Annotated in this window: 52 protein-coding genes (2 of these 52 only partly in view); 32 read left to right on the forward strand and 20 right to left on the reverse strand. The window is 71.7% G+C overall.

Annotated features, from left to right (window positions below):
* Both ACYVNR_RS18540 and ACYVNR_RS18545 read left to right on the forward strand, forming a co-directional pair.
* A protein-coding gene (locus ACYVNR_RS18540; RefSeq protein WP_461050041.1) for an FAD-dependent oxidoreductase crosses the window boundary here: on the forward strand, positions 1-988 show its 3' portion. Its footprint begins 731 nt before the window's first position; 988 of the gene's 1,719 nt are visible here — the last part of the coding sequence; its start codon lies off the left edge, out of view; it ends in the stop codon at positions 986-988.
* A 15-nt stretch (positions 989-1,003) separates the two neighbouring features.
* Positions 1,004-2,404 (forward strand): sensor histidine kinase, encoded by a 1,401-nt coding sequence (locus tag ACYVNR_RS18545; protein WP_461050042.1) that lies wholly within the window; start codon positions 1,004-1,006, stop codon positions 2,402-2,404.
* Positions 2,405-2,469: 65 nt separating this feature from the next.
* Here the strand turns inward: ACYVNR_RS18545 and ACYVNR_RS18550 are convergent, their stop codons facing one another.
* The 3 genes from ACYVNR_RS18550 to ACYVNR_RS18560 are packed head-to-tail and all read right to left on the reverse strand — an operon-like array spanning position 2,470 to position 5,712.
* Complete coding sequence (locus ACYVNR_RS18550; RefSeq protein ID WP_461050043.1) at positions 2,470-3,162, reverse strand: MBL fold metallo-hydrolase; 693 nt, start codon at positions 3,160-3,162, stop codon at positions 2,470-2,472.
* Between the two features lies 1 nt (position 3,163).
* The gene (locus ACYVNR_RS18555) at positions 3,164-3,865 is read right to left on the reverse strand and encodes a maleylpyruvate isomerase family mycothiol-dependent enzyme (protein WP_458799793.1); all 702 of its coding nucleotides are present in this window, start codon (positions 3,863-3,865) and stop codon (positions 3,164-3,166) included.
* Complete coding sequence (locus ACYVNR_RS18560) at positions 3,862-5,712, reverse strand: glycoside hydrolase family 15 protein (RefSeq protein ID WP_461050045.1); 1,851 nt, start codon at positions 5,710-5,712, stop codon at positions 3,862-3,864. Before ACYVNR_RS18560 ends, ACYVNR_RS18555 begins: the two co-directional genes overlap by 4 nt.
* A gap of 119 nt (positions 5,713-5,831) precedes the next feature.
* Between ACYVNR_RS18560 and uvrA the strand changes: the two genes are divergently transcribed.
* From uvrA to ACYVNR_RS18615, 11 genes are all read left to right on the forward strand, one after another.
* Positions 5,832-8,954 (forward strand): excinuclease ABC subunit UvrA, encoded by a 3,123-nt coding sequence (uvrA, locus tag ACYVNR_RS18565; protein ID WP_045192348.1) that lies wholly within the window; start codon positions 5,832-5,834, stop codon positions 8,952-8,954.
* Complete coding sequence (locus ACYVNR_RS18570; protein WP_052677430.1) at positions 8,951-9,529, forward strand: Rieske (2Fe-2S) protein; 579 nt, start codon at positions 8,951-8,953, stop codon at positions 9,527-9,529. Before uvrA ends, ACYVNR_RS18570 begins: the two co-directional genes overlap by 4 nt.
* 121 nt (positions 9,530-9,650) lie before the next feature.
* Positions 9,651-11,780, forward strand: a complete 2,130-nt coding sequence (gene uvrC / locus ACYVNR_RS18575) for an excinuclease ABC subunit UvrC (protein ID WP_461050048.1) — start codon at positions 9,651-9,653, stop codon at positions 11,778-11,780.
* A complete protein-coding gene (rapZ, locus tag ACYVNR_RS18580; RefSeq protein WP_045192351.1) occupies positions 11,777-12,694 on the forward strand; it encodes an RNase adapter RapZ in 918 nt (305 codons plus the stop codon). The genes uvrC and rapZ overlap by 4 nt, the downstream gene beginning before the upstream one ends.
* Positions 12,695-12,707: 13 nt before the next feature.
* Entirely contained in the window at positions 12,708-13,676 is a 969-nt protein-coding gene (locus ACYVNR_RS18585; RefSeq protein WP_045192353.1) for a gluconeogenesis factor YvcK family protein, read from the forward strand.
* Between the two features lie 111 nt (positions 13,677-13,787).
* Positions 13,788-14,768 carry a DNA-binding protein WhiA gene (whiA, locus tag ACYVNR_RS18590; RefSeq protein WP_045192354.1) on the forward strand — a complete coding sequence of 327 codons (981 nt, stop codon included), beginning with the start codon at positions 13,788-13,790 and terminating at the stop codon, positions 14,766-14,768.
* 199 nt (positions 14,769-14,967) lie between these two features.
* The gene (gene gap, locus ACYVNR_RS18595) at positions 14,968-15,972 is read left to right on the forward strand and encodes a type I glyceraldehyde-3-phosphate dehydrogenase (RefSeq protein WP_461050050.1); all 1,005 of its coding nucleotides are present in this window, start codon (positions 14,968-14,970) and stop codon (positions 15,970-15,972) included.
* Between the two features lie 97 nt (positions 15,973-16,069).
* Positions 16,070-17,278: a phosphoglycerate kinase gene (locus ACYVNR_RS18600; RefSeq protein ID WP_461050052.1), complete on the forward strand. Its 1,209-nt coding sequence runs from the start codon at positions 16,070-16,072 to the stop codon at positions 17,276-17,278.
* A complete protein-coding gene (gene tpiA / locus ACYVNR_RS18605) occupies positions 17,278-18,096 on the forward strand; it encodes a triose-phosphate isomerase (RefSeq protein WP_461050054.1) in 819 nt (272 codons plus the stop codon). Before ACYVNR_RS18600 ends, tpiA begins: the two co-directional genes overlap by 1 nt.
* Positions 18,097-18,253: 157 nt before the next feature.
* Positions 18,254-18,499, forward strand: coding sequence for a preprotein translocase subunit SecG (secG, locus tag ACYVNR_RS18610; RefSeq protein ID WP_045192358.1), 246 nt, complete (start codon positions 18,254-18,256; stop codon positions 18,497-18,499).
* A 13-nt stretch (positions 18,500-18,512) separates the two neighbouring features.
* Complete coding sequence (locus ACYVNR_RS18615) at positions 18,513-18,863, forward strand: RNA polymerase-binding protein RbpA (RefSeq protein WP_082081065.1); 351 nt, start codon at positions 18,513-18,515, stop codon at positions 18,861-18,863.
* A gap of 95 nt (positions 18,864-18,958) precedes the next feature.
* On the opposite strand, the gene pgl is transcribed toward ACYVNR_RS18615, so the two are convergent.
* Genes pgl through tkt form a run of 6 tightly spaced genes read right to left on the reverse strand, consistent with a single transcriptional unit; the run spans position 18,959 to position 27,749 of the window.
* Positions 18,959-19,693, reverse strand: a complete 735-nt coding sequence (gene pgl / locus ACYVNR_RS18620) for a 6-phosphogluconolactonase (protein WP_045192361.1) — start codon at positions 19,691-19,693, stop codon at positions 18,959-18,961.
* The gene (gene opcA / locus ACYVNR_RS18625; protein ID WP_461050057.1) at positions 19,690-21,105 is read right to left on the reverse strand and encodes a glucose-6-phosphate dehydrogenase assembly protein OpcA; all 1,416 of its coding nucleotides are present in this window, start codon (positions 21,103-21,105) and stop codon (positions 19,690-19,692) included. Before opcA ends, pgl begins: the two co-directional genes overlap by 4 nt.
* Positions 21,102-22,643 (reverse strand): glucose-6-phosphate dehydrogenase, encoded by a 1,542-nt coding sequence (gene zwf / locus ACYVNR_RS18630; protein WP_461050059.1) that lies wholly within the window; start codon positions 22,641-22,643, stop codon positions 21,102-21,104. The genes opcA and zwf overlap by 4 nt, the downstream gene beginning before the upstream one ends.
* Positions 22,640-24,283 (reverse strand): glucose-6-phosphate isomerase, encoded by a 1,644-nt coding sequence (locus ACYVNR_RS18635; RefSeq protein ID WP_461050061.1) that lies wholly within the window; start codon positions 24,281-24,283, stop codon positions 22,640-22,642. The genes zwf and ACYVNR_RS18635 overlap by 4 nt, the downstream gene beginning before the upstream one ends.
* Complete coding sequence (tal, locus tag ACYVNR_RS18640) at positions 24,280-25,392, reverse strand: transaldolase (RefSeq protein WP_045192365.1); 1,113 nt, start codon at positions 25,390-25,392, stop codon at positions 24,280-24,282. Before tal ends, ACYVNR_RS18635 begins: the two co-directional genes overlap by 4 nt.
* 2 nt (positions 25,393-25,394) lie before the next feature.
* Positions 25,395-27,749, reverse strand: a complete 2,355-nt coding sequence (tkt, locus tag ACYVNR_RS18645; protein ID WP_461050063.1) for a transketolase — start codon at positions 27,747-27,749, stop codon at positions 25,395-25,397.
* A gap of 202 nt (positions 27,750-27,951) precedes the next feature.
* Between tkt and ACYVNR_RS18650 the strand changes: the two genes are divergently transcribed.
* Positions 27,952-28,926, forward strand: coding sequence for a heme o synthase (locus ACYVNR_RS18650; RefSeq protein ID WP_458799802.1), 975 nt, complete (start codon positions 27,952-27,954; stop codon positions 28,924-28,926).
* A 68-nt stretch (positions 28,927-28,994) separates the two neighbouring features.
* Here ACYVNR_RS18650 and ACYVNR_RS18655 read toward each other — a convergent pair whose 3' ends face one another.
* From ACYVNR_RS18655 to ACYVNR_RS18675, 5 genes are all read right to left on the reverse strand, one after another.
* Positions 28,995-30,011, reverse strand: a complete 1,017-nt coding sequence (locus tag ACYVNR_RS18655; RefSeq protein ID WP_461050066.1) for an NUDIX hydrolase — start codon at positions 30,009-30,011, stop codon at positions 28,995-28,997.
* Between the two features lie 52 nt (positions 30,012-30,063).
* On the reverse strand, positions 30,064-31,029 hold the full coding sequence (locus tag ACYVNR_RS18660; RefSeq protein ID WP_458799803.1) for a COX15/CtaA family protein: 966 nt from the start codon (positions 31,027-31,029) through the stop codon (positions 30,064-30,066).
* A 73-nt stretch (positions 31,030-31,102) separates the two neighbouring features.
* On the reverse strand, positions 31,103-31,585 hold the full coding sequence (locus ACYVNR_RS18665; protein ID WP_045192466.1) for a DUF2231 domain-containing protein: 483 nt from the start codon (positions 31,583-31,585) through the stop codon (positions 31,103-31,105).
* Positions 31,586-31,651: 66 nt separating this feature from the next.
* Positions 31,652-32,422 (reverse strand): ABC transporter permease, encoded by a 771-nt coding sequence (locus ACYVNR_RS18670; protein ID WP_461050069.1) that lies wholly within the window; start codon positions 32,420-32,422, stop codon positions 31,652-31,654.
* Positions 32,419-33,129 carry an ABC transporter ATP-binding protein gene (locus tag ACYVNR_RS18675; RefSeq protein WP_045192370.1) on the reverse strand — a complete coding sequence of 237 codons (711 nt, stop codon included), beginning with the start codon at positions 33,127-33,129 and terminating at the stop codon, positions 32,419-32,421. Before ACYVNR_RS18675 ends, ACYVNR_RS18670 begins: the two co-directional genes overlap by 4 nt.
* Before the next feature lie 68 nt (positions 33,130-33,197).
* Here ACYVNR_RS18675 and ACYVNR_RS18680 point away from each other — a divergent pair, with 68 nt between their 5' ends.
* The 10 genes from ACYVNR_RS18680 to ACYVNR_RS18725 are packed head-to-tail and all read left to right on the forward strand — an operon-like array spanning position 33,198 to position 42,072.
* Entirely contained in the window at positions 33,198-33,863 is a 666-nt protein-coding gene (locus ACYVNR_RS18680; RefSeq protein WP_045192371.1) for a phosphatidylserine decarboxylase, read from the forward strand.
* The gene (locus ACYVNR_RS18685) at positions 33,860-34,888 is read left to right on the forward strand and encodes a CDP-alcohol phosphatidyltransferase family protein (RefSeq protein ID WP_461050072.1); all 1,029 of its coding nucleotides are present in this window, start codon (positions 33,860-33,862) and stop codon (positions 34,886-34,888) included. The genes ACYVNR_RS18680 and ACYVNR_RS18685 overlap by 4 nt, the downstream gene beginning before the upstream one ends.
* 46 nt (positions 34,889-34,934) lie before the next feature.
* The gene (locus ACYVNR_RS18690; protein WP_458799808.1) at positions 34,935-35,735 is read left to right on the forward strand and encodes a helix-turn-helix transcriptional regulator; all 801 of its coding nucleotides are present in this window, start codon (positions 34,935-34,937) and stop codon (positions 35,733-35,735) included.
* A complete protein-coding gene (sufB, locus tag ACYVNR_RS18695; RefSeq protein WP_045192373.1) occupies positions 35,732-37,153 on the forward strand; it encodes a Fe-S cluster assembly protein SufB in 1,422 nt (473 codons plus the stop codon). The genes ACYVNR_RS18690 and sufB overlap by 4 nt, the downstream gene beginning before the upstream one ends.
* The gene (gene sufD / locus ACYVNR_RS18700; RefSeq protein ID WP_461050075.1) at positions 37,153-38,457 is read left to right on the forward strand and encodes a Fe-S cluster assembly protein SufD; all 1,305 of its coding nucleotides are present in this window, start codon (positions 37,153-37,155) and stop codon (positions 38,455-38,457) included. Before sufB ends, sufD begins: the two co-directional genes overlap by 1 nt.
* 5 nt (positions 38,458-38,462) lie before the next feature.
* Positions 38,463-39,239 (forward strand): Fe-S cluster assembly ATPase SufC, encoded by a 777-nt coding sequence (sufC, locus tag ACYVNR_RS18705; protein WP_461050077.1) that lies wholly within the window; start codon positions 38,463-38,465, stop codon positions 39,237-39,239.
* 5 nt (positions 39,240-39,244) lie between these two features.
* The gene (locus ACYVNR_RS18710; protein ID WP_461050079.1) at positions 39,245-40,621 is read left to right on the forward strand and encodes a SufS family cysteine desulfurase; all 1,377 of its coding nucleotides are present in this window, start codon (positions 39,245-39,247) and stop codon (positions 40,619-40,621) included.
* Positions 40,621-41,112 (forward strand): Fe-S cluster assembly sulfur transfer protein SufU, encoded by a 492-nt coding sequence (gene sufU / locus ACYVNR_RS18715; protein WP_461050081.1) that lies wholly within the window; start codon positions 40,621-40,623, stop codon positions 41,110-41,112. Before ACYVNR_RS18710 ends, sufU begins: the two co-directional genes overlap by 1 nt.
* Positions 41,109-41,444: a metal-sulfur cluster assembly factor gene (locus ACYVNR_RS18720; RefSeq protein ID WP_045192377.1), complete on the forward strand. Its 336-nt coding sequence runs from the start codon at positions 41,109-41,111 to the stop codon at positions 41,442-41,444. Before sufU ends, ACYVNR_RS18720 begins: the two co-directional genes overlap by 4 nt.
* 19 nt (positions 41,445-41,463) lie before the next feature.
* Positions 41,464-42,072: an acVLRF1 family peptidyl-tRNA hydrolase gene (locus tag ACYVNR_RS18725; RefSeq protein ID WP_461050084.1), complete on the forward strand. Its 609-nt coding sequence runs from the start codon at positions 41,464-41,466 to the stop codon at positions 42,070-42,072.
* Positions 42,073-42,077: 5 nt separating this feature from the next.
* Here the strand turns inward: ACYVNR_RS18725 and ypfJ are convergent, their stop codons facing one another.
* Entirely contained in the window at positions 42,078-43,043 is a 966-nt protein-coding gene (ypfJ, locus tag ACYVNR_RS18730) for a KPN_02809 family neutral zinc metallopeptidase (protein ID WP_458799818.1), read from the reverse strand.
* Positions 43,040-44,131: a helix-turn-helix transcriptional regulator gene (locus ACYVNR_RS18735; RefSeq protein WP_461050086.1), complete on the reverse strand. Its 1,092-nt coding sequence runs from the start codon at positions 44,129-44,131 to the stop codon at positions 43,040-43,042. The genes ypfJ and ACYVNR_RS18735 overlap by 4 nt, the downstream gene beginning before the upstream one ends.
* A 190-nt stretch (positions 44,132-44,321) precedes the next feature.
* Here ACYVNR_RS18735 and ACYVNR_RS18740 point away from each other — a divergent pair, with 190 nt between their 5' ends.
* Together ACYVNR_RS18740 and ACYVNR_RS18745 are read left to right on the forward strand one after the other, a co-directional pair.
* A complete protein-coding gene (locus ACYVNR_RS18740) occupies positions 44,322-45,278 on the forward strand; it encodes a hypothetical protein (RefSeq protein ID WP_045192379.1) in 957 nt (318 codons plus the stop codon).
* 139 nt (positions 45,279-45,417) lie between these two features.
* Entirely contained in the window at positions 45,418-46,062 is a 645-nt protein-coding gene (locus tag ACYVNR_RS18745; protein ID WP_461050088.1) for a GNAT family N-acetyltransferase, read from the forward strand.
* Between the two features lie 81 nt (positions 46,063-46,143).
* On the opposite strand, the gene ACYVNR_RS18750 is transcribed toward ACYVNR_RS18745, so the two are convergent.
* The 4 genes from ACYVNR_RS18750 to ACYVNR_RS18765 all read right to left on the reverse strand — a co-directional run bounded on the left by ACYVNR_RS18750 (position 46,144) and on the right by ACYVNR_RS18765 (position 52,018).
* On the reverse strand, positions 46,144-47,067 hold the full coding sequence (locus ACYVNR_RS18750; RefSeq protein WP_461050090.1) for a patatin-like phospholipase family protein: 924 nt from the start codon (positions 47,065-47,067) through the stop codon (positions 46,144-46,146).
* 13 nt (positions 47,068-47,080) lie between these two features.
* A complete protein-coding gene (locus tag ACYVNR_RS18755; RefSeq protein ID WP_461050092.1) occupies positions 47,081-48,097 on the reverse strand; it encodes an alanine racemase in 1,017 nt (338 codons plus the stop codon).
* Between the two features lie 6 nt (positions 48,098-48,103).
* Complete coding sequence (locus tag ACYVNR_RS18760) at positions 48,104-49,222, reverse strand: lipid II:glycine glycyltransferase FemX (RefSeq protein ID WP_461050094.1); 1,119 nt, start codon at positions 49,220-49,222, stop codon at positions 48,104-48,106.
* A gap of 102 nt (positions 49,223-49,324) precedes the next feature.
* Positions 49,325-52,018, reverse strand: a complete 2,694-nt coding sequence (locus ACYVNR_RS18765) for an MGH1-like glycoside hydrolase domain-containing protein (protein WP_461050096.1) — start codon at positions 52,016-52,018, stop codon at positions 49,325-49,327.
* A gap of 110 nt (positions 52,019-52,128) precedes the next feature.
* Between ACYVNR_RS18765 and ACYVNR_RS18770 the strand changes: the two genes are divergently transcribed.
* The 6 genes from ACYVNR_RS18770 to ACYVNR_RS18795 all read left to right on the forward strand — a co-directional run.
* On the forward strand, positions 52,129-53,289 hold the full coding sequence (locus tag ACYVNR_RS18770; RefSeq protein WP_461050098.1) for a DNA polymerase III subunit beta family protein: 1,161 nt from the start codon (positions 52,129-52,131) through the stop codon (positions 53,287-53,289).
* Positions 53,286-53,624, forward strand: a complete 339-nt coding sequence (locus tag ACYVNR_RS18775; protein ID WP_461050100.1) for a hypothetical protein — start codon at positions 53,286-53,288, stop codon at positions 53,622-53,624. The genes ACYVNR_RS18770 and ACYVNR_RS18775 overlap by 4 nt, the downstream gene beginning before the upstream one ends.
* An 85-nt stretch (positions 53,625-53,709) precedes the next feature.
* On the forward strand, positions 53,710-55,308 hold the full coding sequence (locus ACYVNR_RS18780; protein WP_461050102.1) for an ABC-F family ATP-binding cassette domain-containing protein: 1,599 nt from the start codon (positions 53,710-53,712) through the stop codon (positions 55,306-55,308).
* A gap of 99 nt (positions 55,309-55,407) precedes the next feature.
* Positions 55,408-55,662, forward strand: coding sequence for a hypothetical protein (locus tag ACYVNR_RS18785; RefSeq protein ID WP_045192390.1), 255 nt, complete (start codon positions 55,408-55,410; stop codon positions 55,660-55,662).
* A 25-nt stretch (positions 55,663-55,687) separates the two neighbouring features.
* Positions 55,688-56,461 (forward strand): enoyl-CoA hydratase/isomerase family protein, encoded by a 774-nt coding sequence (locus ACYVNR_RS18790; RefSeq protein WP_461050104.1) that lies wholly within the window; start codon positions 55,688-55,690, stop codon positions 56,459-56,461.
* A 144-nt stretch (positions 56,462-56,605) separates the two neighbouring features.
* Positions 56,606-57,472, forward strand: partial view of an ABC transporter ATP-binding protein gene (locus ACYVNR_RS18795; RefSeq protein ID WP_461050174.1) — the 5' end (the start) only. It continues 1,059 nt past the right edge of the window; only the first 867 of its 1,926 coding nucleotides appear in the window; its start codon is at positions 56,606-56,608; the stop codon falls past the right edge of the window.

Consider the following 57,472-nt stretch of genomic DNA (forward strand, 5'->3'; position numbering starts at 1 on the left):
CTACGCCGCCTCCGAGGGCCTCAGCACCGTCGTCGTCGAGCACGAGGCGCCCGGCGGCCAGGCGGGTCAGAGCGCCGCGATCGAGAACTACCTCGGCTTCCCCCGCGGGCTCTCCGGTGCGGACCTGGCCCAGCGCGCCATCGCCCAGGCCCGCCGGTTCGGCGCCGAGATGGTGCTCGCCCGCGACGTCGTCGCCCTCGAGCCCCGAGGCCCGGTGCGGGCGGTGCGGCTGCAGGGCATCGAGGCCCACATCGGGGGTGGCGCTCCGGAGCCTCGGGTCGGCGGCAGCGAGAACGGCTTCACCGACATCGAGGCGCGCAGCGTCGTCCTGGCGACCGGCGTCTCCTACCGTCGTCTCGCCGCGGACGGCCTCGACGCCCTCGTGGGACGCGGCGTCCACTACGGGGCGAGCGCCGGGCAGGCCGCGGCCTGCAGCGGCGAGGAGGTCTACGTCGTCGGCGCCGCCAACTCGGCCGGCCAGGCCGTGCTCAACCTCGCGCGGTTCGCGAAGCGGGTGACGCTCGTCGTCCGGGGCTCCTCGCTCGAGGCGAGCATGTCGCAGTACCTCGTCGAGCGGATCCGCGCCGACGACCGGATCCGCGTGCTGTGCGGCACCGAGGTCGTCGCAGCGTCCGGCGACGGCCACCTGGAACGGCTGACGCTCGCCGACCGGGCCGCGGGCACGACGACCGACGTCGAGGCCTCGTGGCTCTTCGTCTTCATCGGCGCGGCCCCCCGCACGGACTGGTTGGGTGCGGAGGTCGCGCGGGACGGGCACGGCTTCGTCGTGACCGGCCACGACCTCGTGTCGGGACCGTACGCCGGGGGCTGGACCCTGAGCCGGCCGCCGTTCGCCCTCGAGACGAGCCTTCCCGGCGTCTTCGCTGCGGGCGACGTGCGCGCCGACTCGATGAAGCGGGTGGCATCGGCGGTGGGCGAGGGTTCGATGTCCGTCTACTTCGTGCACCGCTATCTCGCCACGATCTGACGGGACCTGCCAACGATGCTCGCGCTCGCCGACCTCCGGACCATCCCCCTCTTCGACGGGCTGCGCGACGACCAGCTCACGCAGCTGCTCGAGGTCGGGACCGAGCTCCGGGTCCGCCCCGGCGAGGTCGTGTTCCTCGAGGGTGACCGTGCCGACCACTGGTGGGTGCTCGTCGACGGCGCGCTGGACCTGTCGCGCCACATCGGCCGCGAGGACGTCACCGTGGGGCGCATGGACGTGCCGGGCCGGTGGGCCGGTGGCTTCCGTGCCTGGGACGACAACGGGGTCTACCTCGCCACCGCGCGAGGCGTCACCGCGGGTCGGATGTTGCGGGTTCCGGCCGAGGACCTCCGCGACCTCGCCGACACGTGGTTCCCGTTCGCGGCGCACCTGGTGGCAGGGCTCTACGGCACGGCCCGGTCGATCGAGGCGACGGCCCGGCAGCGCAGCGGTCTCGTCACGCTCGGCACGCTCGCGGCAGGGCTCGCCCACGAGATCAACAACCCGGCGGCCGCGTCCGCCCGGTCCGCGGCGGAGCTCGAACGTGCCTGCGACGGTCTGCTGGAGGCCCTGCGGCACATGGCGGTCCGCGGTCTGACCGCTGAAGGGTTCGAGTCCCTGGACTCGCTCCGGCGGGGACTGGGACCACCGGCCGCGCTCGCCGACCCGCTCGAGACCGCTGACCGGGAGGAGGAGCTGGGGCAGTGGCTCGAGCGTGCAGGGGTGGAGCAGCCGTGGGACCTCGCCGCGCCCTTGGTCTCCGCCGGCGCCGACGTCGCGTGGCTCCGACGAGCGGCCGAGACGGTGCCCGGCGATGCGCTGGGCCCGTCGCTCGAGTGGGTGGCGCGCACCATCGACGTCACGTCGCTCCTGGCCGAGGTGAGGGAGTCGACGCGTCGTGTCTCCGAGCTCGTAGCCGGCATCAAGACCTACTCGCAGATGGACCGGGCGTCCCACCAGCGCGTCGACGTGCGCGAGGGCATCGAGAGCACCCTGCTCGTCATGGGTCCCCGGCTGCGTCCCAACGTCACCGTGGTGCGCGACTGGGGGAGTGACGTGCCGCTCGTCGACGGCATGCCCGGCGAGCTCAACCAGGTGTGGACCAACCTCGTGGACAACGCCGTCGACGCCATGGACGGCAACGGCACCCTCACGGTGCGCACGCGGCGTGACGGCGACGGAGTGCTCGTCGAGGTCCGTGACACCGGCTCGGGCATGAGCGCCGAGGCCCGGCAGCGTGCCTTCGAGCCCTTCTTCACGACCAAGGAGGTCGGCCGCGGCACCGGGCTCGGCCTCGACGTGGCCCACCGGATCGTCGTCGACCGCCACCGCGGGAGCATCGAGGTCGAGTCGCGTCCGGGCGACACCCGGTTCCGCGTGCGCCTACCCGTCAGCGCGGTGCCCGGCGCTCCCTGAGCGGTGCCGCGGCACCGGCACGCGGCACACGCCGTGGGACGGCCGCGCACTCACCAGCCGCGCACTCACCAGCCGCGGGCGCGCCACTCGTCGAGGTGCGGCCGCTCGGCGCCGAGCGTGGAGTCGTCGCCGTGGCCGGGGTAGATCCACGTGTCGTCGTCGTAGACGTCGAAGACGCGCGTCGTGACGTCCTCGATGAGCGACTCGAAGCTCTGGCCCGGGTTCTTCGTGTTGCCGATGCCGCCCGGGAAGAGGCTGTCGCCGGTGAAGAGGTGCGTGTGGCCGTCGGGGTCGACGTAGGCGAGCGCGATCGAGCCCGGGGTGTGCCCGCGCAGGTGCACGACGTCGAGCGTCACGTCACCGACGGTCACCGTGTCACCCTGCCCGACGCGTACGTCGACGGGGACGGGCAGCCCCTCGGCGTCGTCGGCGCCGGCGACGGTGCGCGCGCCGGTGGCCTCGACGACCTCGGCGAGCGCGCCGACGTGGTCGTGGTGCTGGTGGGTGGTGACGACCGTCTCGAGCCCGTCACCGCCGGCGCCCACCAGCTCGAGGAGTCGCGGGGCCTCGGCCGCGGCGTCGATGAGTAGCTGGGCTCCGGTCGAGCGGCAGGTCAGCAGGTACGCGTTGTTGTCCATCGTGCCGACGGACTGCTTGCGGATGGTCAGGTGGGGCAGCTCGCGCACGGCGGCCGGGCCGCCCTGCTCGACGTGGCCGGAGTACGTGTCGGGTGCGTGGTCGGGTGCGTGGTCGGGCATGTCAGCCTCCGAAGGGAAGGGTCGGGACGGGGCCGTCGAACCGGACCCCGTCGGTGTGGCCGCGGGCGAGCCAGGTGAGCACCGCGGCGCGTGCCCCGGTGACCGTCGTCGCGCCGTCACCGACGGTGTACGCGTCGCCCTCGGCCGTCGCGATGCGCAGCGACGGGGGCGCGTCCTCCTTGGCCAGCCGGTTCGCCGCGTCGCGCAGGAAGAGGGCGACGACCTCGTCGGGTGCCGCGGCGAACGTGAAGCCGGCGTCGAGGTCGACGTGGTGGAAGACGAGCTCACGCAACCGCATGAAGGGGACCATCCCGACGGGGATCGGGAAGCCGCCCGGGGTGCGCTCGACACGGACCTCGGCGTGCTCGGGACGCAGCGCGGCGAGGCGTTCGGCGAGCCGCGCGGCCGAGTCGCGGATGTCGGTGGCGTGCTCGTGCGCCGAGCGACGAGCGCCGGCGGCGATGTCGGCGTCGCGCGACTCGACCGTGTCGTACATGGTGCCGGGGGCTCCGGTCAGCGCGACGTCGCAGACGCGGGCCAGCGCGTCGGCGTTGCGGGCGATGTGGGCGAGCACGTGGCCGCGGGACCACCCCTCGCACAGCGACGGGGCGAGCACCGCGTCGTTGCGGAACGAGGCGGCCGTCGCCACGACCCGTTCGGTCTCGGCCGCCACGAGGTCTGCGGTCACGTCGGCGTGCTTCATGCCGTTGCCCTCCCGGGTTGCTTCTCGGTCGCGCTGTCGGACGCCTCGCCGGTGGCCTTCGCGAGCGCCAGGGCCGCCCCGACGAGGGCGAGGTGCGAGAACGCCTGGGGGAAGTTGCCCACCATGCGCTCGTTCACCGGGTCGTACTCCTCGGACAGCAGGCCGACGTCGTTGGTCAGGCCGACGAGCCGCTCCATCAGCTCGTTCGCCTTCGCGGTCATACCCGCCTTCGCGTATGCCGTCACGAGCCAGAACGAGCACGCGAGGAAGGGGTGCTCGCCACCCGGGAGCCCGTCGATGTCGGTCTCGGTGCGGTAGCGCATGACGAGGCCGTCTCGCATCAGGTCCTGCTCGACCGCCGCGATGGTCCCGAGCATGCGCGGGTCGTCGCCGTCGACGAAACCGATCGCCGACAGGGTGAGCAGCGAAGCGTCGACCTCGGTGGTGTCGTAGTGCTGCACGAAGGTGCCACGCTCGGTGTCGAAGCCCTTCGTCATGACCTCGTCGCGCACCTGGTCGCGCAGCGTCCTCCACTCGTCGACCGGGCCCTCGGCGCCGTACTGCTCGACGGCTCGCACGGCCCGGTCGAAGGCCGCCCACACCATGGCCCGGGAGTGGGTGAAGTGGCGCAGCGGCCCGCGGATCTCCCAGAGCCCGTTGTCGGCCTCCTGCCAGTGCCGGGCGAGGTGGTTGACGAGGGCACGCTGCAGGTGCCAGGAGTCGTCGTTGTCCTCGAGACCACGCATCCGTGCGTGGTCGAGGGAGATCATCACCTCGCCGAGCACGTCGGTCTGGCGCTGGTCCACGGCGGCGTTGCCCACGCGTACGGGAGTCGACCCGGCATACCCGGGGAGGTGGTGCAGCACCCGCTCGGGCAGGTCGCGGCCCCCGTCGACGCGGTACATGATCTGCATGTCCTCCGGGTCGCCCGCGACGGCCCGCAGCAGCCAGGCCCGCCACAGCTCGGTCTCCTCGACGTAGCCGCAGCCGAGCAGCGCCTCGAGCGTCAAGGCGGCGTCGCGCAGCCAGCAGAACCGGTAGTCCCAGTTGCGCTCGCCGCCGAGCTCCTCCGGCAGCGAGGTCGTCGCGGCGGCCACGATGCCCCCCGTCGTCTGGTGCGTCAGGCCGCGCAGCACCAGCAGCGAACGGGTCACGGCAGCGGCATACGGCCCGGAGTAGTGGCTCTGGGCGGCGTAGCGCTCGCTCAGCGAGATCGTCTCGGCGATGCGGGCGCGCACGCTGAGCGGCGGCGGGATCTGCTCGTGGCTGCGGAACCACGTCGTCGAGAAGGTCATCGACTCGCCCGCCGAGACGTCGAACTCGTCGACGTGGTGGCCGTCCTGCGCGTGGGGGAGGCGGGCCCCGCGCAGCACGAGCATGTCCGGCCCTGCGATGGCGGTGATGATCTCGTCGGTGCGGCCCTCGCGGTCGTCGGTGTGCCGCGCGACCCAGGGGCGGGTGCGCCCGTAGTTGAAGCGCACGGTCCACTCGTGGACCATCCGCACCGTGCCCTCGAGGCCCTCGATGCGGCGCAGCACGTCGGAGCGCCCGTCGCCGAGCGGCATGACGTCGGTCACCTTGACCCGTCCGGTGGAGGTCTCGTGGAACGTCTCGAGCACGAAGGAGTTGCCGGCGTAGCGGCGGGTCGTCACGGCGTCCTCGTCGACCGGCGCGATGAGCCACCTGCCGTGCTCCGGCGTGCCGAGCAGCGCCGAGAAGCAGGCCCGGGAGTCGAAGCGCGGCAGGCACAGCCAGTCGATGGAGCCGCGCCGGCTCACGAGCGCCGCGGTGCCGAGGTCGCCGAGCACCGCGTAGTCCTCGATGGGCGTCGGCGCGTGCTCACTCATGGGTGCGAGTATGCCGCCCGGCCGGGTCGCGCGTGCGGGGCACCCGCCGCGTTGGTGCGGGTCGCGGGCGAGCCGCCGCGACGCCGCCGATACGAGGACTGTCGGTGGCCCGACTTAGCATGTTGCGCGTGACTGCTACGCCCACCGGCAACGCCCATTCCCTCGTCGTCCGCGGCGCGCGAGAGCACAACCTCCGCGACGTGTCCGTCGACCTCCCCCGCGACAGCCTCATCGTCTTCACCGGGCTCTCCGGGTCGGGCAAGTCGAGCCTCGCGTTCGACACGATCTTCGCGGAGGGCCAGCGGCGCTACGTCGAGTCGCTGTCGGCGTACGCCCGGCAGTTCCTCGGGCAGATGGACAAGCCCGACGTCGACTTCATCGAGGGGCTGTCACCGGCCGTGTCGATCGACCAGAAGTCGACCAACCGCAACCCCCGGTCGACCGTCGGCACCATCACCGAGGTCTACGACTACCTGCGCCTGCTCTTCGCGCGCGCCGGGCGACCGCACTGCCCCGTCTGCGGCGAGCCGGTCACCCGCCAGTCGCCGCAGCAGATCGTCGACCAGCTGCTCACGCTCGACGACCGCACCCGCTTCCAGGTGCTCGCCCCGGTGGTCCAGGGCCGCAAGGGCGAGTTCGTCGACCTCTTCGCCGAGCTGCAGACCAAGGGCTTCTCGCGTGCCCGGGTCGACGGCGAGGTCGTCTCGCTCACCGAGGCGCCCAAGCTCGAGAAGCAGAAGAAGCACACGATCGAGGTCGTCGTCGACCGACTCGTCGCCAAGGGTGACGACGCCGGCTCCAAGCGTCGCCTCACCGACTCGGTCGAGACCGCTCTCGGGCTCGCCGGGGGCATCGTCATCATCGACTTCGTCGACCGCGACGCCAAGGACAAGCAGCGCGAGCGGCGCTACTCCGAGAAGATGGCCTGCCCCAACAACCACCCGCTGGGCATGGACGAGGTGCAGCCCCGGTCGTTCTCGTTCAACTCGCCCTTCGGCGCCTGCCCCGAGTGCACCGGCATCGGCACCGAGCTCGAGGTCGACCCCGAGCTCGTCGTCCCCGACGACGACCTGACCCTCGCCGACGGGGCCATCGCCCCGTGGGCCCAGGGGTCCGGCTCCGCCGAGTACTTCCAGCGCGTCATGGGCGCGCTGGCCGAGGACATGAAGTTCTCGATGGACGTCCCGTGGCGGGCGCTGCCGGCCCGGGCGAAGGAGGCCCTGCTCCACGGGCAGAACTACAAGGTCCACGTCCGCTACAAGAACCGCTACGGCCGCGACCGCTCCTACACCACCGGCTTCGAGGGCGTCGTCCCGTTCATCAAGCGCCGCCACGCCGAGACCGACTCCGACTGGAGCCGCGACCGCTACGAGGGCTTCATGCGCGAGGTCCCGTGCCCGGTCTGCAAGGGCGCCCGCCTCAAGCCCGAGTCCCTCGCCGTCCTCGTCGGCGGCAAGAACATCTCCGAGGTCTGTGGCCTCGCGATCAACGAGGCCGCCGGGTTCCTCGACACCGTCGACTTCACGCCCCGCGAGAAGCAGATCGCCGAGCGCGTCATCAAGGAGATCGACGCCCGGCTCGGCTTCCTCCTCGACGTCGGCCTCGACTACCTCTCGCTCGACCGCCCCGCCGGCACCCTCTCCGGCGGCGAGGCACAGCGCATCCGCCTGGCGACCCAGATCGGCTCCGGCCTCGTGGGCGTGCTCTACGTGCTCGACGAGCCGTCGATCGGCCTGCACCAGCGCGACAACCACCGGCTCATCGAGACCCTGACCCGCCTGCGCGACCTCGGCAACACGCTCATCGTGGTCGAGCACGACGAGGACACCATCGCCACCGCCGACTGGGTCGTCGACATCGGCCCCGGCGCCGGCGAGCACGGTGGCCACGTCGTGCACTCCGGGCCGGTCAAGGGGCTGCTCGAGCACCCCGACTCGCTCACCGGCATGTACCTCTCCGGGCGCCGCGAGATCCCGACCCCCGACGTGCGCCGCGGCCACGACGGTCGCCAGCTCACGGTCACCGGCGCTCGCGAGAACAACCTGCAGAACGTCTCGGTGAACTTCCCGCTCGGCAACCTCGTCGCCGTCACCGGCGTCTCCGGCTCGGGCAAGTCGACCCTCGTCAACGACATCCTCTACAACGTCCTCGCCAACAAGCTCAACGGCGCCCGGCACGTGCCCGGCCGGCACAAGACGGTCACCGGCCTCGACCACCTCGACAAGGTCGTGCACGTCGACCAGAGCCCGATCGGGCGAACGCCCCGATCGAACCCGGCCACCTACACCGGCGTCTTCGACAACATGCGCAAGCTGTTCGCCGAGACGACCGAGGCGAAGATCCGTGGCTACCAGCCCGGGCGTTTCTCCTTCAACGTCAAGGGCGGGCGCTGCGACGCGTGCTCCGGCGACGGCACCATCAAGATCGAGATGAACTTCCTGCCCGACGTCTACGTGCCGTGCGAGGTGTGCCACGGGGCCCGCTACAACCGCGAGACGCTCGAGGTGCACTTCAAGGGCAAGACCATCGCCGACGTGCTCGACATGCCCATCGAGGAGGCCGCCACGTTCTTCGAGGCGGTCCCCGCGATCTCGCGCCACCTCAAGACGCTCAACGACGTCGGCCTGGGCTACGTGCGCCTCGGCCAGCCGGCACCGACCCTCTCGGGCGGCGAGGCGCAGCGCGTCAAGCTCGCGAGCGAGCTGCAGAAGCGTTCCACCGGACGCACGATCTACGTCCTCGACGAGCCGACGACCGGCCTGCACTTCGAGGACATCAAGAAGCTCCTCGACGTGCTGCAGGGGCTCGTCGACAAGGGCAACACCGTCATCGTCATCGAGCACAACCTCGACGTGATCAAGAACGCCGACTGGATCATCGACATGGGCCCCGAGGGCGGGTCGGGGGGCGGCACGGTCATCGCCGAGGGCACTCCCGAGGACGTTGCCGACGTGGCGGCCAGCCACACCGGCCGCTTCCTCCGACCGATCCTCGACCGCACCGCGCGCACGACGACGCGCACCACCGCCAAGGGCCGCGCCGGGTCCGGCACCAGGAAGAAGGCCGGGGAGGGCTCACAGCGAGCTGACGGCTCGGGCACAGCGAGCTCTCCCAGACTGAAGGCCCCCCGCACCACGGGTCGCGCCAGAGGAGGTGCCACCACCGCGGCCGCGAAGAAGAGCACGCCCAGCACCACCGTGAGCAAGACACGGACCTCCACCACCAGGAAGAGGAACGCATGACACAGCGCAGCCACTCACGCACCGCCGAGCAGTCCAGCACCTTCGCCCCCGAGCACGCCCCCTCCGTCGACACCCCTGTCGACACCCCTGTCGCTGCCGAAGAGGGTCACCAGCACGTCGCCGCACTCGCCGACCGCCGCGGCGTCCTCAAGGCCGCCGGAGTCGTCGTCGGCGCCGGTGCCCTCGCCGCCTGCAGCAGCCCGCCCGTCCCCAGCGCGACCGGCGCCTCGTCGAGCAGCGCGGCCTCCGCGGGCGGGTCGAGCTCGGCCGCGGCTTCGGCGCCGTCCGGCGGGGGCACCCCGTCGTCCGAGGTGCCCGTCGGTGGCGCGAAGTTCTTCCCCGACACCAAGACCGTCGTCACCCAGCCGGTGGCCGGCACGTTCAAGGCCTTCGACACGACCTGCCCGCACCAGGGCTGCGCCGTGAGCTCCGTCGCCGACAAGCAGCTCGTCTGCCCCTGCCACCAGAGCCACTTCGACCTGACCACGGGCGAGCCGACGCCCGACAGCCAGGCGAAGCGCGCCCTCACCGCCAAGCAGGTCACCGTCAGCGGAGACACCTTCACCGTCGCCTGAGCGAGCCCCGACCGCGCTCCACCCGAGCCCTGACCGACCTTCCCGTATGCCGTCCTGCCGCCCTCGTCGGGGTCGGAGGGCGGCATACGGCGTCGTCGGTGGGCCGACATAGGGTGGACGCGTGGCGGACCCGACGACCTACCGACCGAAGCCGGGGGAGATCCCGACCGACCCGGGCGTCTACCGCTTCCGCGACGCCCACGGCCGGGTCATCTATGTCGGCAAGGCCAAGTCGCTGCGCCCCCGCCTCTCGTCCTACTTCCAGGACATCACCGCGCTGCACCCGCGCACGGCCACGATGGTCACCACCGCGGCCTCGGTCGAGTGGACCGTCGTGCGCACCGAGGTCGAGGCGCTCCAGCTCGAGTACTCCTGGATCAAGGAGTTCGACCCGCGCTTCAACGTCAAGTACCGCGACGACAAGTCCTATCCGTTCCTCGCCGTCACGATGGGCGAGGAGTTCCCGCGGGCCCAGGTGATGCGCGGCGCCAAGCGCAAGGGCACCCGCTACTTCGGCCCCTACGGCCACGCCTGGGCGATCCGCGAGACGCTCGACCTGCTGCTGCGGGTCTTCCCGGTGCGCACCTGCTCCTCGGGCGTCTTCAAGCGTGCGGCCGCCAGCGGCAGGCCCTGCCTGCTGGGCTACATCGACAAGTGCTCGGCGCCCTGCGTCGGGCGCGTCACCCCCGACGAGCACCGCGCCATCGCCGAGGACTTCTGCGACTTCATGGCGGGCAACAGCTCGCGCTTCGCCAAGCGCCTCGAGACCCGCATGAAGGAGGCCGCGGCCGAGCTCGACTTCGAGCAGGCGGCCCGGCTGCGCGACGACATCGGCGCCCTGACCAAGGCCCTCGAGAAGCAGGCCGTCGTCCTCGGTGACGCCACCGACGCCGATGTCTTCGCCCTCGCCGACGACGACCTCGAGGCGGCCGTCCAGGTCTTCCACGTGCGCGGCGGCCGCATCCGGGGCCAGCGTGGCTGGGTCGTCGAAAAGGAGAGCGAGGACCTCCCGACCCTCGTCGAGCACCTGCTCCAGCAGGTCTACGGCGACGCCGACCGCGACGCCGTGCCCCGCGAGGTGCTCGTCCCCACGCTGCCGGCCGACCTCGAGGCCGTCACCGAGTGGCTGTCGACGGTGCGCGGCTCCAGCGTCGGCGTGCGGGTGCCGCAGCGCGGCGACAAGCGCACGCTCATGGAGACGGTGCGCCGCAACGCCGAGCAGTCGCTGGCCCGTCACAAGGTCGCCCGCGCCGGCGACCTCACCCTGCGCAGCAAGGCGCTCCAAGAGCTGCAGGACTACCTCGGCCTCGACGACGCGCCGCTGCGCATCGAGTGCTACGACGTCAGCCACGTCCAGGGCACCAACGTCGTGGCCTCGATGGTGGTCTTCGAGGACGGCCTCGCCCGCAAGAGCGAGTACCGCCGCTTCATCGTCCGGGGCGCCACCTCGACGGCCGAGGGCGACGGAGCCGCACCCGACGCGCCCGCGACGGTCGACGACACCGCCGCGATGCGCGAGGTCCTGACCCGACGGTTCCGCCGCTACCTCGAGGACGCCGAGGGCGCCGGTGACCTCGACCTGTCCACCGGCGTCGTCAGCGATCCCTCGGACGGCTCCGGCCGGGCTGCTGGCCGCAACGGCGCCGTCGCCGACGGCGCCGTCGCTGACAGCGACGCAACCGAGGGCACCGACCGCGACGGCGACGACGACGGGCCGTCCACCTCAGGGCCCATCGACCCCGAGACCGGCCGGCCCCGGCGCTTCGCCTACCCGCCGAGCCTCGTCGTCGTCGACGGCGGGCTGCCGCAGGTCAACGCCGCGCAGGCCGTCCTCGACGAGCTCGGCATCGAGGAGGTCGCGCTCGTCGGCCTCGCGAAGCGGCTCGAGGAGGTGTGGCTCCCGCGCGACGACCACCCGGTCATCCTGCCGCGCACCAGCGAGGGCCTCTACCTGCTCCAGCGCCTGCGTGACGAGGCGCACCGCTTCGCCATCACCTTCCACCGCCAGCGACGCTCCAAGGCGATGACGACCTCCCAGCTCGACGGCATACCGGGTCTGGGCAACAGCCGGCAGAAGGCGCTGCTGCGCCACTTCGGTTCGGTCAAACGACTTCGCTCGGCGGACGTTTCGGACATCATGGCTGTTCCGGGCTTCGGCAGGTCGCTTGCTTCGGCCGTCGTCAACCACTTGGCTGGGGGAGCGCCCCAGGAGCCAGCCGTGAACCTCACGACGGGAGAAGTGCTCGAATGACCGCCGACACCGGCCCCACCCCGCAGACGTCGCTGGCCGATGCGCCCATCGTCATCGTCACCGGCATGAGCGGCGCCGGACGCAGCACCACCGCCAACGTCCTCGAGGACCTCGGCTGGCTCGTCGTCGACAACCTCCCGCCCCAGCTCCTCTCGCACCTGACCGAGCTGCGCGAGGAGGCGCGCGCGAAGGACCCCGGGTCCCGGCTCCAGCAGGTGGCCGTCGTCGTCGACGTCCGCTCGCGCGGCTGGTTCGAGCTGCTCGAGGGCGCCATCGCCGAGGCCCGCGAGCGCGGCGAGCGGCCCAGCCTCGTGTTCCTCGACGCGACCGACGAGGCCCTCGTGCGCCGGTTCGAGAGCGTGCGCCGTCCGCACCCGCTGCAGGGCGACGGCCGGCTGCTCGACGGCATCCAGCGTGAGCGCGAGCGGCTGCTCGACCTGCGGTCGTCCGCCGACGTCGTCATCGACAGCTCGGGCCTCAACGTGCACCAGCTGAGCGCCAAGCTCAGCTCGCTCTTCGCCGGCGAGGGCCGCGTGCAGCTGCGCATCGCCGTGATGTCCTTCGGGTTCAAGTACGGCCTGCCACTCGACGCCGACGTCGTCTTCGACATGCGCTTCCTGCCCAACCCCTACTGGGTGCCCGAGCTGCGGGCCCTCACCGGGCGCGACGGCCCCGTCAGCGAGTTCGTCATGAAGCAGGCCGGTGCCGACGAGTTCCTCGACCGGGCCGGCGAGCTCCTCGACACGATGATCGCGGGCTACGTCCGAGAGGGGCGTCGCTACGTCACCGTCGCCGTCGGCTGCACCGGTGGCAAGCACCGTTCCGTCGCCATCGCCGAGGCCCTGAGCGCGCGCCTCGGCGGGCGCGACCGCGTCGACACGTTCGTCGTGCACCGCGACCTGGGGCGGGAGTGACGGGGCCCGGCCGATGACCCCACCCCGCGGACCCCTGGCGTTCCCGCACCACCGCGACATCGTCGCGCTCGGTGGCGGGCACGGCCTCGCAGCAACGCTCTCGGCGCTGCGCCTGCTCACCGACCACGTCACGGCCGTCGTCACGGTCGCCGACGACGGCGGTTCGAGCGGCCGGCTGCGCGAGGAGTTCGACGTGCTGCCTCCGGGCGACCTCCGCATGGCCCTCTCGGCCCTCTGCGACGAGAGCGACTGGGGGCACACGTGGCGCGACGTCCTCCAGCACCGTTTTGCCGGCTCGGGTGAGCTCCAGGGGCACGCCCTCGGCAACCTCATGATCGTCTCCATCTGGGAGCTGCTCGGCGACACGGTCAAGGGCCTCGACCTCGTGGGCCGCCTCCTCGGTGCCCGCGGGCGCGTGCTGCCGATGGCGGCCGAGCCCCTCGAGATCGTGGCGGAGATCCGCGGCCACGACCCCGAGCGTCCCGGCGAAACCGTCGAGGTGCGCGGCCAGCACCGGGTCGCGTCGTCACCCGGCATCGTCTCGTCCATCGGCATCGTGCCGACCTGCCCCGAGCCGTGCCACGAGGCCCTGGGGGCCGTCGCCGCCGCCGACTGGGTCATGCTCGGGCCCGGCTCGTGGTTCACGTCGGTCATGCCGCACCTGCTCGTGCCCGACCTCGTCGACGCCCTCGTGACAACCCCTGCGAAGCGCCTGCTCAACCTCAACCTCGAGGTGCACAAGGGCGAGACCCGCGACTTTCGTGCCGAGGACCACCTGGCGTCGTTCGCGGCCAACGCGCCCGACCTGCGGCTCGACGTCGTGCTCGCCGACCCGAGCGTGGTCCCCGACGGCGCCTCCCTGCGCGCTGCCGCGGCCGATCTCGGAGCCGAGCTCGTCGTCGCCCCGGTCGCGGCGCGTGGCGAGCCGGGCGTGCACGACCCCCTGAGGCTCGCGGCTGCCCTGCGCGACGTCATCGCCTGAGCCCTGCCTGCCCCCCACGCGACACGCCGACGCGCAGGGCCTCACGTGCTCGGTGTGTCGCGGAGCGGTCCCGCCGCGAGGGTTCTTGATCAGGATGGCAGGATGTCGCCCATGGCCATGACAGCGAAGGTGAAGGACGAGCTCTCACGCCTCGAGGTGACCAAGCCCTGCTGTCGCAAGGCCGAGGTGTCCACGATGCTCAGGTTCGCCGGGGGACTGCACATCATCGGTGGGCAGATCGTCGTCGAGGCCGAGCTCGACACCGCCAACGCCGCCCGGCGCCTGCGCCGCAACATCACCGAGGTCTACGGCCACAAGAGCGACGTCCTCGTGCTCGCCGCCGGCGGCCTGCGCCGCGGCTCGCGCTACGTCGTGCGCGTCGTCGAGGAGGGGGCGACGCTCGCCCGCCAGACCGGGCTCATCGACACCCGCGGGCGCCCCGTCCGCGGTCTGCCGCCCAAGGTCGTCAGCGCCGCCACGTGCGACTCCGAGGCCGCGTGGCGCGGCGCCTTCCTCGCCCACGGCTCCCTCACCGAGCCGGGCCGCTCATCGGCGCTCGAGGTCACCTGCCCCGGACCCGAGGCCGCCCTCGCCCTCGTCGGCGCGGCCCGGCGCCTCGGCATCCAGGCGAAGGCGCGCGAGGTGCGCGGTGTCGACCGCGTCGTCATCCGTGACGGCGACGCCATCGGCGCGATGCTCACCCGGCTCGGTGCCCACGACGCCGTGCTGGCGTGGGAGGAGCGTCGGATGCGCCGCGAGGTGCGGGCCACCGCCAACCGTCTCGCGAACTTCGACGACGCCAACCTGCGCCGCTCGGCCCGCGCCGCCGTCGCGGCCGGAGCCCGCGTCGAGCGCGCCATGGAACTGCTCGGTGAGGACATCCCCGACCACCTCCGTGAGGCCGGCGTGCTCCGTCTCGAGCACAAGCAGGCGAGCCTCGAGGAGCTGGGCCAGCTGGCCAAGCCGCCGATGACGAAGGACGCCGTCGCCGGGCGCATCCGCCGCCTGCTCGCGATGGCCGACAAGCGGGCCGAGGAGCTCGGGGTGCCCGGCACCGACGCCAACCTCACCCCCGACATGCTCGACAGCTGACCCTCCGTCGACCCCCTTGCCCGGCCGTACGCGTACGTCGGGTGGTGCGGGACGCGCTGAGCGGGTGCTCACCAAGCCCTGAGACTGCCGGTTCGGCCCCTGAGCCGACGCACTAGGGTGGGTGTGATCGAGGTCGCAGCGTGGCGGCCCAAGGTCTGGCACATCGTCCGACACAGTCTTACCGAAGAGGTGCACAGCAGTGACCGTTCGCGTTGGTATCAACGGCTTTGGCCGCATCGGCCGCAACTTCTTCCGCGCCATCGTGGCGTCCGGAGCCGACATCGAGGTCGTGGCAACCAACGACCTCATGGACAACAAGACCCTCGCCCACCTGCTCAAGTACGACTCGATCCTGGGTCGCTTCCCGGGCGAGGTCACCTACGACGACACCTCGCTCACGGTCGACGGCAAGTCGATCCGCGTGTTCGAGGAGCGCGACCCGTCCAAGATCGACTGGGCCGGGGTCGGCGCCGACATCGTCGTCGAGTCCACCGGGTTCTTCACCGACGCGACGGCCGCCAAGGCGCACGTCGACGGCGGTGCCAAGAAGGTCATCATCTCGGCCCCGGCCAAGAACGAGGACATCACGATCGTCATGGGGGTCAACGACGACGCGTACGACGCCTCGAAGCACACGATCATCTCCAACGCCTCGTGCACGACGAACTGCCTCGGCCCGATGGCCAAGGTGCTCAACGACGAGTTCGGCATCGTCAAGGGCCTCATGACGACGATCCACGCGTACACGCAGGACCAGAACCTGCAGGACGCGCCGCACAAGGACCTCCGTCGCGCCCGAGCCGCCGCGCTCAACATCGTCCCGACCTCGACCGGTGCGGCCAAGGCAATCGGCCTCGTGCTGCCCGAGCTCAAGGGCAAGCTCGACGGCTACGCCCTCCGCGTCCCGGTGCCCACCGGTTCGGCCACCGACCTCACGTTCGAGGCCGGCCGCGAGACCACCGTCGCGGAGGTCAACGCCGCGGTCAAGGCCGCTGCCGAGGGCCCGCTCAAGGGCGTGCTCGTCTACACCGAGGACCAGATCGTCTCGAAGGACATCGAGACCGACCCCGCCTCGTGCATCTTCGACGCCGGCCTGACCAAGGTCATCGGCAACCAGGTCAAGGTCGTCGGCTGGTACGACAACGAGTGGGGCTACTCCAACCGCCTCGTCGACCTCGTCGCGCTCGTCGGCCAGTCGCTCTGAGCCCACTCGGCCACCGCCCCCGGACCCTGCGTGGTCCCGTGGGGCGGTGGCCGCACCCTTGCCCGGCTGATCCCCACCACCAGAAGAGGCATCCCGCGTGAAGACCACCAGCGACCTCGGCGACCTGCGCGGCAAGCGCGTCCTCGTCCGGTCCGACCTCAACGTCCCGCTCGACGGCTCGACCATCACCGACGACGGCCGCATCCGCGCCTCCGCGCCCACGATCAAGGGCCTGGCCGACGCCGGCGCCCGGGTCATCGTGTGCGCCCACCTCGGCCGCCCCAAGGGCGCCCCCGAGGCCAAGTACTCCCTCGCGCCCGTCGCGAAGCGCCTCGGCGAGGTGCTCGGCAGCGACGTCGTCTTCGCCGACGACACCGTCGGTGACGACGCCAAGGCCAAGGCCGCAGCCCTCGAGGACGGCCAGGTGCTGCTCCTCGAGAACCTCCGCTTCAACGCCGGCGAGACCGCCAAGACGGACGATGAGCGCGCTGGGTTCGCGGCCGAGCTCGCTTCCCTTGCAGACGTCTTCGTCTCCGACGGCTTCGGCGTCGTGCATCGCAAGCAGGCCTCCGTCTACGACGTCGCACGCCTGCTGCCGCACGCCACGGGCGACCTCGTCTCCACCGAGGTCGACGTGCTGCGCCGCCTCACGAAGGACCCCGAGCGCCCGTATGCCGTCGTGCTCGGTGGCGCGAAGGTGTCCGACAAGCTCGGTGTCATCGGCAACCTGCTCGGCACCGCCGACCGCCTCCTCATCGGTGGCGGCATGGTCTTCACCTTCCTCGCGGCGCAGGGCCTCGAGGTCGGCAAGAGCCTGCTCGAGGCCGACCAGGTCGACACGGTCAAGGGCTACCTCGACCGCGCCGAGAAGGAGGGCGTCGAGATCGTCCTGCCCGTCGACGTCGTCGCCGCCGACGCGTTCAGCGCCGACGCCGCCCACGGCGTCGTCGCGGCCGACGCGATCCCGGCCGACCGGATGGGCCTCGACATCGGCCCCGAGTCGAGCCGCCTCTTCGCCGAGAAGCTCGCCGACTGCCGCACCGTGTTCTGGAACGGTCCGATGGGCGCCTTCGAGATGGCACCCTTCGCCGACGGCACCAAGGCCCTCGCGGAGGCCCTCGTCGACATCACCGGCAAGGGCGCGCTGACCGTCGTCGGTGGCGGTGACTCCGCCGCCGCCGTGCGTCAGCTCGGCTTCGAGGACTCCGACTTCGGCCACATCTCCACCGGTGGCGGCGCCAGCCTCGAGTACCTCGAGGGCAAGGAGCTGCCCGGACTCACCGTTCTCGAGGAGGACGACGCCTGATGGCGAAGAACGACAAGACCGCCCCCGTGGGCCGCGTCCCGCTCATGGCGGGCAACTGGAAGATGAACCTCGACCACCTCCAGGCGACGCACCTCGTGCAGAAGCTCGACTGGACGCTGCGCGACGCGAAGCACGACCACTCGGCCGTGGAGGTCGCCGTGCTCCCGCCGTTCACCGACCTCCGCTCGGTGCAGACCCTCGTCGAGGGCGACAAGCTCGACCTGCGCTACGGCGCGCAGGACCTCTCGCCGCACACCTCCGGCGCCTACACGGGCGACATCTCCGGCGCCTTCCTCGCCAAGCTCGGCTGCACGTACGTCGCCATCGGGCACAGCGAGCGGCGCGAGGGCCACGGCGAGACCGACGAGGTCGTCAACGCCAAGGTCAAGGCCGCGTACCTCCATGGGCTCACCCCGATCCTGTGCTGCGGCGAGGCCCTCGACGTGCGCAAGGAGGGCCGCCAGGTCGAGCACGTCGTCGCCCAGCTGCGCGCCGACCTCGACGGCGTCACCAAGGAGCAGGCCGCCAGCATCGTCATCGCCTACGAGCCCATCTGGGCCATCGGCACCGGCGAGGTCGCGACCCCCGACGACGCCCAGGAGGTGTGCGCGGCCATCCGCACGCTGCTCGCCGAGCTCTACAGCGGCGACGTCGCCGACGGCGTACGCGTGCTCTACGGCGGCAGCGTCAAGGCCGGCAACGTCGCGGCGATCATGGCCCAGGAGGACGTCGACGGCGCGCTCGTCGGCGGCGCGTCCATCGACCCGGCCGAGTTCGCGTCGATCTGTCGCTACCGCGACCACCTCACGACCGCCTGACCACCGCCTGACCACCGCCTGACGACGCCGCGTCGACGACCGGGCCCGTTCGGCCGATGGGGGCTCGGGCAGGTATCCTTGCCCGAGCCCCGAAAGACCGGGGGAGCGGCCCACCGGCTGACAAACCCCCGAGATCCCGACGATTTGGAGTGACCACGTGGATGCGGTTCGCATCGTGCTTCAGGTCCTGCTGGTGCTGTCCAGCCTGGTCCTGACCCTGTTCATCCTGCTGCACAAGGGCAAGGGTGGCGGCCTGTCCGACATGTTCGGCGGGGGCATGTCCACGTCCCTCGGCGGCTCGTCCGTCGCAGAGCGCAACCTCGACCGCTTCACCGTGGCCGTGGCTGCCGTCTGGGCGGCATCCATCATCGGGCTGGGCCTGCTGGCCCGCTTCGCGAGCTGAGAGGACGACAGAGATGGCCAGCGGAAACGCCATTCGTGGAAGCCGGGTCGGCGCCGGCCCGATGGGCGAGGCCGAGCGCGGCGACGCCGCTCCTCGCGTCCACATCTCCTACTGGTGCTCCAACGGGCACGAGACGCGTCCGAGCTTCGCCGAGGAGCCCGGCATGGTGCTGCCCGAGACGTGGGACTGCCCGCGGTGCGGCTTCCCGGCCGGCCAGGACAAGGAGAACCCTCCGGCCCCGCCGAAGGTCGAGCCCTACAAGACGCACCTCGCCTACGTGAAGGAGCGCCGCAGCGACGCCGACGGCGCCGCCATCCTCGACGAGGCCCTGAGCACGCTGCGCGAGCGAGGCCTCATCCAGTGACCTGAGCGTCGCGCCCTCCCGGGCGCCACGCAGCACAGTGCCCACTCGACGAGAAACACCGTCGAGTGGGCACTTTGGTTTCGGGTGAGGCCGACTCAGCCGAGGCCGGACGCGGCGTCGGCGTCGACGAGCCAGAGCGTGGCGTCGGTGCCGCGCACGCCCGCGGCCGGCAGGTCCCAACGGTCGGCGCCGGGCGCGAGGGCGGCAGCCACCGCCTCGGCCTTGTCGGCGCCCGACACGAGGAACCAGACCTCGTGGCTGCGCTCGAAGCACTCGAACGTCAGGCTCACGCGGTCGGGTGGCGGCTTGGGGGAGTCGTGCACCGCGACGGCGATCGCGTCGGTGATCCTCTGCGCCGGGTGGTGCGGGAAGAGCGAGGCGATGTGCCCGTCGGGCCCGACGCCGAAGAGCGCCACGTCCCAGGCCTTCTGGCCGTGCTCGCGGATGGTCTGGGCGTATGCCGTCGCACTGGCCTCGGCGTCTGCGGACGCCTCGGGACCGGCCACCCGGTGCACCTTCGCCGGGTCGAGCCCCAGCGCCGAGAGACCGGCCTCATCGTTCTGGGTGTCGTTGCGGTCGGCATCGCCCGCGGGCAGGTAGCGCTCGTCGCCCCACCACACGCGTACACGGGACCAGTCGACGGCGGAGCGGCCGGGCACCGTGGTCAGAGACGCGATGATGGCCGAGCCCATCGACCCGCCGGTGAGCGCGAGCTGCGCCTCGGGCCGGCGGGTCTGGGCGTCGATGATCGCGGTCACGAGGCGCGCCGCCGCAGCGTCGGCGAGCGACGCCTTGTCGGGGTGCACGACGACGCGCGGCTCGGCCGTCACGATCCGGCCTCGCGCGCGCTTGCACGTTTCGTGGCAGCCGCCTTGCGCGTGGTCGACGACCCGGCGGCCGTCCTGCTCGCCGCGGACGCGCGCGTCGACGACGCCCTCGTCGTCCTCCCGGCACCTGCCTTCTTCGCAGCGGACTTCTTCGCAACGGACTTCTTCGCAACGGACTTCTTCGCGGCGGCCTTCTTCGGAGCCGCCTTTCGAGTGCCGGCGGTCGTGGCGGTGCCACCCGCGGCAGAGCTCGCCTGGGCCGCCTTCTTGCGGTCCTTCGCGGCCTGCTTCTCACGCGGCGTCCGCTTGCCGGCCAGCTTGCGCACGGTGGCTGCGCGGACCTCGGCGGTCTCGGCGTGCTCGGGCGGCGCCGAAGCCGTGATCATCGCGCTGGCCTCCTGCGCCGACTCGTCGCGGCTCAGGCGCGCTGCGAGGCGCCGGGACTCGGCAGGGTCGGGGGCCTTGCCGGCCTTGGCTGCTGCGGCAGCGGTGAGGCGCACCGGCTGCAGAGCGCCGAGGCCGTGCAGCAGCGCGTCCTCGTACGCGTCGTCCGGGTCGAGGCGGCGCAGCTCGTCCGCCAGGCACTCCGGGAGCTCGCGTCGTGGCAGGCTGATCCGCCGGTCGGGCTGGCCGGTCTGCGACAGGGTCGCCACGGAGTCGCCGGGGCGGACCAGGTCGATGGGCCCGCTCTTGCGCTCGAGGCGCACGGCCGCGATCCCCGAGCCACGCGGCGTGGAGACGCGGTGAACCGGCACCCTGAGGCGCCGCGAGAGCCAGGCGGCGAGCAGGTCGGACGACGGGGAGTCGGGGGCTCCGCTGACGACCGCACCGGTGATCGGCTCGTACGGTGGCTGGTCGAGGGCCGCGGCCAGCAGGCCACGCCAACGCGTGATGCGGGTCCACGCGAGGTCGGTGTCGCCGGGTGCATACGTCGCCGCACGCTTCTTGAGCATGAGCCGGGGGTTGCGGTGCTCGGCGACGTCGGTGATGCGCCGCTGGGCCATCGCACCGATGGGATCCTTGGCGACGTCGGCCGGGGCCTCGCCCGGCCACCAGGCGACGATGGGGGAGTCGGGCAGCAGCAGAGGGACCACGACGCTGGGGCCGTGGTTGGCGAGGGCGCCGTAGAGCCGCAGCACGACGATCTCGCTCGCGCCGGCGTCGCCGCCGAGCCGGATCTGGGCATCGAGGCGGTTCTTGCCGCGGCGGTCGCCGGCGATGACGACGATGATGCGGCAGGGGTGCTGGCGGCTCGCCTGGTTGGCGACCTCGATGGCGTTCTGCGCGTCGGTGTCCTCGACGACGACGACGAGCGTCAGGACGCGGCCCAGGGCCAGCGCGCCCACCTCGTTGCGCAGACGCACCAGGGTCTTGCTGATGCCGGTGGTGGTGGTGTCGGTCAGGTCGCGGATCACGGCATCCTCCACGTACGTCCGTCGCGTTCGAGCATGCGGTCGGCCGCGGGGGGACCCCACGTGCCGGCCGGGTAGGCCTCCGGCTTGCCGGACTTGGCCCAGTGCCTCATGAGGGGGTCGAGGATGCGCCAGGACGACTCGACCTCCTCGTGCCGGGGGAAGAGCGGTGGGTCGCCCAGCAGCACGTCGAGGATGAGGCGTTCGTAGGCCTCGGGCGACGCCTCGGTGAACGACGAGCCGTAGCCGAAGTCCATCGTCACGTCACGGACCTCCATCTGGGCGCCCGGCACCTTGGAGCCGAAACGCAGGGTGATGCCCTCGTCCGGCTGGACGCGGATGACGATCGCGTTCTGGCCGAGCTCCTCCGTCGCGGTGTGCTCGAACGGCAGGTGAGGGGCCTTCTTGAAGATCACGGCGATCTCGGTGACTCGCTTGCCGAGGCGTTTGCCGGTGCGCAGGTAGAAGGGGACACCCGCCCACCGGCGGGTGTCGACCTCGAGGGTGACGGCGGCGAAGGTCTCCGTCACCGACTTCGGGTCGACGCCGTCCTCCTCGAGGTAGCCGACGACCTCCTCCGCACCCTGCCAGCCACGCGCGTACTGTCCGCGGGCGGCGCCGTTCTCGAGGTCCGCAGGGAGGCGCACCGCCGAGAGCACCTTCTCCTTCTCGGCGCGAAGGTCCTTGGCGTCGAACGACACCGGCTCCTCCATGGCCGTCAGGGCCAGCAGCTGGAGCAGGTGGTTCTGGATGACGTCGCGAGCGGCACCGATGCCGTCGTAGTAGCCGGCCCGGCCGGCGATGCCGATGTCCTCGGCCATCGTGATCTGCACGTGGTCGACGTAGTTCGCGTTCCACACCGGCTCGAAGAGCTGGTTCGCGAAGCGCAGCGCCAGCAGGTTCTGCACCGTCTCCTTGCCGAGGTAGTGGTCGATGCGGAAGACCGAGTCCGGCGGGAAGACGCCCTCGACGATCTCGTTGAGCTCCTGCGCGCTCTTGAGGTCGTGGCCGAACGGCTTCTCGATGATGACGCGTCGCCAGCTGTCGCCCTCGGCCTTCGTCAGCCCGCACCGTTCGAGCTGCTCGCAGACCGTCGCGAAGAAGCCGGGCGGGATCGAGAGGTAGAAGGCGTGGTTGCCGCCGGTGCCGCGGTCGGCGTCGAGCTCGGCGACGGTCTTGGCGAGCAGGTCGAACGCCGCCGGGTCGTCGAACGTGCCGGGCACGAAGCGGAAGCCCTCCGAGAGGTTGCGCCAGACGTCCTCGCTAAAGGGCGTTCGCGCGTGCTGCTTCACGGCGTCGTGGACGACCTGGCCGAAGTCCTGGGTGGCCCAGTCGCGGCGGGCGAAGCCGACCAGCGAGAAGCCCGGCGGGAGCAGCCCGCGGTTGGCGAGGTCGTAGATCGCCGGCATGAGCTTCTTGCGGGCGAGGTCGCCGGTGACCCCGAACAGCACGAGACCGCACGGTCCCGCGATGCGGGGGATGCGCTTGTCCTCGGCCGTGCGCAGCGGGTTGTTGCCGTGCGAGATGCGCGCCGGACTCATGCACGCCCTCCTGCGAGGAGCACCTCGCGCAGCTGTGCCAGCCCGGTGTCGTGGTCGGTGAGGTGGAGTTGCAGGACCGGGCGACCGTGGTCGGCGAGAACCGCTGCGTCGCCGCCGGCCTGCGAGGCGATGAAGTCGCCGAAGGTGAAGTCGCGTCCGGGGATCGCGAGGTCCTCCTTGGGCGCGGTCGTCACCTGCAGGTAGACCCCGACACCCGGACCACCCTTGTGGAACTGGCCGGTCGAGTGGAGGAAGCGAGGCCCCCAGCCGAACGTGACCGGACGCTCGGTGCGACGCGCCAGCGGCACGCGGCACTCGGCCAGGTCGGCGTCGGCGAGGCGGTCGAGGTAGGCCATGACCGCCACGTAGCCCCGGGAGCCGTCGAGCTGCGCGAAGAGCGCGTCGAGGGCCGCCGGGACCGTCCGGGCGTCGCCGAGCCACGAGCCGTCGCCGCCGAGCGCGCGGATCTCGATCGCGCCGTCGGTGGCAGCCGGCGCGGCCGCGGAACCCGTGCCCTGGTCGAGCAGCTCTCGCGCGGCCTTCTTGGCGCTCTCGACGTCGGGCTGGTCGAACGGGTTGATGCCGAGCAGGCGTCCGGCCACGGCCGTCGCGACCTCCCAGAGGAGCAGCTGGGCACCGAGGGCGCCGCCCACGCGTACCTCTGAGGCGGCGTCGCCTGACGGGGCGTCGTCGTCGGTGTCGGAGCCGACGAGACGCGCGACGGTGATGTCGTCCGCGGGCCACGTCACCTCCGGGTCCTCGTCGCCGCCGACGACCACAGGCAGCACGCCGGTGCCGTTCTTGCCCGTGGACTCGGCGATGAGCTGCTCGGCCCAGTCGGCGAACCCGACGATGCCGGAGCCGTCGTCGACGAGGACCAGCTTGTCGCGGAGCGGGTCGGTGCCACCCATCGCGGCACCGAGGCGCAGCCCCGGGTTGGCGTCGTCGTCGGCGGCGAGGAGGTCGGCCACCGACTCGGCCTCGTCGAGCAGGGCCTCGATGTCAACGCCGGCGAGACCGCTCGGCACCAGACCGAAGGCCGTGAGCGCGGAGTAGCGCCCGCCGACGTTCGGGTCGGCGTTGACGACGCGGTAGCCCTTGTCACGGGACTCCTTGTCGAGCGGGCTGCCCGGGTCGGTGACGACGACGATGCGCGAGGCGGGGTCGATGCCCGCGTCGGTGAACGCCTGCTCGTACGCGCGTCGCTGCGAGTCGGTCTCGACCGTCGACCCCGACTTGCTCGACACCACGACGACGGTGCGCTCGAGGGCGTCACCCAGCGCCCGGCGTACGTAGTCGGGGTCGGAGGAGTCGAGGATGACGATCGGCTTGCCCGCGGTCGCGCAGATGACCTCCGGGGCCAGCGACGACCCGCCCATGCCACAGAGCACGACGTGGTCGAGACCGTGCTCGGCGAACGAGTCGCGCATCGCCGCGACCTCGCCGACGAGCGGACGGGACGAGCGCGGAAGACCCACCCACGACAGGCGGATCCGCGACTCCGGCTCGGCCTCGGGGCCCCACAGCGTGGCGTCCTGCGCGAAGAGCTTGCGCGCGACGGAGTCCTCCACGAGGGTCGGCACGTGCCGCCCGATCGCGTCCGCCGCTGCCCCTGACGCGCTGACGGACAGCGAGCTCATGCGGTCACCTTCTCCATCTCTGCCGTGACGCCGTCGAGGAGCTCGCCCCAAGCCTTCTCGAACTTGTCGACGCCCTCGACCTCGAGCAGCTCGACGACCTCGTTGTAGGAGACGCCGACGTTCTCGAGGTCGTCGAGCAGCTTGCTCGCCTCGGCGTAGCCGCCGGTGACCGTGTCGCCCGTGACCTCGCCGTGGTCGGCGGTGGCCTCGAGCGTCTTCTCCGGCATCGTGTTGACGACGCCCGGCGCGACGAGCTCGGTGACGTAGAGGGTGTCGGGGTAGGCGGGGTCCTTGACGCCCGTCGACGCCCACAGCGGGCGCTGCGGGTTGGCGCCGTCGTCGGCCAGCGACTTCCAGCGCGGGGTCGAGAAGACCTCCTCGTAGGCCTGGTAGGCCAGACGCGCGTTGGCGACGCCGGCCTTGCCCTTGAGGGCCTTGGCCTCGTCGGTGCCGATGGCGTCGAGACGCTTGTCGATCTCGGTGTCGACGCGGGAGACGAAGAACGAGGCGACCGAGTGGATCTTGGACAGGTCGTGGCCGTTCGCCTGCGCCTTCTCGAGCCCCTCGAGATAGGCGTTCATGACGGCGCGGTAGCGCTCGAGCGAGAAGATCAACGTCACGTTGACGCTGATGCCCTCGGCGATCGTGGCCGTGATGGCCGGCAGGCCCGCCTTCGTGGCGGGGATCTTGATGAGGACGTTCGGGCGGTCGACGGCGGCATACATCTGCTTGGCCTGCTCGACGGTCTTGTCGGTGTCGTGGGCCAGGCGCGGGTCGACCTCGATGGAGGCACGGCCGTCGACACCCTTGCTCGACTCGTAGATCGGCAGGAACAGGTCGCAGGCCTCGCGCACGTCGGCGGTGGTCAGCTCGAAGACGACGTGCTCGACGTCGTTGCCGTCCTTGGTGAGCCGGGCGAGGTCGTCGTTGTAGCGGTCGCCCTTCGACATGGCAGCCTGGAAGATCGACGGGTTCGAGGTGAGTCCGACGACGTTGCGCTCCTCGATGAGGTCGGAGATCTTGCCGGTCTCGAGGAGGTCGCGCGAGAGGTCGTCGAGCCAGATCGAGACTCCGGCGTCGGAGAGGGCCTTGGTGTTCGGGTTGGTCATGTTCACTTCCCCTTGCTGGTGGCGGATGCGGCAGCCTTCTTCGCTGCCGGGGTGCCGAGCTCGGCACCCATGACATCGGTGGCGGCGCTCTGGGCGGCGCGGGCCGGGTTGGTCTCGGTGACGCCGGGAGCCCTGGTGGCGGCGGCCTTCGCGGCCTTGACGGAGTCCTTGGCCGCCTTGACGACGGCCTCGGCCGTGAGGCCGAACTCGCGGTAGAGCGTCTGGAAGTCGGCGGAGGCGCCGAAGTGCTCGATGCTCACGACGCGGCCGGCGTCGCCGACGATGTCGTGCCAGCCCATGGAGACACCGGCCTCGACGCTGACGCGGGCGCGCACCGACGGCGGCAGCACCTTGTCCTGGTAGGAGCGCGACTGCTTCTCGAACCACTCGCGGCACGGCATCGAGACGACGCGCGCCGAGATCTTCGACTTCTCGAGCTTCTCGGCGGCCTGCACGGCGAGCTGCACCTCGGAGCCGGTGGCGACGATGACGACGTCGGGGTCGCCGGCGCGGGACTCCTCGACGAGCACGTAGGCGCCCTTGGCGACGCCGCTCACCTTGCCGTAGGCCGAGCGGTCCCAGGTGGGCACCGGCTGGCGCGTCAGGCAGAGGGCGGCCGGACCGTCGGTGCGGGAGAGGATCTGCGCCCAGGCGGCTGCTGTCTCGTTGGCGTCGGCGGGCCGGACGACGTCGAGCCCCGGGATGGCGCGCAGGGCGGCGAGGTGCTCGATCGGCTGGTGGGTCGGGCCGTCCTCGCCGAGGCCGATGGAGTCATGGGTCCACACGTAGGTGACGGGCGCCTGCTGGATCGAGGCGAGGCGCACCGCCGGACGCATGTAGTCGGAGAAGACGAGGAAGGTGCCGCCGTAGGGGCGGGTCAGGCCCTCGAGCGCGATCCCGTTGAGGATCATGCCCATTCCGTTCTCACGGATGCCGAAGTGCAGGGTGCGGCCGTAGGGGCCGCCCTTCCACTCGCGGGTCTGCTTGCCGCTGGGGATGAACGACGGCTGACCCTCCATCGTCGTGTTGTTCGACTCGGCGAGGTCGGCCGAGCCGCCCCACAGCTCGGGCATGACGTCGGCGAGGGCGCTCAGCACCTTGCCCGACGCGGCGCGGGTCGCGATGCCCTTGGCGTCGGCGGGGAAGGTCGGCAGGGCCTTGGCGAGGCCGGCGGGCGCCTTGCCGGAGACGACGCGGTCGAGCAGCTCGGCGCGGTCGGGGTTGGCCTTGCGCCACGCCTTGTACGCCTTGTCCCACTCGCGGTGGGCGGCCTTGCCACGCTTGACGACGTCGCGGGCGTGCTTGAGCACGGCCGGCTCGACGACGAAGCTCTTCTTGGGGTCGAAGCCGAGCAGCTCCTTGGTCGCGCCGATCTCGGCGTCACCGAGGGCCGAGCCGTGCGACTTGCCGGTGTTCTGCTTCGTGGGTGCCGGCCACGCGATGATCGTGTGGAGCACGACGAGGGTCGGCTTGTCGGTCACCTTCTCGCCGCTCTTGATCGCGGCGAGCAGGGCGTCGACGTCCTCGACGTAGGTGGCGCCGTCGGCGTCCTTGCGCCAGTCCACCTCGACGACGTGCCAGCCGTACGCCTCGAAGCGGGCGGCGACGTCCTCGCTGAACGCGATGTCGGTGTCGTCCTCGATGGAGATCTGGTTGGCGTCGTAGACGACCGTGAGGTTGTCGAGCTCCTGGTGGCCGGCGAGGGCGCACGCCTCGTGCGAGACGCCCTCCTGCATGTCGCCGTCGGAGGCGATGACGTAGACGTTGTGGTCGAACGGGCTGGTGCCGGCCTTGGCGTCGGGGTCGAAGAGCCCGCGCTGGCGGCGCTGCGCCATGGCCATGCCCACGGCCGACGCGAGACCCGAGCCCAGCGGACCGGTCGTGATCTCGACACCGGGGGTGTGGTGGACCTCGGGGTGACCCGGGGTGAGCGAGCCCCACGTGCGCAGCGACTTGAGGTCGTCGAGCGAGAGGCCGTAGCCCGAGAGGTAGAGCTGGATGTACTGCGTGAGGCTCGAGTGGCCGCACGAGAGCACGAAGCGGTCGCGGCCGAGCCACGTCGGGTCGGAGGGGTCGTGCGTCATGACGTTCTGGTAGAGCAGGTACGCGAGCGGGGCCAGCGACATGGCCGTGCCGGGGTGGCCGTTGCCGACCTTCTGCACCGCGTCCGCGGCCAGCAGGCGGGTTGTGTCGACGGCGCGGACGTCGAGGTCGCTCCACCCGGCCTTCTTCGCGGTGGGCAGCGGGAGCCCCGGGTCACGCTGTGCCAGCACGCCCTTCGCCTTCGTCGTCCGCGTGCTGCTGGATCGGGTGGGCTTCTTCGCCTTGGTGGCGGTGCTGGATGCAGCGGTGGGCACGGAACGGGTCTCCTTCGGGAAAACGTGGATCGCGTACGGTCCCGAGCCTAGTCCGTGCGTTGTGAGCGACGACACCTCGCCCGAGGGGCGGTACCGCCCTTGGGCGCGGTGGGGGACCGGGGCGTGTCGACCGGCTCCGGCGACGGTCTAGACTTGCGACGCAATGCTCACGTACCCGACGGGTCGGAGCGACGTACCAGCGGTGAGGATCTCAGTGACAACGGTGGACCCCCGCGCCGACCTGTCGGCGCTGCACGGTCCGGACGGCAGTGGGCTGAAGTTCCTCGTCGGACAGTACGTCTCGCTGATGAAGCCGCGGATCATCGAGCTGCTCCTCATCACCACCATCCCGGTGATGTTCCTCGCCGAGCAGGGCGTGCCCGATCTGTGGCTCGTCGTCGCCACGGTCGTGGGCGGCACGCTGTCGGCCGGCGCGGCCAACACGCTCAACTGCTACATCGACCGCGACATCGACGCGGTGATGCACCGCACGAGCCGGCGCCCCCTGGTGACGGGCACGGTCACCCCGCGCGGCGCGCTCGTGTTCGGCGTCGCCCTCACGGTCGTCTCGACGCTGTGGCTCGGCCTGCTCGTCAACTGGCTCAGTGCGTGGCTCGCGCTCGGTGCGCTTCTCTTCTACGTCTTCGGCTACACGCTGCTGCTCAAGCGGCGCACGGCCCAGAACATCGTCTGGGGCGGCGCGGCCGGCTGCATGCCGGTGCTCATCGGCTGGTCGGCGGTGACCGACTCGCTGAGCTGGTCGGCCTTCATCCTCTTCATGGTCATCTTCTTCTGGACGCCGCCGCACTACTGGCCGCTGTCCATGCGCTACAAGGACGACTACACGGCGGCGCACGTGCCGATGCTGCCGGTCGTCGAGCGCTTCGTCGTCGTGGCCAAGCAGGTCGTGGCGTACTCCTGGGCGATGGTGCTGACGTCGCTGGCGCTCATCCCCGTCCAGCAGGTCGGCTGGGTGTACGCCGTCGCGGCCGTCGTCTCGGGCGCGCTGTTCCTGGGTGAGGCGCACCGCCTGCTGTCGCGGGCCCGCGCGGGGGCGGCGGAGGACGTGCTCAAGCCGATGCGGCTGTTCCACTTCTCCATCACGTACCTGACGATCCTCTTCGTCGGCGTCGCCCTCGACCCCATCTGGCACCTCCCGCTCCCGTTCTTCTCCTGAGCTCAGAGCCTTAGCCAGACCGATTCCCGCGCCGAACGCGGTGTTTCGGTGGGGGCGGGCGGGGCGGGTCAGGTCGTGACGGGGGTGCCGCCCTCGAGGTAGAGGGTGCCGCCGGTGTGGCCGTGGAGCACCGTGAGCAGGCGCTCGTTGTAGGGCGCCACCCGCCCGGACCAGTCGCCCGGCGAGGTCCAGTGCAGGGCCCGGATCTCGCGGGCCTGCAGGTGCGCCCGCTCGACGACCGAGGAGTCGACGGTGCCGAGGTCGAACACGAACACCGTGGCGTCGGTCCAGCCGTGGAGGGCGGGGAGCCAGTTGACCGCCAGCAGCGCCCCGGCGCGCACCTCGAGGTCGAGCTCCTCGCGGACCTCGCGCACGACGCAGGCCGCGGGCGACTCGTGCCGGTCGACGACGCCGCCCGGCAGGTCCCACTCGCGCTTGTAGACGAGCTCGCAGAGCAGCAGCTCGCCGCCGGGCGAGCGCAGCACCCCCTGGGCGATCGCCCGCTTCGTCGGCAGGGTCGAGTCGAGCATCGCCGTGAAGCCGTCGCGCGTGTCGGGGTGCGCGTCGTCTCGGCGCCGTCCGAGCACGACGGTGTCCTGGCGTATGCCGCCCAGGGTCGCGTTGCCGCGCAGCAGGCCCTCGCGACGCAGCCCGGCCCGCAGCGCGGTGCGCAAGGAGGCGCGGTTCTCCGAGTTCACGTGGGCCTCGACCCGCTCGAGGTCGAGGGCGTCGAAGGCCCACTCGACGAGGACGCGCACGGCGCGCCAAGCGAGGCCCTGGCCACGGTAGGGCGCGTACACGGCCCACGAGAGGACTCCGACGCCCGGGTCGGCGACCCGCACGTCGACCGTGCCGGCGGCGCGTTCACGCCACTCGACGAGGAAGGTCGCCTTGCGGCGTTCGGTCCACTCGACGCCGGTCTGCGCTATCCAGTCGAGGTGCTGCTGCTCGGGCGGCACGACATCGGGGTTGTCGAACCAGCGTGCGATCTCGGCGTCGTGCAGGGCGCGGGTGGTGTCGCTGTCGTCGGGTGCCCACGGCCTCAGCACGAGGTCGCCGTCGCGCAGGGTGGGCTGGTCGGTCACGGACCCAGCCTAGGCAGCACGACCGCCGGACGGGTGCGTGGGCGACAGCCCGTCAGACCGGGTGGCGCCGAGTGGCGAGGACCCCGAACGTCAACGTGACGACGAGCAGGCTCGCGCCCAGCATGTGCACCAGCACGAGGAGCTCGGGCAGCTTGGTGAAGTACTGGACGTAGCCGATGACGCCCTGGGCGACGGTGACGACGAGCACCATGTCCCACGCGCGCTTCGCCTCGTCGGTCGTCGCCGTGATGCGCACCGCGACGAGGGTGGCGATGACGAGCCCGCAGAAGAGCATCACCGCGTCGGCGTGCATCCACGACACGAAGCGCGGGTCGAAGCCGGTGCGTGCGGGCCGGTCGGCGTCTCCGGAGTGCGGTCCCGAACCGGTCACGATCGTGCCCAGGAGGAGCACGACGGCCCCGACGGCGCTGGTGCCCAGGGCGAGCCTGCGGGCGAGCGGGTGGACGACGAGCTCGCCGGGACCGGACACGTCGTCGCGGGCGCCGCGCACGAGCGCGGTCGACAGGGCCACGAGCACCATCGAGAGCAGGAAGTGCCCCATGACCGTCCACGGGTTGAGCCCGGTGAGGACGGTGATGCCGCCGAGAACGGCCTGCGCCGGGATGCCGGCGAGCACGCCGATCGCCACGGCGTGCAGGCGTCGGCGCTGCGGCCACGTCGTGAGCACGACGTAGAGCGACACGAGCGCGAGGATGCCGACCACACCCGTGAGCGTGCGGTTCCCGAACTCCACGAGGTCGTGGTAGGCGCTCTCGGGGGTGCGCACCGGCGTGAAGGAGCCCGGCTGGCACTCGGGCCAGGTGCTGCAGCCCAGGCCGCTGCCGGTGAGGCGCACGATGCCGCCGGTGACGACGATGCCGACCTCGCCGACGAGGTTGGCCAGCAGGAGGGGCCGGACCCAGCGGGCGGGTGCGGCCGGCAGGCGGCCCGCGGCGCGCGCGAGGCGGCTCTCTCCGGGGGTGGGTTCGGCGCCCGTCAGGGTGGGGGTGGAGGACACCCCGCAAGGGTATGCCGCCGGGTCGGGAGCGCCGAATCCGCGGTCGGGGTGCCGGGCGGGCCCCCGGGTGCGGTCAGGCGAGCCCGTTCCAGACGACCGTGGAGCCCGCGTGGCCCGCGATGACGACCGTGACGACCGCGGCGATCGCCGACAGGACCACGAGCGTGCCGATGAGCATGTCGAAGGCGTGGCCCCGAGGAGCCTCCTCCTGCGGCGGCCGGGCGAACCAGAGCGCCACGAGCGTCAACGCCATGAAGAGGAGGCAGAAGAGACGGGCTCGGCTGCCCCACTCGGTGTGGGTGTTCAGCAGGTCGAAGTTCGTCGTGCTGGCGCGGGCCTGGGAGACCCGGCGCTGCAGTGCCTCGCCGCTCTCGGCGGCCACGAAGGCGGAGACCCCCGCGATCACGGCACCCGCCGCGGTGGGCCAGCGCAGCATCCGCCGCCAGGCGGGCCGCACGACGTAGGCGACGGCGCTCAGAGCGGCGAGCGGCACGAGCACCACGACGGCATGGATCACGAGGGCGTGCACGGGGAGACCGAGGATGATGTCGAACACGCCGCCTCCAGGCTCGTCGGGTCGTCGGACGGTCGACCCGCCCACGCTGCGGTCAGTCTGTCTGGTTCAGTCGTCGAAGCGGAACAGACGCGCCGCGAGCGCTGTCGACACCACTCCCCACCCGAGGACGACGATGAGGGCGAGAAGGTTCAGGTCGCCGTCGACGAGCGCCGAGCGCAGACCGTCACCGAGTCCCGCTGAGGGCAGGAACGCCACGACGTCGCCGAGGGTGGCCGGCAGCTCGGTGCGGGGCACGATGACCCCGCCCACGCCGAGCAGCAGCACCCAGACGAGGTTGGCGATCGCGAGCACGGCCTCGGCGCGCAGGGTGCCCGCGAGCAGGAGGGCGAGCGCGACGAAGGCCCACGTGCCGGCGACGACGAAGAGGACGGCATACGCGATGCCGGCGGCTGCCGGTCGCCATCCCAGCACGAGGCCGAGGACGGCGATCACGGCGAGCTGGACGACCTCGACCGCGAGAGTGGCGAGCACCTTGCCGGCGACGAGTCCGCCGCGACCGAGCGGGGTGACGCCGAGGTAGCGCAGCACCGCGTAGCGACGGTCGAAGCCCGTCGAGATCGCCTGCGCCGTGAAGGCGGCCGAGATGACGCACAGGGCGATGACGCCGGCGGTGGCGACGTCGACCCGTCGACCCGCGCCGAGCGATGGCGAGGCGGTGACGCTCAACCCGACGAGGGCGAGCGAGGGGAGCACGAGCGAGACGAGCAGCTGCTCCCCGTTGCGCAGCAGGCTGCCGAGCTCGAAGCCGGCCTGGGCGAGCACCCGTCGACGGGGCGCTGCCGCGCGAGAGGGGGTCGTGGTGGCGTCGGTTGTCACGCGGCTCCCTTGCGGGTGAGGCTGAAGTAGACGTCCTCGAGCGGCCGCCCGCCCGTCACGGAGTCGGGCGTGCCCTCGGCGACGGTGCGGCCGGCGTTCATGATGACGAGGTGGTCGGCGAGGCGCGCGGCCTCCTCGAACGAGTGCGTCGTGACGACGACGGTCGTGCCGGCGTCGCGCTGCTCGGCGACGAGGTCCCACACGTCGAGTCGACCGTGGGGGTCGAGGCCGGCCGCGGGCTCGTCCAGGAAGAGCACCTCCGGGCGGCCGAGGAGCGACGCGGCGAGCGCCAGCCGCTGCTTCTGGCCGCCGGAGAGCCGGCGCACGGTGGTGGACGCGAAGTCGGTGACCCCGAGGCGCTGGGCCACGGCCTCGACGTCGACGGGGTCGGCGTAGAGGCGCGACAGGTGGTGGAGCAGGCGCAGTGGTTTGGTGCCGTTGGGCAGGCCCCCGGACTGCAGCATCACGCCGACGCGGGCGCGGTGGTCGGCGTCGGCGAGCCACGGGTCGGTGCCGAGCACGCGGACCGTGCCGCGGTCGGGGCGGCCCAGTCCGACCGCGCACTCGATGGCGGTCGTCTTGCCCGCTCCGTTCGGACCGAGCACGGCCGTGATGCGGCCGGTGGGCGCCGTCCAGGTCAGGCCGTCGAGCGCCGTGACCCGACCGAACGCGCGGTGCAGGCCGGACAGTGTCACCGCGTCGGTCATGGCCCATGAGTCTAGGCTCGGTGCCGACGCCCCCCGTACCCGCCTCGACCCTGACGGAGACCCCACCCGTGAAGATCGACCCAGCCGCCAAGCCCTTCACCCTGATGGCGGCCGTGCCGACCGTGATCGCCGCGCTGGCCAGACGCCCGCGCACGACGGCCGCCCTCGGCCTGCTGACCGCGGGGGTGACCCTGTTCTTCCGCGACCCCGACCGCACGCCCGACCGCGCACCGGTCGCCGACCCCGACGTCATCCTCGCCCCGGCCGACGGCATCGTCATGCACGTCGGCGAGCCGCAGCCCGGCATCGCCCCGCCCGGCCAGTGGCAGCAGGTGAGCATCTTCCTGTCGCTGCTCGACGTGCACATGAACCGATCGCCCTACGGCGGCCGCGTGATCGACGTCACCCACACGCCCGGCCGGTTCCTCGCCGCCTACCGCGCCGAGAGCGCGACGAAGAACGAACGCAGTGAGATCATCGTCGAGCGCGTCGTCGCCGGCCGACCGCGCCGCATCATCTACCGACAGCTCGTCGGACAGCTCGCCCGCCGCATCGTCACCCGCATCGAGCCGGGCGACGAGATCGCGACGGGGGAGCGCATGGGACTGATGAAGTTCGGCTCGCGCATGGACGTGTTCGTGCCGCCGGAGGTGCAGCTCGAGGTCTCCAAGGGCAAGCGCGCCATCGGCGGGGAGACGGTGCTCGGGCGCTTCCCGGCCGCGGACCCGTCGTGAACGGCGATCCCGCGGGCGACGCGGCCCTCTCCGACGGCGCGGCCCTCTCCGACAGCGCGGAGCGCCCCCGTCGCCGTGACCGGGTGACCCGACGCATCCGCCTCGTCTCCGCCACCGGCGCCCGGGTCATCCCGCTCGAGCGGCTCAACCCGCGCGTGCGTGCGCGGGCGACGCTGCCCAGCCTCTTCACGCTCGGCAACATGCTCTGCGGGTTCTCTGCCGTGCTCTTGTCGTTCCAGGGGCACTTCCGGGCGGCGGCGGTGCTCGTCGGCGTCTCCATCGTGCTCGACATCTGCGACGGCGCCGTGGCCCGCGCCGTCGGCGCCATCACGCCGTTCGGGCTCCAGTTCGACTCGCTGGCCGACCTCATCTCGTTCGGCATCGCGCCGGCGGTGCTCGTCTACACGTGGGCGCTGCCGGCCCACCCGGTGTGGGCGTGGGCGGGTGCCATGTTCTGGCTGGCGTGCGCGGCCTACCGCCTGGCGCGGTTCAACGTCACCATCGACCCGCTCGCCGACAAGCGCTACTTCGTCGGTCTCGCAAGTCCCGGCGCGGCCGGTGTCGTCATCGCCACGGTGATGGCCATCGGCGAGCCGCTCTACGACTGGGCGCCGCTGCTGCCCATCGCGGCCGGCGTCGTCCCTGCCGCGCTGATGGCCTCGTCCTTCCGCTTCCGCTCGTTCCGCGACCTGCTGTCCCCGCGGCACCTGCGCATCTCCGTGCCGCTCGCGGTGGTCATCGTCATCGGCCTCGTCTTCGTGCCCGGCATCACGGGGATGGTGATCGCCTACGGCTACGTGCTCACCTGCCCGCTCGGCTGGCTCACGGCGCCGCTGCGCCGGCGGTGGTTCGGCCCCGGGGCCGTGGCCCCGCCGCGCACCCGCCTGCCGTCGGTGATCATGCCGCCGGAAGCCGACGAGGCCGACGAGGCCGACGACGACGACGATGACGACGCCTGCGACGACGAGATCGACGTCGACCACGACGACGACGACGAGGACGACGACGAGCGCCCGGCCGGTTAGGCGCACCTAACTGGAGTGCGGCGACCAATTACGTCACAATGGTGTGGTGTTTATCGGTGAGCACGCACCACGTGAGACGAAGGACGGCGACGACGGCCAGCACGTCACGCCGCTCGAGTCCCGCACGCGCTCCCGCGTCCTGCACATGGTCTCGGCCGACGGGCCGATCACGGCCGCCGAGCTCGGCCGTCACCTCGACCTGACACCCGCCGCCGTACGCCGTCACCTCGACGCGCTCGTCGAGCAGGGTGCCGTCGTGCCCCACGAGCCCACGAGTGGGCGGCGCGGGCGCGGACGCCCGGCGCGCGCGTACGTCGTCTCCGAGATCGGCCACGGCGCCCTCGAGGCCGACTACGACTCCCTCGCCGTCGAGGTGCTGCGCTACCTCGAGGCCAACGCGGGGGCCTCGGCCGTCACCGACTTCGCCCGCACGCGCGTGGCCGCGCTCGAGGAGCGGTATGCCGCCCGGCTGGCCGACGCCGGCGACGACCCGAGCGAGCGCACGGCCGTGCTCGTCGAGGCGCTGAGCGAGGACGGCTTCGCGGCCACGGCACGCCCCGTCGGGGCCGGGGGCCTGGCCGGCGTGCAGCTCTGCCAGGGACACTGCCCGGTGCAGCACGTCGCCACCGAGTTCCCTGCCTTCTGCGAGGCCGAGACCGACGCCTTCTCGCGCCTGCTCGGCGTTCACGTCCAGCGCCTCGCCACCCTCGCGGGCGGCCACCACGTCTGCACCACCTTCGTCCCGACCGGTGGGATCGCGCGGAAGAGCGCCGACCCCTCCGGTGTTGCCCCCAGCACGCCCCCACGAACCGACACGCTCACGCACGTCAAGGAAGGTTCCTCATGACCACCCACATCGAAGAGCTGAACCCCGGCCTCAAGGGCATCGGCACCTATGAGTACGGCTGGGCCGACAGCGACGTGGCGGGCTCCTCGGCTCGTCGCGGCCTCAATGAGGACGTCGTCAAGGACATCTCCGCGCGCAAGAGCGAGCCCGAGTGGATGACGAAGCTGCGCCTCAAGGGCCTGTCGCTCTTCGGCAAGAAGCCCATGCCGTCGTGGGGCTCCGACCTCACCGGCATCGACTTCCAGAACATCAAGTACTTCGTGAAGTCCACCGAGAAGCAGGCGGCGTCGTGGGACGACCTGCCCGAGGACATCAAGAACACCTACGACCGTCTCGGCATCCCCGAGGCCGAGAAGCAGCGCCTCGTCGCCGGCGTCGCCGCCCAGTACGAGTCCGAGGTCGTCTACCACCAGATCCGTGAGGACCTCGAGGAGAAGGGCGTCATCTTCCTCGACACCGACACCGCCCTCAAGGAGCACGAGGACATCTTCCGCGAGCACTTCGCGACGGTGATCCCGGCCGGCGACAACAAGTTCGCCGCGCTCAACACGGCCGTGTGGTCCGGTGGCTCGTTCATCTACGTGCCCAAGGGTGTCCACGTCGACATCCCGCTCCAGGCGTACTTCCGCATCAACACCGAGAACATGGGCCAGTTCGAGCGGACGCTGATCATCGCCGACGAGGACTCCTACGTGCACTACGTCGAGGGCTGCACGGCGCCGATCTACAAGTCGGACTCGCTGCACTCCGCGGTCGTCGAGATCATCGTCAAGAAGAACGCCCGGGTGCGCTACACGACCATCCAGAACTGGTCCAACAACGTCTACAACCTCGTCACCAAGCGCGCCACCTGCGAGGAGGGCGCGACGATGGAGTGGATCGACGGCAACATCGGCTCCAAGGTGACGATGAAGTACCCCGCCGTCTTCCTCATGGGCGAGCACGCCAAGGGCGAGACGCTGTCGATCGCCTTCGCCGGCGAGGGCCAGCACCAGGACACCGGCTCGAAGATGGTCCACGCCGCTCCCAACACGAAGAGCTCGATCATCAGCAAGTCGGTCGCCCGTGGTGGCGGTCGTGCGAGCTACCGCGGCCTCGTGCAGGTGCTCGAGGGCGCCTCGCACTCGGCCTCGACGGTGCGCTGCGACGCGCTGCTCGTCGACACGATCAGCCGCTCCGACACCTACCCCTACGTCGACATCCGCGAGGACGACGTCTCCATGGGCCACGAGGCCACGGTCTCGAAGGTGTCCGAGGACCAGCTCTTCTACCTGATGTCGCGCGGCATGGCCGAGGACGAGGCCATGGCGATGATCGTGCGCGGCTTCATCGAGCCGATCGCGCGCGAGCTGCCGATGGAGTACGCCCTCGAGCTGAACCGCCTCATCGAGCTGCAGATGGAAGGAGCCGTCGGCTGATGAGCCTTCTGGCTGACACGACCACTGACAGCACCGAGACCACCGCAACCCCCGACACCCAGCAGAGCGAGACCACGGTGCCCGACGCCGCCCCGACCGCCACCATCCCCGGTGCCTCCGCGCACACCGACTCGGCCGCCGCCTTCGTGCCCGACCAGTCGCGCGCCGAGCGCACCGCGTCGTTCGACGTCGCCGACTTCCCGCTGCCCACGGGCCGCGAGGAGGACTGGCGCTTCACGCCGGTGAAGAAGCTCGGCGGGCTGCTCGCCGAGGGCGTCACCGGTTCGGTCGACGTCACGACCCGCCTCCCCGAGGGCGTCACGACCTCGGCCATCAGCGCGGCCGACGCCCAGGGGCTCGGCATCCTGCCCCCGCAGGACCGTGCTGCCGTGGTCGCCGGTGCGGCTGCCGACGGCGCGCTGCTGCTCGACATCCCGGCCGAGGCCGAGCTCGACGAGCCGGTCCGCATCTCGCTCGTCGGCCAAGGCGGCGAGCCCGCCCACGGCCACCTCGTCGTGCGCGCCGGCCGCTTCTCCAAGGCGACCGTCGTCGTCGAGCACACCGGCACCGGGCACTACTCGCAGCTGCTGTCGGTCGTGACCGGCGACGGCTCCGACCTCACCGTCGTGTCCGTGCAGCGCTGGGCCGACGACGCCCACCACCTCGCGCAGCACGACGCGCTCGTGGGTCGCGACGCCCGCTACAAGCACCTGTCGGTGACGCTCGGCGGCGAGATCGTGCGCGTCAACGCGAACGTGCGCTACGCCGGCCCCGGCGGCGACGCGACGCTTCTCGGCGTCTACTTCGCCGACGCGGGCCAGCACCTCGAGCACCGCTCGTACATCGACCACAACGCCGCCCACTGCAAGAGCCGCGTCACCTACAAGGGCGCCCTCCAGGGTGAGACGGCCCGAACGGTCTGGGTCGGCGACGTGCTGATCCGCGCCGAGGCCGAGGGCACTGACACCTACGAGCTCAACCGCAACCTGATCCTCACCGACGGGGCCCGGGCCGACTCGGTGCCCAACCTCGAGATCGAGACCGGTGAGATCCAGGGGGCCGGGCACGCCTCCGCCACAGGGCGTTTCGACGACCTGCAGCTCTTCTACCTGCAGTCGCGCGGCATCAGCGAGGACGAGGCGAAGCGCCTCGTCGTGCGCGGCTTCTTCGCCGACATCATCCGGGAGATCCCGCTCGCCGACCTGCGCGACGAGGTCACCGCCGCCATCGAGGAGGAGCTGGCCACGACGGCCTACGCGGCTCCCACCCAGCAGACCCCCAGCCTCACGAACAAGGAGAACTGACCCAGATGAGCACGCTCGAGATCAAGGGACTGACGGTCTCGGTCGAGACCGAGGACGGCCCCAAGGAGATCCTGCGCGGGGTCGACCTCACCGTGAAGTCGGGAGAGACCCACGCGATCATGGGCCCCAACGGCTCCGGCAAGTCGACGCTGGCCTACAGCATCGCCGGCCACCCCAAGTACACCGTCACCGGCGGCACCGTGACGCTCGACAGCGAGGACGTCCTCGCGATGAGCGTCGACGAGCGCGCCCGCGCCGGGCTCTTCCTCGCGATGCAGTACCCCGTCGAGGTCCCCGGTGTGACGGTGAGCAACTTCCTGCGCACCGCCAAGACGGCCGTCGACGGCGAGGCCCCGAAGCTGCGCACCTGGGTCAAGGACGTCAAGGAGGCCATGGGCAACCTGCGCATGGACCCCGCGTTCGCCGAGCGCAACGTCAACGAGGGCTTCTCCGGTGGCGAGAAGAAGCGCCACGAGATCCTCCAGATGGAGCTGCTCAAGCCCAAGGTGGCCGTCCTCGACGAGACCGACTCGGGTCTCGACGTCGACGCGCTCAAGATCGTGTCCGAGGGCGTCAACCGTGCCAAGGACGCCAGCGACCTCGGCGTCCTGCTCATCACGCACTACACGCGCATCCTGCGCTACATCAAGCCCGACTTCGTGCACGTCTTCGTCGACGGCAAGATCGTCGAGGAGGGTGGCCCCGAGCTGGCCGACCGCCTCGAGGACGAGGGCTACGACCGCTACCTCGCTGCCGCGCCCGCGGCGGCCGTGGAGGCCTGAGCCGCATGACGCAGGTCCTGCCGTTCACGGACGGGGAGCTCGCCGCGATCCGCGGCGACCTCCCCATCCTCGCGCGGACCGTGCGCGACGGCAGGCCGCTCGTCTACCTCGACTCGGGGGCGACGTCGCACAAGCCGGCGCCGGTCCTCGACGCCGAGCGCGCCTTCTACGAGCAGCACAACGCGGCGGTCCACCGTGGCGCGCACCAGCTCGCCGAGGAGGCCACCGACGACTTCGAGGCGGCCCGGGCGACCATCGCGTCGTTCATCGGAGCGCCGGCCGACGAGGTCGTCTTCACGAAGAACGCGACCGAGGCGCTCAACCTCGTCGCGTACGCCTTCTCGAACGCCGCGCCCACCGACGAGCCCAAGGACGACCGCTTCGTCCTGGGGCCGGGTGACGAGGTGCTCGTCACGGAGATGGAGCACCACGCCAACCTCGTGCCGTGGCAGGAGCTCTGCCGGCGCACGGGTGCGAGCCTGCGCTGGGTGCCGGTGGGTGGCGACGGGGCGCTCGACCTGTCGGGCCTCGACGACCTGCTCACCGAGCGCACCAAGGTCTTCGCGTTCACGCACGTGTCCAACGTGCTCGGCACCGTCAACCCCGTCACCGAGCTCGCGCAGCGTGCGCACGCCGTCGGGGCGCTCGTCGTTGTCGACGCGTGCCAGTCGGTGCCGCACCTCGCGGTCGACGTGGCGACGCTCGGCGCCGACTTCATCGCCTTCAGCGGCCACAAGATGTACGGCCCGATGGGCGTCGGCGTGCTCTGGGGTCGGGCCGAGCTGCTCGACGTCATGCCCCCGTTCCTCACGGGCGGCTCGATGATCGAGCTCGTCACCATGGAGCGCTCGACCTACGCCCCGGCGCCCCAGAAGTTCGAGGCAGGCGTCCCCAACGCCGCTCAGGCGGTGGGCCTCGCGGCCGCCGTCCGGTGGGTCGAGGGTCTCGGCATCGACCGCATCCACGCCCACGAGGCGACCCTCGTCGACCTGCTCCAGCGCGGTCTGGCCGAGCGCCCCTGGGTCCGTGTCGTCGGCCCCCCGGTCGGCGAGCCCCGCGGTGGCGCCGTCGCGTTCGTCGTCGACGGCGTGCACGCCCACGACGTCGGCCAGGTGCTCGACGACGCCGGCGTGGCCGTACGCGTGGGCCACCACTGCGCGTGGCCCCTGCACCGCGCGCTCGGGGCCACCGCCACGACCCGCGCCTCGTTCGCGGTCCACAACACGGTCGCCGACGTCGAGGTGCTGCTCGCGGCCCTCGACCGGGTTCCTGCGATCTTCGGCATCGACGTGTCCGACACCGAGCCCGACGCTGACCTCGATGTCAGGCAGGGCGCGCGCGCCCTGCGCGGCGAGCACGAGAGCAGGAAGGAGGCCAGCTGATGGATCTCTACCAGGAGCTGATCCTCGAGCACTCGAAGCGTCCCCACCACACCGGCCTGCGTGAGCCGTTCGACGCCGAGGTGCACCACATCAACCCGACCTGCGGCGACGAGGTCACCCTCCGCGTCGACGTCACGGGCACCGGTCCCGACGCGGTCGTGACCGACGTCTCCTACCAGGCGCAGGGCTGCTCGATCTCGGTCGCGAGCTCGTCCGTGCTCGCCGAGCAGGTCATCGGTCACCGTGTCTCCGAGGCGCTCGAGACGTTCGAGGCGATGAAGGCCATGCTCACGTCCAAGGGCACGGTCGCCGGCGACGAGGACCTCATCGGCGACGGCGTCGCCTTCGCGGGCGTCTCGAAGTACCCGGCTCGCGTCAAGTGCGCGCTGCTCGGCTGGACCGCGTTCACCGACGCCTTGGCCCGCGCCGGCGTCGACATCTCGACGTCCACCAACACGAGTTCTACCTCCCCCCAAGGAGTTTCGTCATGACCCAGACAGTCCCCGCGTCCACCCCGCCCAACGTGGCCGATGTCGAGGAGGCCATGCGCGACGTCGTCGACCCCGAGCTCGGCATCAACGTCGTCGACCTCGGCCTCGTCTACGGCATCACCGTCGACGCGCAGTCCCACGCCGTCATCGACATGACGCTCACGTCTGCGGCCTGCCCGCTCACCGACGTCATCGAGGACCAGACGGCCCAGGCACTCGAGGGGCTCGTCGCCACGCACCGCATCAACTGGGTGTGGATGCCGCCGTGGGGCCCCGACAAGATCACCGAGGACGGCCGCGAGCAGCTGCGCGCACTCGGCTTCAACCTCTGATCGCCGACACCTCCGGCTCGTGACGCGCGTCATCGAGGTCGACCCCGACCGGTTCGACCGGTGGATGGCCGGCTTCGCCGAGCGCCACGGGCCCTACGACGCCGCCGAGGAGACCACTCCCGGCGGCGTCGTCGTGTCTGCACGCGCCGCTGACGGGTCGACCGTCGTGGCCACGCCGTTCGTCCACGACCCGCTGGGCGTCGTGCTGGTGAGACGCGGCGGGTATGCCGTCGCCCTGGCCCACGACGGCGTCCTCGTCACCTCGAAGGTCGGCAGCCGGCACGTCCAGTCGCGCACGGCCGCCGGCGGCTGGTCGCAGCAGCGTTTCGCCCGGCGTCGCGGCAAGCAGGCCGACGAGCTCGTCGACGCCGTCGTCGCGCACGCGCGGAGGGTGCTGCTCGGGGACGACGAGTCGCCGCCCGCGGGCGCGGACGGCATACCTCGTGGGCTCGTCGTCGGGGGAGACCGGGCGCTCGTGCGCGAGGTCGTCGGTGCGCACGCCCTCCGGGCCCTCGCGGGTCTGCCGGTGCGCGAGCTCTACGACCTGCCAGACCCGAGGCGCGACGTCCTCGAGAGCGCCCTCCGACGCGGCCGTGCCGTGCGGATCGAGCTCACCGAGACCCCCTGAGAGGGTCAGCTGACGGTGTCGACGCCGAAGGTGTTGCACTGGTTGATGTCGCCGGTCTGCCAGCCCTGCGTGAACCAGTTCATGCGCGCCTCGGCCGAGCCGTGCGTCCAGTTCTCGGGAGTGACGCGGCCCTGCATCTTCTCCTGGATGCGGTCGTCGCCGACGGCCGACGCCGCGGAGAGCGCCGACTGGATGTCCTGCTCGGTGATGGCCTTGAGCAGCGGCGTGCCGCTCGCGTCGGTCGTCTCGGTGGCGTGCTTGACCCAGGTGCCGGCTAGGCAGTCGGCCATCAGCTCGACCCGCACGGCGCCGGAGTTGGGGCCCTGGGGGTCCTGCTGGGCCCGGTTGAGCAGGCCGAGCAGGTTCTGGATGTGGTGGCCGTACTCGTGCGCGATGACGTACTCCTTGGCGAGCTGGCCGCCGTCGGCGCCGAACTTGCTCTCCAGCTCCTGGAAGAAGCTCGCGTCGACATAGACCTTGGAGTCGAGCGGGCAGTAGAAGGGACCGACCTGGGAGTTCGCGACACCGCAGCCCGACCGCGTCTGGCCCTGGTAGATCACCGTCTTCACCGGCTCGTAGTTCATCTGGTACTTGGGCAGCGTCTTCTGCCAGTAGTCCTGGACGCTGTTGACCGTGGCGACGATGAGGCACACGTCGTTCTTGTTGGCGTCGGCGCCGGTCTTGCACTGGGAGAACTCGCCCTGGTTCACCTGGCCGGCCGCCGCTACCTGGCTGCTGTCGAGCTGCTGGGAGGGGAGGCCGCCGGCCGAGCCGCCGGAGTCACCGCCGCCGAGGATCTTGCCGCCGCCGAAGATCAGCATGAGGACGAGCAGGATGAGTCCGCCGATGCCGCCTCCGACCTGGATGCCGCCGGGGAAGCCGCCGCCCCCGCCACCGCCGCCCCCGAAGCCGCCGCTCCCGCCGCTCTCGACCTGCGAGGTGTCGAGCTGGGCGTTGTCGTTGAAGCTCATGTCACCGCTCCTCGGGATCGGGACCGGGTGCTCCCCGGTCCGGTCGAGATCACCCTAGTGCGCGGTGTCTCTGATTCACGCTGTGCTGCACGGGGGTCGTACCCGCTGCGCCCGCTCGCGGTGCGCCGTGCCGGCCGCGGAGGTCGTGCCGACCGCGAGAGCCGTTCGGCCAGGGCCACCGTGGCGTCGACGAGGGCTGGTGAACCCTGCACCTCGAAGTCGAGCGGCGTGACGGCGAGCTGGCGGGCGTACCAGTCGGGGCTGTCGGTCGTGGCTCGCAGCAGCACCCCGCCCTCGGCGGCCTCGAGGTGGCCCAGACTGCGCGGCACCCAGCGGGCGGTGTCGTCGAACGTCTCGCGGAAGAGCACCTCGACGGGGTGGCGCCACCCCTGCGAGAGGTGCTCCTCGAGCGCGCGGAGGGCGTCGAGGTCGGGCGGTGGGGTGAAGGCCTGCGAGGTCGTGAAGACCGACGTGATGCGGTCGACGCGCAGGGCCCGGACAGCCTGGCGCGTGTGCGAGTAGCCGAGGAGGTACCACCGGCTGTGGCGCAGCACCACGGCCCACGGGTCGACCTCCATGGGCCGTTCGGTCTCGGGGCCGAGGCGGTAGGTGAGGTGGACGCGTCGGGCCTTCGTGCAGGCCTCGACGAGCTGGCCCGTGACCGCCGCGTCGACCCGGCGGGTCTCCTCCGGGGGCGGACCGGGGTCACGCCGCACGGCCCGCAGCGGTTCGGCGACGGGGCGGGGGAGCACGCGCAGGATCTTCGACAGGGCGGCTCCGACGAGCTCGGTCGGGTCGGCGGCGTCCCGATGGCCTTCGAGCACAGCCTGGACCAGCCCCAGGGCCTCGGCGGCCGAGAACATGAGCGGCGGCAGGCGCAGCCCCCGGCCGACCCGGTAGCCGCCGCTCGGTCCCGTGGCCGACTCGATCGGGAGCTCGGCCTCGCGGAGGATGGCGACGTACCGACGGGCTGCCCGCTCGGTCACGCCGAGCAGCTCCCCGAGGCGCTGCGCCGTGATGCCGGGGGAGTCCTGGATCGCCTCCAGGGCGAGCAGGGCCCGGGCGGTCGGGCTCGTGTCGTGCCGCATGTCGTGTCCTCGTTCCGGACGATTCCCGTCCGGGACGACGCTACCCCGGCGTGGTGCGGCTCCCGGGCCGTGCGCCCTCACGGGCCACGGCTGCCTGCAGCGCTTGCGCAACTCTTGCGAAAAGCCTGCGGACAACTAGCAAGAACCGGACAATTCGGAGGGTCGTCGTCCTAGTGTCCGGAGTCATCACATGGTCCCCTCGCCCCGCACCCGCCGTCCTCGCCGCGCCATCGGTCGCGTCGCCGGCTCGCTGCTCGTCGCCGTCGGCGTGGCGGCAGCGGCCCTGGCGATCGCGCCGGATGCCGCCGCGGCGTCGAAGACACGGACGACCCCGAGTGGGAGCGCCACGGTGACCGCCACGCCGGCCGACACGCGCGCCATGTGGGTGTGGGACACGAGCTCGCCCGCGGCGACGGTCGACCTGGCCGTGAGCGCCGGCATCGACCAGCTCTTCGTGGCGGTCCCGCCGAACCTCACGACGTCGAGCCAGCTGTCCGCCATCAAGACCCTCGCCGACCGCGCGAAGGCGGCGGGTATCCGGGTCGACGCCTTGGGCGGAGACCCCGGCTGGGTCGACAACCCCAGCTGGGTGGTCACCTACTGGCTCAAGCCGGCCAGGAACTCGGGGCTCTTCACGGGCATCCACGTCGACGTCGAGCCGTACTCGACCCCGGCCTGGACAACGGACCAGCCGGCCGTGGTGTCGAAGTACCTCACGCTGCTCGACAAGCTCAAGGCCAACGCCGGCACCAGCCCCATCGAGGCCGACATCCCCTTCTGGTTCAACACCGTTCCTGCCACCGCGAGCGGCGGCGCCTCGTCGAGCCTCGACCGCGAGATCATGAAGCGCACGGCCGGGGTGACGGTCATGTCGTACCGCAACACCGCCACCGGCCCCGACGGCACGCTCGACATCGCGACCGCCGCGCTCACCGCGGGGGTCGCGCTCGGCAAGCCCGTGCGCCTCGGCCAGGAGACGACCTACCTCGGCGACACCGCGGTCGACAGGAAGCAGACCTTCTACGGCTGGACCCGCACCGACATGGAGACCCAGCTGGCCCAGGTGAACGCCGGCGCGGCGGGCTACTCCTCCTACGCCGGGCTCGCGATCCACAGTGCCGCCGGGTATGCCGCCATGACCCCCTGACGCGGGAGGTCAGGGCGCGACCTCGCTCGCCACAAAACCACCTGCACCGTCGGTGCCTCGTGGGGTTGGATCGTGTCGGCGACCCCCGAGGAGGTCGCCGGTCCCTCGTCCCGCGACCACGAGAGCAGCGTGACCGACGATGAAGAGCTACCCGCCCCTCGGCGTGCGCGTCAGCACCCCGACCCTCGAGCTGCGTGGCGCCACCGACGAGCTGCTCGACGAGCTCGCAGAGGTCGTGCGCTCGGGCCGGACCCACGCCGAGCCGCCGCCGTACGACGACCCGATGTCGTTCTACGAGAAGGACCCCGACGTGCGTGTGGCGAAATGGCTCCGAGCCATCTGGCGGGGACGCGGACGGGTCGAGCCGGAGGCCTGGCGGCTCTACCTGGTCGTCATGGTCGACGGCCGGCCGGTGGGGGAGCAGACCCTCAGCGGGGTCGACTTCGCGACGTTCGGCACCGTCACGACCTTCTCGTGGCTGTCGTCCGACCTGCGCGGCCGGGGCTTGGGCCGGGAGATGCGCGAGGCGGTGCTCCACCTCGCGTTCGACGGGCTGGGGGCGAAGGAGGCGTCCAGCGACGCCTTCGTCGACAACGAGGGCTCCAACGCCGTCTCGCGCGGTCTCGGCTACGCGCCGAACGGCTCGGAGTGGGCGACGAGACAGGGGCGGCCCGCCCTGCTCAACCGCTGGCGCCTCACGCGAGACGTCTGGGAGCAGCACCGTCGGGACGACATCGAGCTGCACGGGGTCGAGCCCTGTCGGGCCCTGCTGCCGCTGACCTGACGTCCCCGGCGCGGCCTGATCGACAGCGCCGGTCGACACCACCGGTGGACACCGCGGCCGTATGCCGTCGCGCTGGCTGCGTCAGGCCCAGAAGTCCGCGAGTCGCTGGGCGAGCTCGAGCCCCTGGGCGTGGCCACCCCGCGCAGCCTGCGGTCGCGTCGACGGGTCGAGGGCGTTCGCGCCGAAGACGTCACCGGACCGGTCGTCGGGGAACACGGTCTCCACGACGCTGCCGCCGTCGCGTAGCTCGGCGACCTGGGTCGCGAGGTCCATGCCCCAGCCGGACGGCATACGGGAGCGTCCGCTGAACGGTGACAGCACGAGCACACGGCTGAATCCCATTGCCAGGTCGGCGTTCTCGCTGCGGCGGTAGCCGCCGTTGAGATAGCGGTGCTGGCCGATGGCGTAGGGCGTCATCGCCGACGTGCTGGCCGCGACCGCGTCGACGAGCTCGACGCCGCTGTGCCGGTCGAACACGACGGGCTCGCCCGTCCGGGCGTCGACGGCGACGATGCGGATGTCCTGGGAGGGCCACTCGTGGCTCGGCAGGCGCGAGGCGACGATGTCGCGCCAGCGCGACGGGGAGGGGCCGGCAGCGGCGGCCAGCTCGAGGGCCGCGGCACCGAGGCGGCGGCGCAGGTCGGCCGGGTCGGAGGCCGACGCGATGATCGCGTCGGACCACTCGAGGTAGTCCGGTCCCGAGACGGCCGCACCGCGACGCGGCCCCGGTGCACCAGCGCGCCGCTCTGCGTGGTGCGACGGCGGGAGATCTGCCGCGGCAGCGGTGTACAGCTCGGTGAGTGGGGTGCCGCTCGTGATCTGGGCGGCCACGGTCGAGCCCGCCGACGTGCCGATGACGATCTCGGCTCGGGTGACGTCGACGCCCCCGTCGGCCAGTCCCGCGACGAGCCCGAGCTCCCAGGCGTTGCCGGCGGCTCCGGCACCTGCGAGGACCAGGGCCCGCTGATTCCTGTCGTCGGCGCTGGGCGGCTGCTCGGCGGTCACGGCCGGCGGCTCCTCAGGAGACGACGACCGCGTCGGGCGTCGTGGTCGTGAGCCGCATCCGCACCGTCACCTCGTCACCGACATGGGGCGGTGCGACGCCCTCGGGCAGCGAGAGCAGGCTGCACTGCATGTGTGGCGGCTCGGCGAAGCGGGGCATGAGGCCCGAGACGGTGAACGGCGAGCGCACCCGGTGGGCCGCCTCGAGCACGCCCTCGGCGACGGCGATGGCCCGCGAGCGCGGAGTCGCGGCCGACGAGGGGCTCTCCATCGCCACGCCGTGCGACGTGCCGCCGCTGACGACGACGACGTGCCCGGCCGGCAGCGAACGCTGGCGGTAGCCGACGCGGGTGCCCTTCTCGACGGGGCGGACGTCGAGCACGTGCGCCCGCACCTCGTAGGACCCCTTGTCGGAGTACCAGAGGTCGGTGCCGATGCGAGGCCGGAACTCGTGCTCGGGGTAGCGGGCGGCCAGGGTCGCGAGCTCGGTGGTGGAGACGTGGGAGACGAACCACGACCGCACGCCGGGCACGGCCGCGATGAAGCGCGTGATCTCGTCGACGTGGCCCGTGCCGAGCGGGAGATGCAGCGTGACGCCGATGGCGTCGGCGGCGCCGGCGAGCTCGGCGACCTCGGCCGCAGGCGTGCCGAAGCGGTTCATGGACGTCAGGCCCTCGACGACGACGCGCGCGTCGGGCGTCGCCCCGCGCAGGTGCTCGAGGTCGGCGTGGGACGTCACCGTGTGCACGGCGCGCCGGTTGTCGAGGTCGGGCACGTCGCCGTGGATGGCGGCGCGGTAGGGCTCCATGACGAGCACGTCGCCGCCGTAGGCCGCGAGCGCCTCGGGCAGCTCGGCGTAGGTGCCGACCGCCACCATCGCGACGCCGAGCCGGGACGCCTCGGCGCACAGCAGGTCCCGTCCGAAGCCGTAGCCGTTGCCCTTGATCACGGGCACGAGGCCGGGACGGTCGGCGACGAACTGGTCGTGGCCGGCTCGCCAGCGCTCACCGTCGACGTGCAGCACGAAGGACACGAGGAATCACCGCCGCTTCATGTAGAGGTCGAATGCCTTGTACAGCAAGCGGTTCAGCGGCAGGTCCCACTCGCCTGCGAGCCGCACCGCCTCTCCGCCCGTGCCCACCTTGAAGCGGATGAGCCCGATGTGCGGGTTGGTCTCGTCGACCGTGTTGGTGATGCCGCGCAGGTCGTAGACCGTGGCGCCGGCGGCGATCGAGTCCTGCATCATGCGCCACTGGATGGCCGTCGAGCCCTGCAGCTCCCGCTTGGCCGCGGTCGAGGCGCCGTAGGAGTACCAGGCGTGCTCGCCGACCCGGATGAAGACCGTCGCGGCGAGCACGTCACCGTCGTGCTCGGCGAGGTAGACGCGGATGCGGTCGGGGTCCTCGGCGGACAGGGCGGCATACATCTGCTCGAAGTACGGCAGCCCCCGCGGCGTGAACCGGTCGCGCTCGGCCGTCTCGACGTAGGTGCGGTGGAAGGCCGGCAGGTCGGACGCGTCGCCGACGCGCACGGTGACGCCGTTCTTGACGGTCTTCTTGATGTTGCGCCGCCACAGCTGGTTCATGCCGGCGAGCACCTCAGCCTCGGACCGGCCCGCGAGCGGCACCTGGAAGACGTACTCCGGTTGCCCGGCGGCGAAGCCGTCCTCGGGGGAGAGGTGGCGGAAGCCGAGGCGCCGCAGCTCGGCGACGACGGCCGTGCCGACCGGCTCGACGACGTCGGGCTTCGCCTCGTCGTAGCGCCGCACCGCCGGGTCGCCGATCGCGGCCTTGATCGTCGCGGCGCGCCAGCGGTGCGTCGGCACCGGCGGCCCGAGCCGCAGCGCGAACGCGCCCTTGGCCTTGAGGTGGTCGCGCAGGGCGCGCAGCAGCTCGACGAGCCGGGGCGACGACCAGTCGATGCAGGGACCCTCGGGCACGTAGGCGAGCGAACGACCGATCTTCGGCAGCGAGCGGTGCAGCACGAGCGCCGCACCGACCATCTGCTCGCCCTCGAACCAGCCGACCGACTCGGAGCGCCACTCCTTCTTCACGTCGGCCCAGGCCGGCGTCTGCAGGAAGCTCGCCGACGGCTGGGTGCGCAGCCACGCGAGGTGCTCGGCTGCGGTGATGTCACGGACGGTGATGGGCGCGCTCACGGTCGCTCACGCTACCCGAGGGCGAGCCCGCCACCGACACGCCTCGCCTGCTCCGGACGGGGCCACACGGCATACGCAACGGGATTGCGTGTGCCGGGTGGCTCAGCCCCAGCCCATGGTGCGCGGGTCGGGAGGCAGGCGCGGGTTGAGCAGGTGCGCGACGAGCGCGGTCCAGCCCGTCTGGTGGGTGGCGCCGAGGCCCTCGCCGGTGTCGCCGTCGAAGTACTCGGAGAACGTCGGGTGGTCGGACCACAGCGGGTCGGGGCTCGACTCGATGCGCTTGCCGTCGGAGGGCCGGCGCCCGTCGACGGGGCGGAAGAGGGCGGTGAGGCCACCGTCGATGACGTCGGCCGCCTGGTCGAGCGTGCACCAGTTGCCCGACCCGGTCGGCACCTCGATGGTGAAGCTCTCGCCGAAGTAGCGGCCGTAGGTGCGCAGCTTGTCGGCGAGCAGCACGTTGACGGGGAACCACACCGGCCCGCGCCAGTTCGAGTTGCCGCCGAACATGCCGGTGCGCGACTCGCCCGGCTCGTACTCGATCGAGACGGTCTCGTTGCCGACGCGCGCCGTCACCGCCTGCCGTTGCGCGGCCGACAGCGAGCGGATCCCGAACGGGGACAGGAACTCCTCGCTGTCGAACATGCGCTGGAGGATGCGCCGCAGCCGCTTCGGCGGCACGAGGGTGAGCAGCATCTTGCCGTCCGCGCGGGCGAGCAGCGGCCTGACGAGCTCGGGACGGCGCTCCTGCAGCCACGTGAAGCGGCTCGTCACGTCGGGGCACTCCTCGACGACCCACGACGGGATCTCGGTCGCACCGAGGATGGGCAGCAGGCCGACCATCGAGCGCACGCGCATGTGCGGCGCGCTGCCGTCGGGCTGCACGAGCACGTCGTAGTAGAAGCCGTCCTCCTCGTGCCACAGGCTCTTGTCGCTCGAGCCGAAGTGGCGCATCGCCTGGGCGATCGCGAGGAAGTGCTCGAGGAACTTCGTCGCGACGTCGTCCCACGCCTTGTCGGTGCGCGCGAGCTCGAGGGCGATCTTCAGCATCTGCTGGCAGTAGAAGGCCATCCAGCTCGTCGCGTCGGACTGCTCGAGCCGGAAGCCGGGCGGCAGCGGAGCGGACCGGTTGAACAGGCCGATGTTGTCCATGCCGAGGAAGCCGCCCTCGAAGAGGTTGCTGCCGTTCGCGTCCTTGCGGTTGACCCACCAGGCGAAGTTGAGCAGCAGCTTGGTGAAGACGCGCACGAGGAACTCGCGGTCGCGGTAGCCGTCGATGCGGTAGACGTGCCAGGCCGCCCACGCGTGCACCGGCGGGTTGACGTCGCCGAACTCCCACTCGTACGCCGGCAGCTGGCCGTTGGGCGCCATCGCCCACTCGCGGCACATGAGCAGCAGCTGCTCCTTGGCGAACTCGGGGTCGACGTGGGCGAGCGGCAGGCAGTGGAAGGCGAGGTCCCAGGCCGCGAACCACGGGTACTCCCACTCGTCGGGCATCGAGATGACGTCGGCGAGGGCGAGGTGGCGCCAGTGCTCGTTGCGTCCCTTCTTGCGCGACTCGGGGGCGCGGTGGCCGACGGGGTCGCCGTCGAGCCACTGGCGTACGTCGTAGCGGTAGAGCTGCTTGCCCCAGAGCAGGCCGGCGTACGCACGCCGGGCGACGTGGCGGTCCTCGGCCCCGAGGGACGGGTCGATGACGTGCTCGTAGAACTCGTCGGCCTCATAGGCCCGCGTCGCGAGCTGCTGCTCGAAGTCGTCGCCGAACCACGACAGCGCCGGGTCGCCGGTCGCGAGGCGCAGGTCGACGGTGACGGTCTCGCCGGGCTCGACGGCGTCGAAGCGGTACCAGAACGAGCACTTGCTGCCGTAGCCGCCCGGGTTCGTGGCCTTGGTGCGGCCGTGCACGACCCGCTGGTTGATCGCGTCCTTCGGGTAGAGCGAGTGGTTCGCCGGGGCCGCGTCGCCGAAGAGGTGCTTGGCGTTGGTCTCGTTGTCGCAGAAGAGCGTCGTCGGCGAGCCCGACGCGGCGAGCACGTAGCGGCCGAGGAAGCCGTGCGTCACCTCCGCGGCACGGTAGCCGCGCGGCGGACGGCCGTTGCGGCGGATCTCGTGCAGCTCGGTGACGCGGTCGTCGACGCCCCACGACCACGTGTTGCGCAGCCAGATCGTCGGCAGCACGTGCAGCGGTGCCGTCTCGGGGCCGTGGTTGGTCGCGGTGATCCGGATGCAGATGTCGTCGGGGCCGGCCTTCGCGTACGTCATGAGGACGTCGAAGAACTCGTTGTCGTCGAGGATGCCGGTGTCGCCGAGCTCGTACTCCCGCTCGTGTCGGCTGCGCTCGCGGTTCTCGCGCCGCAGCTGCTCGTAGGGGAACTCGGCATGCGGGTAGCGGTAGAGCCACTGCATCCACGAGTGGGTCGGCGTGCCGTCGAGGGCCCACCAGTACTCCTTGGCGTCCTCGCCGTGGTTGCCCTCCTCGTTGGTCAGCCCGAAGAGGCGCTCCTTGAGGATCGGGTCTTTGCCGTTCCACAGGGCGACGGAGAAGTTGAGGAAGCCGAACCGGTCGCTGATGCCGCCGAGGCCGTCCTCGCCCCAGCGGTAGGCCCGCGAGACCGCCTGGTCGAAGGGGAACTCCGACCAGGCGTTGCCGCCGGCGGAGTAGTCCTCGCGCACCGTGCCCCACTGGCGGCCGGAGAGGTAGGGACCCCAGAGGCGCCACGGCGCGTCGTGGCCGGGGGAGTCGGCGAGCCGCACGTGCTCGGGGCTCGGGGGCTCGTCCGGGTGGAGCGGGCTGATCATCCGCACATGGTGACGCATCGAGGTGTCAGGAGCGTTACGACCCGACGCCACGCGCGCAGATGAGTCCAAGGCTTGACCTTCGACCGGGTCGAGGGGTCAGGGTGGCGCCCATGCCGCAGACGCCCGACCCCGACACCCTCCTCACGATCGGTGAGGTGGCCCGCGAGAGCGGGCTGACCGCGAGCGCCTTGCGCTTCTACGACCGAGAGGGTGTGCTCGTGCCCGCCGCCGTCGACGGGCTCAACGGCTACCGCAGGTATGCCGTGCCGCAGGTGCGTGCGGCACGGCTCCTCGCGTCGCTGCGCCGGGTCGGGATGCCCCTCGCGGAGGCGGCCCTCGTGCTGGACGAGGACGCCCGGGGCGCGGCAGGCGCCGCGGCGGACGTCGTGCGGGCCCACGAGCAGCGGCTCGTCGACGGACTTCGTGATGCCCGACGTGAGATCGCGCGGACGCTCGCACTCCTCGACGAGCCCCGCGGGGACGCCGTCGAGGCGCAGCCCTCGGATCGGGTGGTCGTGGCGGCGGCCGACCTCGCTGCTGCGGTCACCGCCGTCCGGTTCGCGGTGGCCCCGGCCACACCGGTGGCCGGCACGCGCGACGGGCTCGACCTCAGCGTGCTCACCGGGGTCCTCCTCGAGCTCGGCTCCGACGGGGTGCGCCTCGTCGCCACGGACCGCTACCGCCTCGCAGTCTCTCTCGCGGTCGGTCTCGGCCCGAGTGCTTCGACGGCGCAGCCGGGTTCGGGAATCTCTGTGGGACAGGCCGACTCGGCCGTCGTGCCGGTCCAGTGGGTCGACGAGGTCGTCGCCGCCTGCCGGGCGGACGAGGGCGCACAGGTCGTCGTCGAGATCGCTCCGGGGCGGGCCGTGGCGACCGTAGGGGGCGAGACCGTTGCGACCCCGCTCGTCCCCGGGGCCTTCCCCGACTACCGGAGCTTCATCGACCCGGGCCTCCTGTCCTTCGCCGACGGCGAGGTGTCCGGCCACGCCGGCACGGTCGACGTCGCGGCGCTCCAGCCGCTCCTGCCGGTCGAGGCACAGACGGTCGGGCTGGTGGTCCGGGAGGGCACGGTCCACCTCGCCGGCGTCCCGGGCGCCACCGGGGCGGAGGTCTCCGTGGCCGACGTCCACGTCGACCCCGAGTTCCTCCACGAGGCGCTCGCCGTCGCGGGCCCCTGGGCGACCCTCGTGCTCGACGGGCCGCACCGACCCCTCGCGATCCGTGGCAGCGGGGTCGGCTTCTCGGTTCTCATGCCGGTGGCCGTGCCGTGAGCGTGCTCGTCCACCTCTGCCGCGGCTGTGACCACCAGCAGGCCTGGCACGAGGGCGGCAACGGCGGCTACACCCCGTGCCGCTGCTGCCGCGCGGGCACCGCCGATCCCGACCCCGCGCCGACGCTGCTCCCGACGGCCGGCTCGCCCGACGGCATACGCGAGGGTCTGTGGCCGCCCGGCGCCCTGCGCAACGCGGGCACGATGCACGCCGCACGCACCTGCGCGTGCGCCGCCTGCGAGGCGACGTTTCGCGAGCTGGGGGCCGCCACGCGGGGTGCGCCGGGCGTTCCGGCCCGCGACCCGCGGAGCGAGCCGAACCGCGCGGCCGGATGACGCGTCGAGAGCACCCCTCGGCGGCTCCTAGACTGGTGGGGTTGTCCGGCCGCTGACGTAGTGCGGCACCGATAGGAGGAATGCCGTGATCGTCGCCACCGGGATCGAGCTGCGTGCAGGTGCCCGCCTGCTGCTCGAGGACGCCAGCTTCCGCATCGACTCCGGCGACCGCATCGGTCTCGTCGGGCGCAACGGTGCGGGCAAGACCACCCTGACGAAGGTGCTCGCGGGGGAGGGGATGCCCGCGGCCGGCACCGTCACGCGTACGGGCGCCGTCGGCTACCTGCCGCAGGACCCCCGCACCGGCGACCTCGAGATCCTCGCCCGCGACCGCATCCTGTCGGCGCGGGGGCTCGACACGATCGTGCACCAGCGCGCCGAGGCCGAGGCCCGCATGGGCAGCGACGACGAGAAGGTGCGCGACAAGGCGATGCGCAAGTACGCGCGTCTCGAGGTCGAGTTCGAGGCCCAGGGTGGGTATGCCGCGGAGTCCGAGGCCGCGTCGATCGCGAGCGCGCTGGGCCTCGAGGAGCGCATCCTCAGCCAGCCGCTGCGCACGCTGTCCGGTGGTCAGCGCCGTCGCGTCGAGCTCTCGCGGATCCTCTTCTCCGGCAACGAGACCCTGCTGCTCGACGAGCCGACGAACCACCTCGACGCCGACTCGATCGTCTGGCTGCGCGAGTACCTGCGCGCCTACAAGGGTGGCCTCATCATCATCAGCCACGACGCCGAGATGCTCGACGCGGTGGTCAACAAGGTCTACCACCTCGACGCGAACCGCTCCGCTCTGGACGTCTACAACGTCAGCTGGAAGACCTACCTGCAGCAGCGCGAGACCGACGAGAAGCGGCGCCGCCGTGAGCTGCAGAACGCCCAGAAGAAGGCGGGGGCCCTGCTCGCCCAGGCCGACAAGATGCGCGCCAAGGCGACCAAGGCCGTCGCGGCGCAGAACATGGCCAAGCGGGCCGAGCGCCTGCTCGCGGGCGTCGAGGGCGAGCGCGTGCAGGACAAGGTGGCCAAGCTGCGCTTTCCGAAGCCGGCCGCCTGCGGCAAGACGCCGCTGCGCGCCTCGGGTCTCTCGCGCTCCTACGGCTCGCTCGAGGTCTTCACCGACGTCGACCTCGCCATCGACCGGGGGAGCAAGGTCGTCGTGCTCGGCCTCAACGGCGCCGGCAAGACGACCCTCCTGCGCATGCTGGCGGGGGTCGACGCGCCCGACACCGGCGAGGTCGAGCCCGGCCACGGCCTGCGGCTCGGCTACTACGCGCAGGAGCACGAGAACCTCGACGTCGACCGCTCGGTGCTCGAGAACATGAAGTCGTCGGCGCCCGAGCTGGGCGAGACCGAGGTGCGCAAGGTGCTCGGCTCGTTCCTCTTCTCCGGTGACGACGTGCTCAAGCCCGCCGGCGTGCTGTCCGGTGGCGAGAAGACCCGCCTGTCGCTCGCCATGCTCGTCGTCTCGGCGGCGAACGTGCTGCTGCTCGACGAGCCGACCAACAACCTCGACCCGGCGTCGCGGGCCGAGATCCTCGGGGCGCTCAAGACGTACGAGGGCGCGGTCGTCCTCGTCACCCACGACGAGGGTGCGGTCGATGCCCTCGAGCCCGAGCGCATCCTCCTGCTGCCCGACGGTGTCGAGGACCTCTGGGGACCCGACTACAAGGACCTCATCTCGCTGGCGTGAGCAGGTCGCGTGATTCGGAGCGGCTGGATAATCAGACGTTTTGGATCACATGATGGATGGTTATTGTATCGCCGGGCCGGCCTGGCGACACTGTCTGTCATGCCCAGCGACCACCACCTCAGCTGCCCGTTCTGTGCGGGCGACGACGTGACGCCCTTCCCCGACCCCACCGCCGCGTGGTCGTGCCTGGACTGTGCGCGCGTCTTCCGGGTGGAGGTCGTGCAGCCGGCGTCGGTGAACGGGTGGGGGGTCATGCGGGTCGTCCCGCCCGTGGCCACGTCTGTCGGCACGTCTGTCGGCACGTCTGTCGGCACGGCTGTCGGCACGGTCACGTCGGCACCCGCGGCTGCCTGAGGTGACCGGTCGGTAGCCTGCGTCCATGACGCACCCCCACCTCCGGGTCGAGACCGACGGGCCCGTCCGCACCATCACCCTCGACCACCCCGAGAAGCGCAACGCCCAGACGCCGTCCCTGTGGGCGGCGCTCGCCGACGAGGCCCGCTCCCTTCCCGAGGGCGTACGCGTCGTCGTCCTCCGCGGGGCGGGTGACGCCTTCTCCGCCGGCATCGACACGGCGATGTTCACGCCGGAGGGCGTGCCCGGCGAGGAGAGCGTGGCCCAGCTCGCGGCGGGTGGGCCGGAGGCGATCCAGAGGGGCATCGCGGCCTACCAGGAGGGCTTCACCGCCTGGGGCGAGTGCCCCGCGGTCGTCGTCGCCGAGGTGCACGGCTACGCGATCGGTGCCGGCTTCCAGCTGGCCCTCGCGGCCGACCTGCGCGTCGCGGCACTCGACGCGTGGTTCGCCATGCGCGAGACGAGCCTCGGGCTGGTGCCCGACCTCGGCGGCACGGGCCCGCTCGTGCACCTCGTCGGCTACGCCCGCGCCCTCGAGATCTGCGCGACGGGCCGCAAGGTGTCCGCGCCCGAGGCCCTCAGCATCGGGCTCGTCGGCTCGCTCGCCCCGGCTGCCGACCTGGCCGAGACCACCGGGTCGCTCGTCGAGGCGCTCCTCGCTGCACCGGCTCCCGCCCTGCGTGCCCTCAAGCCGCTGCTGCGCGGGGCCGTCGACGCCGACCGTGCCACCCAGCTGGGGCGTGAGCGAGAGGCCCAGACCGGGCTGCTGCAGGCGATGCTCGGCGGGTTCGGCGCCTGACGCGCGGGCCTTCTTCCGGCCTGCTCCGGAGCCTGCTTCCGGCGCCAGCTTCCGGGCCTGCTCAGCGGCCCCGGGTGGGGTCGGGGAATCGCTGTCACCACCTCGCGGTTGGATCGGAGGAGGACAGGAGGTGGTTGCGTGGGCATGCAGCCGTGGATGGCGATGAGGTCGATGTCGCGCGACTCGTCGGTGGCCGAGCAGTCGCTGCGACCGGGCACGCGTCGACGCGTCCTGACGTATGCCGCCCCGTACAAGAGGGCGATCGCCGCCTTCCTCGCGGTCGTGGTGCTCGACTCGGTGCTGGTCGTCACCGTTCCGCTCCTGCTGAAGAGCCTCGTCGACGACGGCGTCATCCCGAAGGACTCCTCCGTCGTCGTGCGGCTGTCGATCCTCGTGGCGGGCATCGCCCTGCTGGACGCCCTGTTGACGGTCGTGTCGCGGTGGTTCTCCTCGCGCATCGGCGAAGGGCTCATCAACGACCTGAGGACGCAGGTCTTCGCCCACGTGCTGCGCCAGCCGATCGCCTTCTTCACGCGGGCCCAGACCGGCTCGCTCGTGTCACGTCTCAACAACGACGTCGTCGGCGCGCAGCAGGCCTTCACGTCGGTGCTGTCGAACGTCGTGTCCAACATCGTCTCGGTCGCGCTCGTCGTGGGCGCCATGCTGGCCCTCTCGTGGCAGCTGACGCTCAGCTCGCTGCTGCTCGTGCCGCTCTTCCTCATCCCGGCCAAGCTCATGGGCAAGCGTCTCGCGGGCCTGGCCCACCGGCAGATGACGCTCAACGCCGACATGGGCACCCGCATGACCGAGCGGTTCAACGTCGCCGGGGCGCTGCTCGTCAAGCTCTTCGGCAACCCCGTCCGTGAGGAGGCCGAGTACGCCGAGCGTGCCGGTCGGGTGCGCGACATCGGCGTCCAGATCGCGCTCAACCGCACGGTCTTCATGGCGGCACTCACGGCGGTGGCTGCCCTTGCCACCGCCATGGTCTACGGCTTCGGCGGCGTCATGGCC

The sequence above is a fragment of the Terrabacter koreensis genome (genome assembly GCF_054783315.1).

Bases quoted from the DNA above. Each gene is read 5' to 3' on its own strand.
- sufC (WP_461050077.1), top strand. From the start codon at position 38,463: ATGAGCACGCTCGAGATCAAGGGACTGACGGTCTCGGTCGAGACCGAG.
- ACYVNR_RS18765 (WP_461050096.1), bottom strand. From the start codon at position 52,018: ATGATCAGCCCGCTCCACCCGGACGAGCCCCCGAGCCCCGAGCACGTG.
- ACYVNR_RS18785 (WP_045192390.1), top strand. From the start codon at position 55,408: ATGCCCAGCGACCACCACCTCAGCTGCCCGTTCTGTGCGGGCGACGAC.
- ACYVNR_RS18545 (WP_461050042.1), top strand. From the start codon at position 1,004: ATGCTCGCGCTCGCCGACCTCCGGACCATCCCCCTCTTCGACGGGCTG.
- rapZ (WP_045192351.1), top strand. From the start codon at position 11,777: ATGACCGCCGACACCGGCCCCACCCCGCAGACGTCGCTGGCCGATGCG.
- ACYVNR_RS18550 (WP_461050043.1), bottom strand. From the start codon at position 3,162: ATGCCCGACCACGCACCCGACCACGCACCCGACACGTACTCCGGCCAC.
- ACYVNR_RS18560 (WP_461050045.1), bottom strand. From the start codon at position 5,712: ATGAGTGAGCACGCGCCGACGCCCATCGAGGACTACGCGGTGCTCGGC.
- ACYVNR_RS18615 (WP_082081065.1), top strand. From the start codon at position 18,513: ATGGCCAGCGGAAACGCCATTCGTGGAAGCCGGGTCGGCGCCGGCCCG.
- sufD (WP_461050075.1), top strand. From the start codon at position 37,153: ATGAGCCTTCTGGCTGACACGACCACTGACAGCACCGAGACCACCGCA.
- ACYVNR_RS18790 (WP_461050104.1), top strand. From the start codon at position 55,688: ATGACGCACCCCCACCTCCGGGTCGAGACCGACGGGCCCGTCCGCACC.
- ACYVNR_RS18740 (WP_045192379.1), top strand. From the start codon at position 44,322: ATGGTCCCCTCGCCCCGCACCCGCCGTCCTCGCCGCGCCATCGGTCGC.
- tpiA (WP_461050054.1), top strand. From the start codon at position 17,278: ATGGCGAAGAACGACAAGACCGCCCCCGTGGGCCGCGTCCCGCTCATG.
- ACYVNR_RS18555 (WP_458799793.1), bottom strand. From the start codon at position 3,865: ATGAAGCACGCCGACGTGACCGCAGACCTCGTGGCGGCCGAGACCGAA.
- whiA (WP_045192354.1), top strand. From the start codon at position 13,788: ATGGCCATGACAGCGAAGGTGAAGGACGAGCTCTCACGCCTCGAGGTG.
- ACYVNR_RS18720 (WP_045192377.1), top strand. From the start codon at position 41,109: ATGACCCAGACAGTCCCCGCGTCCACCCCGCCCAACGTGGCCGATGTC.
- ACYVNR_RS18675 (WP_045192370.1), bottom strand. From the start codon at position 33,129: ATGACCGACGCGGTGACACTGTCCGGCCTGCACCGCGCGTTCGGTCGG.
- ypfJ (WP_458799818.1), bottom strand. From the start codon at position 43,043: ATGAGCTTCAACGACAACGCCCAGCTCGACACCTCGCAGGTCGAGAGC.
- sufU (WP_461050081.1), top strand. From the start codon at position 40,621: ATGGATCTCTACCAGGAGCTGATCCTCGAGCACTCGAAGCGTCCCCAC.
- uvrA (WP_045192348.1), top strand. From the start codon at position 5,832: ATGTTGCGCGTGACTGCTACGCCCACCGGCAACGCCCATTCCCTCGTC.
- ACYVNR_RS18770 (WP_461050098.1), top strand. From the start codon at position 52,129: ATGCCGCAGACGCCCGACCCCGACACCCTCCTCACGATCGGTGAGGTG.
- ACYVNR_RS18745 (WP_461050088.1), top strand. From the start codon at position 45,418: ATGAAGAGCTACCCGCCCCTCGGCGTGCGCGTCAGCACCCCGACCCTC.
- ACYVNR_RS18635 (WP_461050061.1), bottom strand. From the start codon at position 24,283: ATGAGCTCGCTGTCCGTCAGCGCGTCAGGGGCAGCGGCGGACGCGATC.
- ACYVNR_RS18570 (WP_052677430.1), top strand. From the start codon at position 8,951: ATGACACAGCGCAGCCACTCACGCACCGCCGAGCAGTCCAGCACCTTC.
- zwf (WP_461050059.1), bottom strand. From the start codon at position 22,643: ATGAGTCCGGCGCGCATCTCGCACGGCAACAACCCGCTGCGCACGGCC.
- tal (WP_045192365.1), bottom strand. From the start codon at position 25,392: ATGACCAACCCGAACACCAAGGCCCTCTCCGACGCCGGAGTCTCGATC.
- ACYVNR_RS18735 (WP_461050086.1), bottom strand. From the start codon at position 44,131: ATGCGGCACGACACGAGCCCGACCGCCCGGGCCCTGCTCGCCCTGGAG.
- sufB (WP_045192373.1), top strand. From the start codon at position 35,732: ATGACCACCCACATCGAAGAGCTGAACCCCGGCCTCAAGGGCATCGGC.
- ACYVNR_RS18710 (WP_461050079.1), top strand. From the start codon at position 39,245: ATGACGCAGGTCCTGCCGTTCACGGACGGGGAGCTCGCCGCGATCCGC.
- ACYVNR_RS18585 (WP_045192353.1), top strand. From the start codon at position 12,708: ATGACCCCACCCCGCGGACCCCTGGCGTTCCCGCACCACCGCGACATC.